Annotated in this window: 46 protein-coding genes (2 of these 46 cut by a window edge); 26 read left to right on the top strand and 20 right to left on the bottom strand. The window is 72.1% G+C overall.

Going from position 1 to position 57671, the window contains the following annotated elements; genetic code table 11:
• Nucleotides 1–179: the start of a sugar transferase gene (locus ACZ6ZT_RS08480; protein ID WP_469716774.1), read on the bottom strand. Its footprint begins 1309 nt before the window's first position; only the first 179 of its 1488 coding nucleotides appear in the window; the start codon lies at nucleotides 177–179; the stop codon falls past the left edge of the window.
• 381 nt (nucleotides 180–560) lie between these two features.
• Here ACZ6ZT_RS08480 and ACZ6ZT_RS08485 point away from each other — a divergent pair, with 381 nt between their 5' ends.
• On the top strand, nucleotides 561–2828 hold the full coding sequence (locus ACZ6ZT_RS08485) for a M4 family metallopeptidase (protein ID WP_469716776.1): 2268 nt from the start codon (nucleotides 561–563) through the stop codon (nucleotides 2826–2828).
• Nucleotides 2829–2928: 100 nt separating this feature from the next.
• Here the strand turns inward: ACZ6ZT_RS08485 and ACZ6ZT_RS08490 are convergent, their stop codons facing one another.
• The gene (locus ACZ6ZT_RS08490) at nucleotides 2929–3426 is read right to left on the bottom strand and encodes a hypothetical protein (protein WP_469716778.1); all 498 of its coding nucleotides are present in this window, start codon (nucleotides 3424–3426) and stop codon (nucleotides 2929–2931) included.
• A 239-nt stretch (nucleotides 3427–3665) separates the two neighbouring features.
• The gene (locus tag ACZ6ZT_RS08495; RefSeq protein WP_469716780.1) at nucleotides 3666–5183 is read right to left on the bottom strand and encodes an MFS transporter; all 1518 of its coding nucleotides are present in this window, start codon (nucleotides 5181–5183) and stop codon (nucleotides 3666–3668) included.
• A gap of 125 nt (nucleotides 5184–5308) precedes the next feature.
• On the opposite strand from ACZ6ZT_RS08495, the gene ACZ6ZT_RS08500 reads away from it, so the two are divergent.
• A complete protein-coding gene (locus ACZ6ZT_RS08500) occupies nucleotides 5309–6310 on the top strand; it encodes an Lrp/AsnC family transcriptional regulator (RefSeq protein WP_469716782.1) in 1002 nt (333 codons plus the stop codon).
• A gap of 10 nt (nucleotides 6311–6320) precedes the next feature.
• Here ACZ6ZT_RS08500 and glgP read toward each other — a convergent pair whose 3' ends face one another.
• Nucleotides 6321–8960, bottom strand: coding sequence for an alpha-glucan family phosphorylase (gene glgP, locus ACZ6ZT_RS08505; RefSeq protein ID WP_469716783.1), 2640 nt, complete (start codon nucleotides 8958–8960; stop codon nucleotides 6321–6323).
• Between the two features lie 488 nt (nucleotides 8961–9448).
• Between glgP and ACZ6ZT_RS08510 the strand changes: the two genes are divergently transcribed.
• The 4 genes from ACZ6ZT_RS08510 (at nucleotide 9449) to glgB (ending at nucleotide 17048) form a co-directional block, all read left to right on the top strand.
• Complete coding sequence (locus tag ACZ6ZT_RS08510; protein ID WP_469716785.1) at nucleotides 9449–11443, top strand: alpha-1,4-glucan--maltose-1-phosphate maltosyltransferase; 1995 nt, start codon at nucleotides 9449–9451, stop codon at nucleotides 11441–11443.
• Nucleotides 11440–13146, top strand: coding sequence for a maltose alpha-D-glucosyltransferase (gene treS / locus ACZ6ZT_RS08515; protein ID WP_469716787.1), 1707 nt, complete (start codon nucleotides 11440–11442; stop codon nucleotides 13144–13146). The genes ACZ6ZT_RS08510 and treS overlap by 4 nt, the downstream gene beginning before the upstream one ends.
• Before the next feature lie 156 nt (nucleotides 13147–13302).
• Nucleotides 13303–14742, top strand: a complete 1440-nt coding sequence (locus tag ACZ6ZT_RS08520) for a maltokinase N-terminal cap-like domain-containing protein (protein WP_469716789.1) — start codon at nucleotides 13303–13305, stop codon at nucleotides 14740–14742.
• On the top strand, nucleotides 14739–17048 hold the full coding sequence (gene glgB / locus ACZ6ZT_RS08525; RefSeq protein ID WP_469716791.1) for a 1,4-alpha-glucan branching enzyme: 2310 nt from the start codon (nucleotides 14739–14741) through the stop codon (nucleotides 17046–17048). Before ACZ6ZT_RS08520 ends, glgB begins: the two co-directional genes overlap by 4 nt.
• Here glgB and trxA read toward each other — a convergent pair.
• Both trxA and ACZ6ZT_RS08535 read right to left on the bottom strand, forming a co-directional pair.
• Nucleotides 17038–17397: a thioredoxin gene (gene trxA, locus ACZ6ZT_RS08530; RefSeq protein WP_469716793.1), complete on the bottom strand. Its 360-nt coding sequence runs from the start codon at nucleotides 17395–17397 to the stop codon at nucleotides 17038–17040. The genes glgB and trxA overlap by 11 nt on opposite strands.
• A gap of 35 nt (nucleotides 17398–17432) precedes the next feature.
• Nucleotides 17433–17837, bottom strand: coding sequence for a MerR family transcriptional regulator (locus tag ACZ6ZT_RS08535; protein ID WP_469716795.1), 405 nt, complete (start codon nucleotides 17835–17837; stop codon nucleotides 17433–17435).
• Between the two features lie 329 nt (nucleotides 17838–18166).
• Between ACZ6ZT_RS08535 and ACZ6ZT_RS08540 the strand changes: the two genes are divergently transcribed.
• Nucleotides 18167–18790 (top strand): helix-turn-helix domain-containing protein, encoded by a 624-nt coding sequence (locus tag ACZ6ZT_RS08540; RefSeq protein ID WP_469716797.1) that lies wholly within the window; start codon nucleotides 18167–18169, stop codon nucleotides 18788–18790.
• 101 nt (nucleotides 18791–18891) lie between these two features.
• Here the strand turns inward: ACZ6ZT_RS08540 and ACZ6ZT_RS08545 are convergent, their stop codons facing one another.
• Nucleotides 18892–19917: an ATP-dependent 6-phosphofructokinase gene (locus ACZ6ZT_RS08545; RefSeq protein WP_469716799.1), complete on the bottom strand. Its 1026-nt coding sequence runs from the start codon at nucleotides 19915–19917 to the stop codon at nucleotides 18892–18894.
• A 275-nt stretch (nucleotides 19918–20192) separates the two neighbouring features.
• Between ACZ6ZT_RS08545 and pta the strand changes: the two genes are divergently transcribed.
• The 5 genes from pta (at nucleotide 20193) to ACZ6ZT_RS08570 (ending at nucleotide 29761) form a co-directional block, all read left to right on the top strand.
• Nucleotides 20193–22292, top strand: a complete 2100-nt coding sequence (pta, locus tag ACZ6ZT_RS08550; RefSeq protein ID WP_469716801.1) for a phosphate acetyltransferase — start codon at nucleotides 20193–20195, stop codon at nucleotides 22290–22292.
• Between the two features lie 37 nt (nucleotides 22293–22329).
• A complete protein-coding gene (locus ACZ6ZT_RS08555) occupies nucleotides 22330–23544 on the top strand; it encodes an acetate kinase (protein ID WP_469716803.1) in 1215 nt (404 codons plus the stop codon).
• Between the two features lie 62 nt (nucleotides 23545–23606).
• Complete coding sequence (gene pyk / locus ACZ6ZT_RS08560) at nucleotides 23607–25037, top strand: pyruvate kinase (protein ID WP_469716805.1); 1431 nt, start codon at nucleotides 23607–23609, stop codon at nucleotides 25035–25037.
• A gap of 312 nt (nucleotides 25038–25349) precedes the next feature.
• Entirely contained in the window at nucleotides 25350–29225 is a 3876-nt protein-coding gene (locus ACZ6ZT_RS08565; protein ID WP_469716807.1) for a hypothetical protein, read from the top strand.
• Nucleotides 29222–29761 (top strand): hypothetical protein, encoded by a 540-nt coding sequence (locus ACZ6ZT_RS08570; RefSeq protein ID WP_469716809.1) that lies wholly within the window; start codon nucleotides 29222–29224, stop codon nucleotides 29759–29761. The genes ACZ6ZT_RS08565 and ACZ6ZT_RS08570 overlap by 4 nt, the downstream gene beginning before the upstream one ends.
• A gap of 70 nt (nucleotides 29762–29831) precedes the next feature.
• On the opposite strand, the gene ACZ6ZT_RS08575 is transcribed toward ACZ6ZT_RS08570, so the two are convergent.
• The 4 genes from ACZ6ZT_RS08575 to ACZ6ZT_RS08590 all read right to left on the bottom strand — a co-directional run bounded on the left by ACZ6ZT_RS08575 (nucleotide 29832) and on the right by ACZ6ZT_RS08590 (nucleotide 34084).
• A complete protein-coding gene (locus ACZ6ZT_RS08575) occupies nucleotides 29832–31163 on the bottom strand; it encodes a hypothetical protein (protein WP_469716811.1) in 1332 nt (443 codons plus the stop codon).
• Nucleotides 31153–31707, bottom strand: a complete 555-nt coding sequence (locus ACZ6ZT_RS08580) for a DUF6114 domain-containing protein (RefSeq protein ID WP_469716813.1) — start codon at nucleotides 31705–31707, stop codon at nucleotides 31153–31155. Before ACZ6ZT_RS08580 ends, ACZ6ZT_RS08575 begins: the two co-directional genes overlap by 11 nt.
• A gap of 101 nt (nucleotides 31708–31808) precedes the next feature.
• Nucleotides 31809–32462 carry a DUF6230 family protein gene (locus ACZ6ZT_RS08585; RefSeq protein ID WP_469716815.1) on the bottom strand — a complete coding sequence of 218 codons (654 nt, stop codon included), beginning with the start codon at nucleotides 32460–32462 and terminating at the stop codon, nucleotides 31809–31811.
• Between the two features lie 626 nt (nucleotides 32463–33088).
• Nucleotides 33089–34084: a tetratricopeptide repeat protein gene (locus ACZ6ZT_RS08590; protein WP_469716817.1), complete on the bottom strand. Its 996-nt coding sequence runs from the start codon at nucleotides 34082–34084 to the stop codon at nucleotides 33089–33091.
• A gap of 331 nt (nucleotides 34085–34415) precedes the next feature.
• Between ACZ6ZT_RS08590 and ACZ6ZT_RS08595 the strand changes: the two genes are divergently transcribed.
• On the top strand, nucleotides 34416–35054 hold the full coding sequence (locus tag ACZ6ZT_RS08595; protein ID WP_469716819.1) for a TetR/AcrR family transcriptional regulator: 639 nt from the start codon (nucleotides 34416–34418) through the stop codon (nucleotides 35052–35054).
• Nucleotides 35055–35085: 31 nt separating this feature from the next.
• On the opposite strand, the gene ACZ6ZT_RS08600 is transcribed toward ACZ6ZT_RS08595, so the two are convergent.
• The 4 genes from ACZ6ZT_RS08600 to ACZ6ZT_RS08615 all read right to left on the bottom strand — a co-directional run bounded on the left by ACZ6ZT_RS08600 (nucleotide 35086) and on the right by ACZ6ZT_RS08615 (nucleotide 39219).
• On the bottom strand, nucleotides 35086–36786 hold the full coding sequence (locus tag ACZ6ZT_RS08600; RefSeq protein WP_469716820.1) for an acyl-CoA mutase large subunit family protein: 1701 nt from the start codon (nucleotides 36784–36786) through the stop codon (nucleotides 35086–35088).
• 75 nt (nucleotides 36787–36861) lie between these two features.
• Nucleotides 36862–37191 (bottom strand): DUF3817 domain-containing protein, encoded by a 330-nt coding sequence (locus tag ACZ6ZT_RS08605; protein ID WP_469716822.1) that lies wholly within the window; start codon nucleotides 37189–37191, stop codon nucleotides 36862–36864.
• Nucleotides 37192–37263: 72 nt separating this feature from the next.
• Nucleotides 37264–37773 (bottom strand): MarR family winged helix-turn-helix transcriptional regulator, encoded by a 510-nt coding sequence (locus ACZ6ZT_RS08610; RefSeq protein WP_469716823.1) that lies wholly within the window; start codon nucleotides 37771–37773, stop codon nucleotides 37264–37266.
• A 21-nt stretch (nucleotides 37774–37794) separates the two neighbouring features.
• Complete coding sequence (locus ACZ6ZT_RS08615; RefSeq protein WP_469716824.1) at nucleotides 37795–39219, bottom strand: MFS transporter; 1425 nt, start codon at nucleotides 39217–39219, stop codon at nucleotides 37795–37797.
• Nucleotides 39220–39529: 310 nt separating this feature from the next.
• Between ACZ6ZT_RS08615 and ACZ6ZT_RS08620 the strand changes: the two genes are divergently transcribed.
• Nucleotides 39530–40528, top strand: a complete 999-nt coding sequence (locus tag ACZ6ZT_RS08620; protein ID WP_469716825.1) for an ArsR/SmtB family transcription factor — start codon at nucleotides 39530–39532, stop codon at nucleotides 40526–40528.
• Between the two features lie 70 nt (nucleotides 40529–40598).
• Here ACZ6ZT_RS08620 and ACZ6ZT_RS08625 read toward each other — a convergent pair whose 3' ends face one another.
• Together ACZ6ZT_RS08625 and ACZ6ZT_RS08630 are read right to left on the bottom strand one after the other, a co-directional pair.
• Nucleotides 40599–40895: an MTH1187 family thiamine-binding protein gene (locus ACZ6ZT_RS08625; protein ID WP_469716827.1), complete on the bottom strand. Its 297-nt coding sequence runs from the start codon at nucleotides 40893–40895 to the stop codon at nucleotides 40599–40601.
• Nucleotides 40892–41236, bottom strand: coding sequence for a DUF3817 domain-containing protein (locus tag ACZ6ZT_RS08630; protein WP_469716829.1), 345 nt, complete (start codon nucleotides 41234–41236; stop codon nucleotides 40892–40894). Before ACZ6ZT_RS08630 ends, ACZ6ZT_RS08625 begins: the two co-directional genes overlap by 4 nt.
• Before the next feature lie 149 nt (nucleotides 41237–41385).
• On the opposite strand from ACZ6ZT_RS08630, the gene ACZ6ZT_RS08635 reads away from it, so the two are divergent.
• From ACZ6ZT_RS08635 to ACZ6ZT_RS08650, 4 genes are all read left to right on the top strand, one after another.
• Nucleotides 41386–42024 carry an AIM24 family protein gene (locus tag ACZ6ZT_RS08635; RefSeq protein ID WP_469716831.1) on the top strand — a complete coding sequence of 213 codons (639 nt, stop codon included), beginning with the start codon at nucleotides 41386–41388 and terminating at the stop codon, nucleotides 42022–42024.
• On the top strand, nucleotides 42024–42674 hold the full coding sequence (locus ACZ6ZT_RS08640; RefSeq protein WP_469716833.1) for an AIM24 family protein: 651 nt from the start codon (nucleotides 42024–42026) through the stop codon (nucleotides 42672–42674). The genes ACZ6ZT_RS08635 and ACZ6ZT_RS08640 overlap by 1 nt, the downstream gene beginning before the upstream one ends.
• Nucleotides 42671–43498, top strand: a complete 828-nt coding sequence (locus ACZ6ZT_RS08645) for an AIM24 family protein (RefSeq protein ID WP_469716835.1) — start codon at nucleotides 42671–42673, stop codon at nucleotides 43496–43498. Before ACZ6ZT_RS08640 ends, ACZ6ZT_RS08645 begins: the two co-directional genes overlap by 4 nt.
• 103 nt (nucleotides 43499–43601) lie before the next feature.
• Entirely contained in the window at nucleotides 43602–44078 is a 477-nt protein-coding gene (locus ACZ6ZT_RS08650) for a MarR family winged helix-turn-helix transcriptional regulator (protein WP_469717294.1), read from the top strand.
• 54 nt (nucleotides 44079–44132) lie between these two features.
• Here ACZ6ZT_RS08650 and meaB read toward each other — a convergent pair whose 3' ends face one another.
• Together meaB and ACZ6ZT_RS08660 are read right to left on the bottom strand one after the other, a co-directional pair.
• Nucleotides 44133–45095 carry a methylmalonyl Co-A mutase-associated GTPase MeaB gene (gene meaB / locus ACZ6ZT_RS08655; protein ID WP_469716837.1) on the bottom strand — a complete coding sequence of 321 codons (963 nt, stop codon included), beginning with the start codon at nucleotides 45093–45095 and terminating at the stop codon, nucleotides 44133–44135.
• An 8-nt stretch (nucleotides 45096–45103) separates the two neighbouring features.
• A complete protein-coding gene (locus ACZ6ZT_RS08660; protein ID WP_469716838.1) occupies nucleotides 45104–46306 on the bottom strand; it encodes an acetyl-CoA C-acetyltransferase in 1203 nt (400 codons plus the stop codon).
• Between the two features lie 135 nt (nucleotides 46307–46441).
• Here ACZ6ZT_RS08660 and mce point away from each other — a divergent pair, with 135 nt between their 5' ends.
• The 7 genes from mce to ACZ6ZT_RS08695 all read left to right on the top strand — a co-directional run bounded on the left by mce (nucleotide 46442) and on the right by ACZ6ZT_RS08695 (nucleotide 56903).
• Nucleotides 46442–46870, top strand: coding sequence for a methylmalonyl-CoA epimerase (gene mce / locus ACZ6ZT_RS08665; RefSeq protein WP_356209660.1), 429 nt, complete (start codon nucleotides 46442–46444; stop codon nucleotides 46868–46870).
• Between the two features lie 181 nt (nucleotides 46871–47051).
• Nucleotides 47052–51707: a polarized growth protein Scy gene (gene scy, locus ACZ6ZT_RS08670; RefSeq protein ID WP_469716839.1), complete on the top strand. Its 4656-nt coding sequence runs from the start codon at nucleotides 47052–47054 to the stop codon at nucleotides 51705–51707.
• A 195-nt stretch (nucleotides 51708–51902) separates the two neighbouring features.
• Nucleotides 51903–52841, top strand: coding sequence for a coiled-coil domain-containing protein (locus ACZ6ZT_RS08675; RefSeq protein ID WP_280916187.1), 939 nt, complete (start codon nucleotides 51903–51905; stop codon nucleotides 52839–52841).
• Between the two features lie 88 nt (nucleotides 52842–52929).
• On the top strand, nucleotides 52930–53952 hold the full coding sequence (locus tag ACZ6ZT_RS08680; RefSeq protein WP_469716841.1) for an ATP-binding cassette domain-containing protein: 1023 nt from the start codon (nucleotides 52930–52932) through the stop codon (nucleotides 53950–53952).
• A gap of 2 nt (nucleotides 53953–53954) precedes the next feature.
• Nucleotides 53955–54734 (top strand): ABC transporter permease, encoded by a 780-nt coding sequence (locus ACZ6ZT_RS08685; protein WP_469717296.1) that lies wholly within the window; start codon nucleotides 53955–53957, stop codon nucleotides 54732–54734.
• A 181-nt stretch (nucleotides 54735–54915) separates the two neighbouring features.
• Entirely contained in the window at nucleotides 54916–56040 is a 1125-nt protein-coding gene (locus ACZ6ZT_RS08690) for an ABC transporter ATP-binding protein (protein ID WP_469716842.1), read from the top strand.
• Nucleotides 56037–56903: an ABC transporter permease gene (locus tag ACZ6ZT_RS08695; protein WP_469716844.1), complete on the top strand. Its 867-nt coding sequence runs from the start codon at nucleotides 56037–56039 to the stop codon at nucleotides 56901–56903. Before ACZ6ZT_RS08690 ends, ACZ6ZT_RS08695 begins: the two co-directional genes overlap by 4 nt.
• 21 nt (nucleotides 56904–56924) lie before the next feature.
• Here the strand turns inward: ACZ6ZT_RS08695 and ACZ6ZT_RS08700 are convergent, their stop codons facing one another.
• Complete coding sequence (locus ACZ6ZT_RS08700) at nucleotides 56925–57251, bottom strand: ATP/GTP-binding protein (protein ID WP_469716845.1); 327 nt, start codon at nucleotides 57249–57251, stop codon at nucleotides 56925–56927.
• A 243-nt stretch (nucleotides 57252–57494) separates the two neighbouring features.
• On the opposite strand from ACZ6ZT_RS08700, the gene ACZ6ZT_RS08705 reads away from it, so the two are divergent.
• Nucleotides 57495–57671 carry the 5' end (the start) of an LLM class flavin-dependent oxidoreductase gene (locus tag ACZ6ZT_RS08705; protein WP_469716846.1) on the top strand. 855 nt of this gene lie beyond the right edge of the window, so only the first 177 of its 1032 coding nucleotides appear in the window; it begins with the start codon at nucleotides 57495–57497; its stop codon lies off the right edge, out of view.

The raw sequence follows: 57671 nt of genomic DNA on the forward strand, positions 1-57671 counted from the left end.
TGGGCGGCGTCGAAGACCAGGCCGACGGGCACGGCGGCGCCGGTGAAGTCGGCGGTGACGGCCGCCGGGAGGTACCAGCGGGCCTTGTCGCCGAGCCGCCCCGCGGGGGCGGCCGTCAGCCCGTCCGCATCAGCGGCCGGTCTGGCCACACTTTGCGCAGGAAAATGAACATGCCTCATGGGCCCCCCTGGCACGTGGTCTGTGACGGCGGCGCGCTGCCCGTGGCTTCCCCTGGCGACGGGCATCGGTCGCACCGGGAAACAGTACGACAAACACCCGTGCGTTAAATGCCGTTCGAATAAAGGGAACCTCTCGTTGCCCAAGCGTTAGCAACCGGTGTCAGCCGTTCCGATCCCCGGACTCCGCCTTCGCACACGAAGGTGAATGGTTCGGATACCGGATACGTCTCTTCGGACAACGGACTGTTTCCAGCCAACCTTTTGACGCGCCCCTGACATCCCGACGCGCAGCTGGCACTCTTCGACCGTTCATCGCACAGCCCTGATCTGCCCGGAGGCCCACCCAGCCATCCGGAACCCCCCTTGCAGAAGGAGTCTGCGTTGAGTTCGACCCCCCAGAGGCGTGCCACTGCGGCCGGAGCACTCGTAGCCGCGGCAGCCCTGCTCGCCGTAGGCATACAGGCCGGAACCGCCACCGCCGACGCCACCGCGTCGCAGGCCCGCACGGCAGCCCAGCCCAACCCGGGCGCGGCCGCCCTCCAACTCAGCGCTTCGGAGCGTGCGACGCTCCTCGCCGAGGCCAACTCGACCACCGCGCAGGCGGCCAAGGCCCTCGGCCTCGGCAGCGGCGAGCGGCTGTCCGTCCGCGACGTCGTCAAGGACGCGGACGGCACGACGCACACCACGTACGAGCGGACCTACGACGGCCTGCCCGTCCTCGGCGGAGACCTCACGGTCCACGCCAAGGGTGGTGTCACCAAGAGCGTGACCAAGGCGACCAACCACGAGATCAAGGTCTCGGACACCGACGCCACGGTCACCCCGTCCGCCGCCGAGGGCCAGGCCGTCTCGGCCGCCAACGCGGAGGGCTCCAAGCAGGCCAAGGCCGACAAGGGCGCCCGCAAGGTGATCTGGGCCGCGGACGGCGTCCCGGTCCTCGCCTTCGAGACCGTCGTCGGCGGCCTCCAGGACGACGGCACCCCGAGCCAGCTGCACGTGATCACCAACGCCAAGACCGGCGCGAAGATCACCCAGTGGCAGGCCATCGAGACCGGCACCGGCAACACCCAGTACAGCGGCCAGGTCACCCTCGGCACCTCGCAGTCGGGCAGCAGCTACACGCTGACCGACGCCGGGCGCGGCGGGCACAAGACCTACAACCTCAACGGCGGCAGCTCCGGCACCGGCACCCTGTTCAGCAACACCACGGACGTCTGGGGCAACGGCGCGGCCTCCAACAAGGAGACCGCGGGTGCGGACGCCCACTACGGCGCGCAGCTGACCTGGGACTACTACAAGAACGTGCACGGCCGCAACGGCCTGCGCAACGACGGCGTGGCCCCGTACAGCCGGGTCCACTACGGCAACGCGTACGTCAACGCGTTCTGGGACGACTCCTGCTTCTGCATGACCTACGGCGACGGCCAGGGCAACAGCAAGCCGCTCACCTCGATCGACGTCGCCGCGCACGAGATGACCCACGGTCTGACCTCGGTCACCGGCAACATGACCTACAGCGGTGAGCCCGGCGGTCTGAACGAGGCCACCTCGGACATCATGTCCGCGAACGTCGAGTTCTACGCGAACAACCCGAACGACCCGGGCGACTACCTCGTCGGCGAGAAGATCGACATCAACGGCAACGGCTCGCCGCTGCGCTACATGGACAAGCCGAGCAAGGACGGCTCCTCCAAGGACTCGTGGTACTCCGGCCTCGGCGGCATCGACGTGCACTACTCGTCGGGCCCGGCCAACCACGTCTACTACCTGATGTCCGAGGGCTCCGGCGCCAAGGTCATCAACGGCGTCAGCTACGACTCGCCGACCGCCGACAACCTCCCGGTCACCGCGATCGGCCGCGACGCCGCCGCGAAGATCTGGTTCCGCGCGCTGACGGTGGGCTACTTCAAGTCCAACACCAACTACGCGGCCGCCCGTACGGCGACCCTCCAGGCCGCCGCCGACCTGTACGGCCAGGGCTCGACCACGTACAACAACGTGGCCAACGCCTGGGCCGGGATCGCGGTCGGCTCGCGCATCGTCTCCGGCGTCTCGGTGAACCCGATCGCCAACCAGAACACCCAGATCAACACCGCCGTCAGCCTCCAGGTCCAGGCGACCAGCACCAACCCGGGTGCGCTGACCTACGCGGCGACCGGCCTGCCGGCCGGCCTGTCGATCAACTCCTCCACCGGCCTGATCTCGGGCACGGCCACCACCGCGGGCACGTCCAACGTGACCGTCACGGTGACCGACTCGGCCGGCAAGACCGGTACGGCGTCCTTCACCTGGACGGTCGGCACCGGCCAGCAGAACGTCTTCGAGAACACCAACGACTACGCGATCAACGACAACGCGACGGTCGAGTCGCCGATCACCGTGACCCGCTCCGGCAACGCGCCGAGCACCCTCAAGGTGGACGTCGACATCAAGCACACCTACGTCGGTGACCTGAAGGTCGACCTCGTCGCCCCCGACGGCACCGTCTACAACCTGCGCAACCGCACCGGCGGCAGCGCGGACAACATCCTCCAGAGCTTCACCGTGAACGCCTCCGCCGAGGTCGCGAACGGTGTCTGGAAGCTGCGCGTCGCGGACCTCGCCTCCGCCGACACGGGCAAGATCGACAGCTGGAAGCTCACCTTCTGACCCCCACCGGGGCAGTGGTGAACCAGAGCTGACCGCACAGACCAGGGGCCGCCCGGGAGAAGACCTCCCCGGGCGGCCCCGTCGTCGTGCCGGGCGCGGATCAGCCCATGGAGCCCATGACCCGGTGGAAGAGCTCGCCCGCGCGGTCCTCCATGGTGCGCGGGGCGGCGCTGCGGTCCCCGTCGTTGCGCTCGTCCCAGTTGCCGTTGTCGTCCTCGTCGTCGCGGCCGTGGTGGTCGTCGACCGGCTTGAACAGGACCGAGCGGGCGTTCAGGTTGTGCGCCCGCTCACCGGGACGCAGCACCTCCTGGGCCTCTCCGCCGCAGTGGCCGTCGCGGAAGATCAGCGCCACCGACTCGGTCTCGTTCTTCACCGCGTAGGCGGGGTGGCGCTGGGCGTGGGTGAGCTCGTAGCAGGTGTCGTTGTCGCCGGGGTGGATCTGCCCGGTGTGGTCGTCGCCGTCCCCGTCGGTGAAGCGGTAGTAGAGGACGCCGAGGCCGTCGTGGTGCGGGTTGGCGGCGGCCAGGGACTGTCCGGCGGCGGGCAGGACGAGCGCGAGGGAGGCGAGGACCGCGGCGGCGGTCGTACGAAGACGCATGGGGGGTCCGTTTCTCGGGTGATCGGATTCCGTGAGTACCTGGGTGCCCGGTCCGGTGGGCATCCGCGGGCAGCGTAGGAGCGGATCCGACTGCGGAAACGATTCGGCATGCGCAGTGCGTTCGAAGGTTCACCCGCCCGGAGCGAACCGCCGCCGAACGCCGCCATACGGCCCCCACCGCGCACGCCCCGCACGCCCCCCGCGCACGCCCCCGTACAGCCTTCTTCTTACGTGGTCCCTCAGGCGGAGGCCCGTTCGGAGGCGGCCGCCACCGCCGGCGCGGAGGCCTGCTCCGGCACCGGGGCCGCCGCCGCCGGGCGGCGGATCAGCAGGACCACCAGCAGCGCACCGGCCAGGCCCATCACGCCCGAGGTCAGGAAGGTCTCCCGCAGCCCGCTCGCGAAGGCGGCCTCCACCCACTCCCGCGCCGCCGGGGCCGCCGCGAGCAGCCGCCCCGCCCCGCCGGAGGCCAGGACGTCGGCGCTCTCGCGCGGCTGCCCGCCGAGCCCGGAAACGAGCCCGGCGTGGAACACCACGCCCAGCACCGCGATGCCGAGGGCGTTGCCCAGCTGCCGGGCGGTGTTCAGCGCGCCGCCCGCCATGCCGGCCCGCGCCGGGGCCACGGCCGCCATCGCGGTCGCCGCCAGCGGCGGGGTGGCCATGCCCACGCCGATACCGGTCAGCGCCAGCCCCGGCACGAGCGCACCCCAGCCGTCCCCGGCGTCCAGCATCCAGGCCTGGAGCAGCGCCCCGGCGCCGATCAGCAGCAGCCCGCCGCCGATGCTCAGCCGGGCGGGCGCCCCGTGCAGCAGCCGGCCGGCCACCGCCGAGACCGCGAAGGCGGCCAGGCTCATCGGCACCAGCACCAGGCCCGCCCGGACCGGCCCCATGCCCTCGGCGGACTGCAGCCACAGGGAGACGTACATCAGGTACGAGAAGGCCGCCCCGGACAGCAGCAGGCCGCCCGCCATGACGGCGACGAAGTTCGGGCTGCGGAACAGCGAGAGGTCCAGCATCGGCCGGGAGCTGCGCAGCTCCACGAGGACGAAGGCGGCGAAGGCGACCGCGGCCAGCGCCAGCAGGCCGAGGGTGGCGGCGGAGGTCCAGCCGTTCTCGCCGACCCGGATCAGGGCGTACGTCAGCACCCCGGCGCCCGCCGTGAAGGTGGCCATGCCGGGCAGGTCCAGCCCGGTGGCGTGCGGATTGCGCGACTCCGCCACGGCCTTCAGGGTCACCCAGACGGCCAGGGCGCAGACGGGGAGGTTGATGAAGAAGATCCAGCGCCAGCCGAAGTGCTCGGTCAGCAGTCCGCCGATGATCGGTCCGGCCGCGGCGGCGGCGCCGTTGACCGCGCCCCAGACGCCGAAGGCGACGCCGCGGTCGCGGCCCTGGTAGGCGGAGCTGAGCAGGGCCATGGTGGTGGCGAACATCGCCGCGCCGCCGAGGCCCTGCACGGCGCGGAAGGCGATCAGCACGCCGGGGCCGGTGGCCAGGCCGCAGGCCAGCGAGGCGGCGGCGAAGACGCCGAGGCCGCCGAGGTAGACGCGGCGGCGCCCGATCCGGTCGGCGAGCGAGCCGGCGCCGAGCAGCAGGGCGGCCAGGGCGAGGGCGTAGACGTCCATCACCCACTGGAGGCCGGCGAAGCCGGTGTGCATGTCCTCGGCCATGTCGGGGAGGGCGACCGTCACGATCGTGACGTCGACCAGGAGCATGAAGGCCCCGAGGCAGACCGCCGTCAGGGGTAGCCATTTACGCATGGGAAATTCTCCTCGGGAACCGGTGGGGGATGTACCCAAGGTGACAGCCGCACCGGCCCGTCCCCCATCCAGCACCGCTCCGGTGACGGATTTCCCCCACATCTGGCCCTGTCATGATGGAAACCATGAAAGACGCGGAACTCGACACCTTCGACCTGGCGCTCATCCAGGCCCTGATGATCGACGGCCGGGCCTCCTTCAGCCGGCTCGCCCAGGTGCTGGAGGTCTCGGACCAGACCGTCGTACGCCGCTACCGCAGGATGCGCACCGGCGGACTGCTGCGGGTGGTCGGGCTGCCGCTCGGCCGGCGGGTCGGGCTGTTCGAGTCCTGGCTGCGGGTGCAGTGCGCGCCGGACGCCTCGCTCGCGGTCGCCGAGGCGCTGGCCCGCCGCCCGGACATCGCCTGGGTCAACCTGGGCTCCGGCGGCACCGACATCCACTGCACCACCCGCGCCCGCACCCGGGAGGACCGCGACGGGCTGCTGCTGGACAAGCTGCCGCGCACCCGCCGGGTGACCGGGGTCAGCGCGCACACCATCCTGCGCATGTACACGGGCGGGCCGGAGCGCTGGTTCGGCCTCGACGTGCTGCGCCCGGACCAGGTGGCCGCGCTGGAGCTGCCCGCGCCGACGGGCGGTGGCGAACCGTACACGATGGACGCGGCCGAGCTCGCGCTGCTGGCCCTGCTGCGGCGCGACGGCCGGGCGGGCTATCCCGAGCTCGCCCGGGGTACCGGGCTGTCGGAGTCCACGGCCCGGCGCCGCCTGGAGCGGCTGCGCGCGGAGGGGGCGGTCTACTTCGACGTGGAGATCGTGCCGCGCACGCTGGGCTTCCAGGCCGAGACCGTCCTGATGCTGACGGTGAAGCCCGCGCTGCTGGCCGAGGTGGGGGCGGCGCTGGGCGGGTACCCGGAGGTGCCGTTCGCGGCGGCGGTGACCGGCACGGCGAACCTGCTCGCGGTGGTGATCTGCCGGGACACCGACGCGCTGTACACGTTCCTGACCGAGCGGGTCGGCGCGCTGCCCGGGATCCGCCAGGTGGAGGCGGTGCCGACGCTGCGCAACGTCAAGCGCGCCGGGATGCTGGTGGAGGACGGGCGGCTGGTGGACCCGCCGCCCGTCCCCTGAGCGGCGCCGGTCAGCGCAGCAGTACGCCGCCGGCCGGCGGTTCGGCGTCCGCGGGCGCGGCGAGCAGGCCCAGTTCGGCCGGGGTCGCCAACAGCGGGTGCGCCGGCAGGACCCGCACGGTGTACCCGAAGGGGCCCGTCCGGTCCAGCGCGAGCGGGCCCTCGTAGACCCAGCGGCCCTCCAGGTCGGGACCGGCGGCGGGCTTGAGCGGGAAGCTCCGCCCGTCGCGGATCACGTCCTGGGCGTCGACCCGGCCCGCGACGGCCTGGACCTCGACGTCCTCGGGGGCGAGCGAGTCCAGTGCCACCCGGACCCGCAGGGTGAGGGTGGCGCCGAGTTCGGCGGTGCCGCCGACGGGCGCCTCGGCGGCCGCCTCGACGTGTTCGACGGCCACCCGGGGCCAGGCCTCCCGGACGCGCCCCTTCCACCAGGCGAGGTCCCGGGCGGCGGTGGGGTCCAGGGCGCGGTGGGAGAGCGCGGCGGGGGCGTAGAGCCGCTCCACGTACTCCCGTACCATCCGGCCCGCGAGCACCTTCGGGCCCAGGGACACCAGGGTGCGGCGGACCATCTCGATCCAGCGCACGGGCAGCCCGGCCCGGCCGGCCCGGTCGTAGAAGCGGGGCGCGACCCGGCCCTCGATCAGCTCGTAGAGGGCGTTCGCCTCCAGGTCGTCGCGCCGGTCCTCGTCCGTGCCGAGGCCGTCGGCGGTGGGGATGGCCCAGCCGAAGTCGGGCTCGAACCACTCGTCCCACCAGCCGTCCAGGACGGACAGGTTGAGGCAGCCGTTGAGGGCGGCCTTCATCCCGCTGGTGCCGCAGGCCTCCAGCGGGCGCAGCGGGTTGTTCAGCCAGACGTCACAGCCGGGGTAGAGCTTCTGCGCCATCGCCATGCCGTAGTCGGGCAGGAAGACGATGCGGTGGCGCACCCGGGGGTCGTCGGAGAAGCGGACCAGCTCCTGGACGAGCCGCTTGCCGCCGTCGTCGGCCGGGTGGGCCTTCCCGGCGACGACGATCTGCACGGGCCGGTCGGGGTCCAGCAGCAGCCGGCGCAGCCGCTCGGGGTCGCGCAGCATCAGCGTGAGCCGCTTGTACGAGGGCACGCGCCGGGCGAAGCCGATGGTCAGCACGTCCGGGTCGAGGACGGAGTCCACCCAGCCCAGTTCGGCGTCGGCGGCCCCGCGCTGCTTCCAGGAGGCGCGCAACCGGTCCCGTACCTCCTGGACGAGCTGCTCGCGCAGGGCCCGGCGTACCTCCCACACCTCCTGGTCCGCGATCTGCGCGACCGCGTCCCAGCGGGGCGAGCCGCCGACGGAGAGGGCGTCCTCGGTGCGCCCGGGCCCGATCTGCCGGGCGCCGAGCCGCATCACCTCGGGGGCCACCCAGGTCGGGGCGTGCACCCCGTTGGTGACGGAGACGATGGGCACGTCGGCGGCGTCGAAGCCCGGCCACAGCCCGGCGAACATGCCCCGGCTGACGGCTCCGTGGAGGGTGGAGACCCCGTTGGCGCGCTGGGCGAGGCGCAGGCCCATGACGGCCATGTTGAACACGCCGGAATCGCCGCCGGGGTAGGTCTCGGCGCCGAGCTCCAGGATCCGGTCGACGGGGACGGTGGGCAGTTCGCCGCCCTCCCCGAAGTGCCGGGCGACCAGGGAGCGCTCGAAGCGGTCGATGCCGGCGGGGACGGGGGTGTGGGTGGTGAAGACGGTGCCGGCGCGGACCGCCTCGACGGCGGCGTCGAAGCCGAGGCCCTGCTCCCCTTCGAGTTCCCTTATGCGTTCGAGGCCGAGGAACCCGGCGTGTCCCTCGTTCGTGTGGAACACCTCGGGGTCGGGGTGACCGGTGATCGCGCAGTAGGCGCGGACGGCGCGGACGCCGCCGATGCCGAGCAGCATCTCCTGGAGGAGACGGTGGTCGCTGCCGCCGCCGTAGAGGCGGTCGGTCACCTCGCGGGCGCCGGCGTCGTTGTCCTCGACGTCGGAGTCCAGGAGCAGCAGCGGGACCCGTCCGACGTGGGCCTGCCAGATGTGCGCGTGCAACGAGCGCCCGCCGGGCAGGGTGAGCGACACCCGGGCGGGGGCGCCGTCCTCGCGGCGCAGCAGGGCGAGGGGCAGCTCGTGGGGGTCGAGTACGGGGTAGTGCTCCTGCTGCCAGCCGTCGCGGGAGAGCGACTGGCGGAAGTAGCCGTGCCGGTAGAGCAGACCGACGCCGACGATGGGGACGCCGAGGTCGCTGGCGGCCTTGAGGTGGTCGCCGGCCAGGATCCCGAGGCCGCCCGAGTACTGGGGCAGCGCGGCGGTGATCCCGAACTCGGGGGAGAAGTAGGCGATGGCGGCGGGCAGCTCGGCGGTGTTCTCGTGGCTCTGGTACCAGCGGCCGCCGTGGACGTAGTCGTCGAGGTCGGCGACGGCCACGGCGAGGCGCCGCAGGAACCGCCGGTCCGCGGCGAGCTCCTCCAGGCGGGCGGCGGGCACGGCACCGAGCAGCCGGACGGGATCGCCCCCGGCGGCCTGCCAGCCCTCGGGGTCGACGGATTCGAAGAGTTCGCGGGTTTCCGTATGCCAAGACCAGCGCAGATTGCGCGCCAGTTCGGCGAGCGGCATCAGGGGTTCGGGGAGGACGGGGCGCACGGTGAATCGACGGATAGCCTTCACGTGTTCCACCTTCGCAGGGGAGGACGGACCGGGGCGGCCACACCACGCTGTGCGGCCGCGCATCGCCCCCGGAAGGCTAGCGCCGGCCCCTCCCCCGGACCATCCCGCCCCGGCCGGGTGACCGAGGGGGTGCGATGCCCCCGCACCGGAACCCGGCCGGTCCCGCCCGACTTGACGGAGCCTCGGCGGATGTCGATCCGGGGCTCGGAGATCCGCGTGCCACTACGTACGAGTAGTTAACCGACAGCACGGATTGGGCGGGGTGTGAGTGGGGCAGGGCTCTGCGGGTACGCGCGGTACACGCACGGCGCACCCTCACCCAACCTTTCCCCGCCACCCGAGTGAACGCGGACAGGAGCGGCCATGCCCGCACTCCAGCCGTCTTCCGAGCGGCTAGAAACAGAGCGAACAGAGCGTGCACTACCGGCTGCCCTCGTAGCCGGCCTGTTGTCACCGAGCCCTGCGAACTGCCCCCAGGTGATCCCATCATGATCGGTCGCATTCCCGTGCTGGACGTCCGCCCCGCCGTCGACTGCGGCGCCAGACCCGCCAAGGCGGTCGTGGACGAGGTCTTCGAAATTTCCGCAACCGTGTTCCGCGAGGGCCACGACGCCGTCGCCGCGCACGTCGTACTGCGCGACCCCAGCGGGCGGCTGCGCCCGCCCGTCCCGCTGCGCGAGCTCGCCCCCGGCACCGACCGGTGGGGGGCCCGGGTCTCCGCCGAGGTCGAGGGGAGGTGGACGTACACCGTCGAGGCGTGGAGCGACCCGGTCGCCACCTGGCGCGCCCATGCCGCGATCAAGATCCCGGCGGACCTCGACACCGGCCTGACCCTGTTGGAGGGCGCGGAGCTCTACACCCGGGCCGCGGCCAAGATTCCCAAGCGCGACGGCCGCGAGGCCGTGCTGGCGGCCGCCGAGGCGATGCGCGACGAGGACCGGCCGGTCCAGGAGCGGTACGCGGCCGCGCTCGACCCCGCGGTGGACGCGGCGCTGGCCAAGCGCCCGTACCGGGAGCTGGTCACGGCGGCCAAGCCGCTGCCGCTGCTCGTCGAGCGCAAGCGGGCCCTCTTCGGCTCCTGGTACGAGATGTTCCCGCGCTCGGAGGGCGCGGTGCTCGAACCGGGCGCCCCTCCCGTCAGCGGGACCTTCCGCACGGCCGCCGAGCGGCTGCCGGCCATCGCCGCCATGGGGTTCGACGTGGTGTACCTGCCGCCGATCCACCCCATCGGCTCCACCTACCGCAAGGGCCCCAACAACACGCTTTCGGCCGGAAGTTGGGACCCGGGCGTGCCGTGGGCCATCGGCTCCACGGAGGGCGGCCACGACGCCGTCCACCCCGAGCTCGGCACCATCGAGGACTTCGACGCCTTCGTGGCGCGCGCCCGCGAGCTGGACCTGGAGATCGCGCTCGACTTCGCCCTCCAGTGCTCCCCGGACCACCCGTGGGTGGAGAAGCACCCGGAGTGGTTCCGCCACCGCGCGGACGGGACGATCGCCTACGCCGAGAACCCGCCGAAGAAGTACCAGGACATCTACCCGGTCCACTTCGACACCGACATGGCCGGCATCGTCACGGAGACGGTCCGGATCCTGCGGCACTGGATGGACCACGGCGTACGGATCTTCCGCGTCGACAACCCGCACACCAAGCCCGTCGTCTTCTGGCAGAAGGTGATCGCGGACATCAACAAGTCCGACCCGGACGTGATCTTCCTGGCGGAGGCCTTCACCCGGCCCGCCATGATGCGCGCGCTCGCCGCCGTCGGCTTCCAGCAGTCGTACACGTACTTCACCTGGCGCAACACCAAGGCCGAGCTGACCGAGTACCTGACCGAGCTGGCCGGGACCCGTTCGGCCTCCGTGATGCGGCCGAACTTCTTCGTGAACACGCCCGACATCCTGCACGCGTACCTCCAGCGGGGCGGCCGCGCCGCCTTCGAGGTCCGGGCGGTCCTCGCCGCCACCCTCTCCCCCACCTGGGGGGTCTACGCCGGCTACGAGCTCTGCGAGAACGAGCCGGTGCGCGAGGGCAGCGAGGAGTACATGAACTCGGAGAAGTACGAGTTCCGGCCGCGCGACTGGGCCGCCGCCGAGCGCGAGGGCCGCACGATCGCCCCGCTGATCACCACCCTGAACCGGCTGCGCCGGCGCAACCCCGCCCTCCAGCAGCTGCGCGACATCCACTTCCACTCGACCGACAACGAACAGGTGATCGCCTATTCGAAGCACGCCGGAGCCAATTCCGTACTGGTGGTCGTCAACCTCGATCCGCACCACACCCAGGAGGCGACGGTCTCGTTGGACATGCCGGTACTCGGCCTCGACTGGCACGGGTCCCTCGCGGTGCGCGACGAGCTCACCGGCGAGACCTACCACTGGGGCAGGGCGAACTACGTGCGTCTAGAGCCGGGCCGTGCGCCCGCGCACGTACTGGCCGCTCTGCGACCGTCCCCGCCCACCGGAGGGTCACCCACCACATGATGATCAACGATCCCGTCCACGACACCTTCGAGGACACCCCCGCCAAGGACCGCGATCCCGACTGGTTCAAGCGGGCCGTCTTCTACGAGGTCCTCGTCCGCTCCTTCCACGACAGCAACGGCGACGGCGTGGGGGACCTCCAGGGGCTCACCGCCAAGCTGGACTACCTCCAGTGGCTCGGCGTCGACTGCCTGTGGCTGCCGCCGTTCTTCGCCTCGCCCCTGCGCGACGGGGGCTACGACGTCTCCGACTACACCTCCGTCCTGCCCGAGTTCGGGGACCTCGCGGACTTCGTGGAGTTCGTGGACGCCGCGCACACCCGCGGCATGCGGGTGATCATCGACTTCGTGATGAACCACACCAGCGATCAGCACGAGTGGTTCCAGCAGTCGCGCAAGGACCCGGACGGCCCGTACGGCGACTACTACATGTGGGCCGACAACGACAAGCAGTACCAGGACGCCCGCATCATCTTCGTCGACACCGAGACCTCGAACTGGACGTACGACCCCGTACGCAAGCAGTACTACTGGCACCGCTTCTTCTCGCACCAGCCGGACCTGAACTACGAGAACCCGGCCGTGGTCGAGGAGATCATCTCCGCCCTGCGCTTCTGGCTGGACCTCGGCATCGACGGCTTCCGCCTCGACGCCGTGCCCTACCTGTACGCCGAGGAGGGCACCAACTGCGAGAACCTGCCGCGGACCCACCAGCTCCTCAAGCGGGTCCGCGCCGAGATCGACGCGCACTACCCGGACACCGTGCTGCTCGCCGAGGCCAACCAGTGGCCCGAGGACGTCGTCGACTACTTCGGGGACTTCGCGAAGGGCGGGGACGAATGCCACATGGCGTTCCACTTCCCCGTCATGCCGCGCATCTTCATGGCCGTGCGAAGAGAGAGCCGCTACCCCGTCTCCGAGATCCTGGCCAAGACCCCGGCGATCCCGGAGCGCTGCCAGTGGGGCATCTTCCTGCGCAACCACGACGAGCTGACCCTGGAGATGGTCACCGACGAAGAGCGCGACTACATGTACGCCGAGTACGCCAAGGACCCGCGCATGCGGGCCAACATCGGCATCCGGCGCCGGCTCGCCCCCCTCCTGGACAACGACCGCAACCAGATGGAGCTCTTCACCGCCCTGCTGCTGTCGCTGCCCGGCTCGCCGGTGCTCTACTACGGCGACGAGATCGGCATGGGCGACAACATCTGGCTCGGCGACCGCGACGGCGTGCGCACCCCGATGCAGTGGACCCCGGACCGCAACGCCGGTTTCTCCTCCTGCGATCCGGGCAGGCTGAACCTGCCGGTCATCATGGATCCGGTCCACGGGTACCAGGTCACCAACGTCGAAGCGGCCATGGCGTCGCCCTCCTCGCTGTTGCACTGGACCCGCAGACTGATCGAGATCCGCAAGGCGAACCCCGCCTTCGGACTCGGTTCGTACACCGAACTGCCCTCGTCCAACCCGGCGGTCCTCGCGTTCCTCCGCGAGTTCGGGGACGACCTGGTGCTGTGCGTGCACAACTTCTCCCGCTTCGCGCAGCCCACCGAGCTGGACCTGCGGTCGTTCAACGGGCGGGTGCCCCTGGAACTCACGGGGGACGTGCGTTTCCCGCCGATCGGCGAGTGGCCGTACCTGCTGACCCTGGCGGGACACGGCTTCTACTGGTTCCGTCTGCGCAACGACCCACGCGCCGACTGACGGGGCCGAGGTACGGGGCGGGCACTCGTTTGGGTCAACCGCCCGCCCCTGTACGGATCATCCTGACCCGACACTCGCACATACCGGAGAAGCAACTGCCGCACATCCGGGACACTCTGCGCATTCTGTGACGGCCCGGGGAAAGGACGCGACGCCATGTCGGAGGCTGCATCCGCCCGGAGCCGGCTGACGGCCGACCGGGCCGCCGGGATCGGCCCGCTGGAACCGATGCTGCGGGCCTGGCTGCCCGCCCAGCGCTGGTTCGCGGGCAAGGGCCGTGCCATCAACAGGATCAGGGCCGTCTCCTCGGCCGAGCTGCTGCCACCGGGATCCGCTCCCGGCCTGCTCCACCTGCTCCTCGACGTGGACGGCGACTGCTACCAACTCCTGCTGGGCATCAGGCCCTCACCGCTGCCGCCCGCCCTCGCGCCCGCCCTGATCGGGCACCCGCAGAGCGGACCGCACGCGGGCCGGGCGGTGTACGAGGCACTGGGCGACCCCAGGCTCGCCTCGATGCTGCTGGAACGCCTGCGCTCCCCCGGCACCCTGGGGCCGCTGCGCTTCGACCGGGACGCGCACGCCCCCGTCCCGGCCGGACTGGCCCCCCGCCCGCTGTCCGGGGAACAGACCAACTCCTCGCTGATCTACGGGGACGCGTACATCCTGAAGGTGTTCCGCCGCGTCGGTCCCGGCGTCAACCCCGACCTGGAACTGCCCAGAGCGCTGGCCTCCGCCGGCTGCGCGCGGGTGCCCGCGCCCGTCGCCTGGTACGAGGCGGCGCTGCCCGGGGGTGGAGAACCGTTGACCCTGGGCGTGCTCCAGCCCTACCTGCGCGGTTCCCACGACGGCTGGCAGCTGGCCCTGCGCCGGCTCGGCGCCGGCGCCGACTTCACCGCCGAGGCGCACGCGCTGGGCCGGGCCACCGCCGAGGTGCACAGCGCGCTGGCCTCCGCCCTGCCCACCGTGATGCTGGGCCCCGAGCAGACGGCCCGGCTCGCCGCCGGGATGACCGCGCGGCTGGCCGCCACCGTCCGCGAGGTGCCCGCGCTCCAGCCGTACGAGGCCGGGCTGCGCGGCGCCTTCGACGCCCTGGCCGCCTCCCGCGGCTCGGGGGTCCACGCCCAGCGCATCCACGGCGACCTGCACCTGGGGCAGACCCTGCGCACCGCCGAGGGCAGCTGGGCGCTGATCGACTTCGAGGGCGAGCCCGCGCGGCCGCTGGCCGACCGGCGCCGCCCCGAACCGGCGGTGCGCGACATCGCCGGGATACTGCGTTCCTTCGACTACGCCGCCCGCTCGCACCGGCCGTTCGCCCCCGCGTGGGCGGACGCCTGCCGGGCCGCGTTCTGCGAGGGCTACGCCCGTACCACCGGTCGCGATCCGCGCGAGGAACCGGTTTTGCTGCGCGCCTACGAGACCGACAAGGCGGTGTACGAGGCCCGTTACGAGTTCCGGCACCGCCCGGACTGGCTGCACGTCCCGATGGCGGCGATCCGCCGGCTGTCGGAACCCCAGCGGCCCGCCCACCGCATGCCCCCGCCGGCCAACCCCGGCGCCGCCCCCCATCCGAAGCCCCCGAGGAGGCCGCTCGCGTGAGCGCCGCACGACAGCCGTCACCGACCGTCCGCGACCAGGCCGCACCCCAGCCCGCCGCGGCCGAGCCCGCCGCACCGGCCCCGTCGAAGCCCGCCCGCACCCCCCGGGCCCGCCGGGGCGCGGCCCCGCCCGCCGTCCGGCCCGCCCCCGCGCTGGGCGCGGAGGACCGGGCCCGGCTGCTGGAGGGCCGCCACCACGATCCGCACGGGGTGCTCGGCGCCCATCCGGGGCCCGACGGGGTGACCTTCCGGGTGCTGCGCCCGTACGCGAAGGCCGTCACGGTCGTCGCGCAGGAGCTGCGAGCCGAGCTCCTCGACGACGGGGACGGGCTGTTCTCCGGCCTGCTGCCGCTGACCGCGGTGCCGGACTACCGGCTCCTCGTCGGCTACGACGGCGAGGAGACCGAGGCCCACGACCCCTACCGGTTCCTGCCCGCGCTCGGGGAGCTGGACCTGTACCTGATCGGCGAGGGCCGGCACGAGGAGCTGTGGACCGCGCTCGGCTCGCAGCCGATGGAACACCAGGGGGTGGCGGGCACCCGGTTCACGGTGTGGGCGCCCAACGCCCAGGGCGTGCGGGTGGCCGGGGACTTCTCGTACTGGGACTCGGGCGCCTACCCGATGCGCTCGCTGGGCGGGAGCGGGGTGTGGGAGCTGTTCCTGCCCGGGATCGCCGAGGGGGCCCTGTACAAGTACGACATCACGCGCCCCGACGGCAGCCGCACGATGCGGGCCGACCCGATGGCGCGGGCCGCGGAGGTCCCGCCGGCGACCGCCTCGGTGGTCACGTCCTCGCGGCACGTGTGGCAGGACGCCGAGTGGATGGCGCGGCGCGGGGAGCGGGCGCCGCACGAGGCGCCGATGTCGGTGTACGAGGTGCACCTGGCGTCGTGGCGCCCCGGGCTCTCGTATCGGGAGCTGGCGGAGCAGCTGCCGGCCTACGTCCAGGAGCTGGGCTTCACGCACGTGGAGCTGATGCCGGTCGCCGAGCACCCCTTCGGGGGGTCGTGGGGCTACCAGGTCACCGGCTACTACGCGCCGACCTCGCGGATGGGCTCCCCGGACGACTTCCGCCTCCTGGTGGACGCGCTGCACCGGGCCGGGATCGGGGTGATCGTCGACTGGGTGCCGGCGCACTTCCCGCGCGACGACTGGGCGCTCGCCGAGTTCGACGGCCGGCCGCTGTACGAGCACCAGGACCCGCGCCGGGCCGCGCACCCGGACTGGGGGACGCTGGAGTTCGACTATGGGCGCAAGGAGGTCCGCAACTTCCTCGTCGCGAACGCCGTGTACTGGTGCCAGGAGTTCCACGTGGACGGCCTGCGCGTGGACGCGGTCGCCTCGATGCTCTACCTGGACTACTCGCGCGAGTACGGCGACTGGTCGCCGAACGTAAACGGCGGCCGGGAGAACCTCGACGCGGTGGCGCTGCTCCAGGAGATGAACGCGACCGTCTACCGGCGCTGCCCGGGGGTGGTGACGATCGCCGAGGAGTCGACCGCCTGGGACGGGGTGACCCGGCCGACGGACGCGGGCGGGCTCGGTTTCGGCCTGAAGTGGAACATGGGCTGGATGCACGACACCCTGCGGTACGTGTCGAAGGACCCGGTGCACCGCAAGTACCACCACCACGACATGACCTTCGGGATGGTGTACGCCTTCAGCGAGAACTACGTGCTGCCGATCTCGCACGACGAGGTGGTGCACGGCAAGCAGGCGCTGGTCTCGAAGCTGCCGGGCGACTGGTGGCAGCAGCGGGCCACGCACCGCGCGTACCTCGGCTTCATGTGGGCCCACCCGGGTAAGCAACTGCTGTTCATGGGGCAGGAGTTCGCGCAGGGCTCGGAGTGGTCGGAGGCGCAGGGGCCGGACTGGTGGGTGCTGGACTCCGGCTACCCGGCGGCCGGTGACCACGGGGGCGTACGGGACCTCGTGCGCGATCTGAACCACGCGTACCGGGCCGCACCGGCCCTGTGGGAGCGCGACTCCGTGCCGGAGGGCTTCGCGTGGGTGGAGGCGGACGCCGCCGAGGACAACGTCTTCGCCTTCCTGCGGTTCGCGGCGGACGGCTCGCCGCTGCTGTGCGTGTCGAACTTCTCCCCCGTGGTGCGGCACGACTACCGCCTCGGGGTGCCGGAGGCGGTGCCGCAGTGGCACGAGGTCCTCAACACGGACCTGGAGGCGTACGGCGGCAGCGGCGTCCACCACACCCGGCCGCTGCGCCCCGAGCCGGTGGCGGCCCAGGGGCGCCCGGCGAGCCTGCGGCTGACGCTGCCGCCGATGGCGACGCTCTGGCTCAGGCCGTAACGGCCGGCCGCTGCTCCAGGTGCTCTTCGAGCTCCTGGAGCAGCTTGCGCTTGGGGCGGGCCCCGACCATCTGACGGACGGGTTCGCCGCCCCGGAAGACGAGGAGCGTCGGGGCGGCCAGGACGGCGTAGCGGGCGGCGGTGGCCGGGTTGCGGTCGACGTCGATCTGGACGACCTTGAGCCGGCCGGCCTGCTCGGCGGCGATGGCGGACAGGACGGGGGCGAGCTGGCGGCAGGGCCCGCACCAGTCGGCGGTGAACTCCACCAGGACCGGCAGCTCCCTCTCCTCCAGCACCTCGGCGGCGAAGTCGGCGTCGGTCACTTCGGGCACGCCTCGGGCGCGGCTCATGTGGTTCCCCTCTCGGTGGTGGTGGGTGGTGCGGATCAGCCGGTCATCTCGCAGCGCGGCGCGGGCGGCTCCCCGCCGGCCGGGGCGGCGAGCTCCACGGCGGCGGCCAGCTGCCGGGCGACCTGTCCCCGTACGCCGGTGAGCTGGCCGATGAGGCCGTCGAGCTCGGCGAGCTTGCGGCGGTAGACGGCCAGGGACGCCGGGCAGGCGTCTCCGGCCGGGTGGCCGGCGCGCAGGCAGTCGACGAAGGGGCGGGTCTCCTCCAGGTCGAAGCCGAAGTCCTGGAGGGTGCGGATCTGCCGCAGCAGCCGCAGGTCGTCCTCGTCGTAGTCCCGGTAGCCGTTGCCGGTCCGCCGGGCGGCCAGCAGCCCGCGGGACTCGTAGTACCTGAGGGCCCGTGTGCTGGTCCCGGCCCGCTTCGCCAGTTCGCCGATGCGCATGGTGCGACCGTAATCCTTGACGTCGGCGTGAAGGCAAGGCCTCCCGCGCCGGGGTCTGTGACGGGGATCACGGGGCCGGTATCGGGAGACGCCTGAAAGGGAGTGGCTGGATCCGTACGCTGAGGAAGGATCAATCGCTCATCCGATTACCGGACAGTCGCAGAGAAACCCGGCCAAACCGGCGAACTCACTAGGACTTTCCTACGAGTTATGAGCTTGTTTGATTGGTTGGTAGTCGATACGGCTCAGCCACTCCTACGGTGTGCCCTGTGCACTCCAGCCCACCATTCAATGCCCCCGCCGCGCGTCGTCTGCGTGCTGCCCTGGGCATGGCTCCCGGTCATGTCGCCTATGGCCTGCGGGCCCAGTACGGACTGCTCGTCGCGCCCGAAACCGTGATGGCCTGGGAACGGGGCGAACTGTCCCCCACCTCCGCCGAACTCACGGCGCTCGCCGGCGTGCTCTGGTGCTCCCCCGGCGAACTGCTCGCCGAGCCCGTCACCCTGCGCGAACACCGCCTGGCCCGGGGCCTCGACCCGGAGGACCTGGCCCGCCGGGTCGGCCTGGACGGGGCCTCGTACCAGAAGATGGAGGACACCGGGCGCTGGAAGGGCAACGAACGCCAGTCGGCCGCCCTCGCCTCGGTGCTCGGCCTGAGCCTCGCCCAGTTCGTGACGGCGACCGGCAAGGAGGAGGAGCTCGCCGGACTGCTGCGCAGCGCGGTGACCACCCGCTGGCAGGCGTACGTGAAACCGATGGCGAAGCTGCTGCCGGTGCCCAAGGCCCATCTGGAACGGGTACTGGAGCACCTCTACCACGACTACCAGTCGCGGATGGTGGCCACCCTGAGCTGGGGCGCCGCCCAGGGCGCGGCCGGGACCGGGGACGCGGGCCGGGAGTTCCTCGCGGAGATCGTGGAGCGCTTCTGGGCTCTGGCCGGCGGTGTGGGATAGGCCGTCCGGCGGCGAAGGGGGGCCGGAGGTCCCGGCGGGGCGGGACCTCCGGCCCCGCCCGGACCGTTCTTTCCGGCCGGACGACGGGCCGGACGGGCCCGTCAGAAGACGGACTCGGCCTCGTACATGCGGTGGTCCGGCACGGTCTTCAGCTCGGTGACGGCGTGGGCGAGGGGGGCCATCACGATGTCGGTGCCCCGCAGGGCGGTCATGTTGCCGAAGTCGCCGCGGTGGACGGCCTCCACCGCGTGCCAGCCGAAGCGGGTCGCGAGGACGCGGTCGTAGGCGGTCGGGGTGCCGCCGCGCTGGACGTGGCCGAGGATGACCGGGCGGGCCTCCTTGCCCAGGCGCCGCTCCAGCTCGACGGCGAGGCGGTTGCCGATCCCGGCGAAGCGCTCGTGACCGTACTGGTCGATCTCGCCCTTCTCGTACGGCATGGAGCCCGCCGCCGGGTGGGCGCCCTCGGCGACGCAGACGACGGCGAACTTCTTGCCGCGGGCGAAGCGCTCCTCCACCATCTTCACCAGGGCGTCCACCTCGAAGGGGCGCTCCGGCAGGCAGATGCCGTGCGCACCGCCGGCCATGCCCGACTCCAGGGCGATCCAGCCCGCGTGGCGGCCCATGACCTCGACGACCATCACGCGCTGGTGCGATTCGGCGGTGGTCTTCAGGCGGTCGATGGCCTCGGTGGCGACCATGACGGCGGTGTCGAAGCCGAAGGTGCGGTCGGTGGAGGAGATGTCGTTGTCGATGGTCTTCGGGACGCCCACCACCGGCATCCCGGCGTCGGACAGCATCCGGGCGGCCGTCAGGGTGCCCTCGCCGCCGATCGGGATGAGGGCGTCGAGGCCGTAGCGCTCGGCGAGCTCCGCGGCGTTCTCGGCGGCCTCGCTGAGGCGGGCGCGCTCCATGCGGGCCGAGCCGAGGATGGTGCCGCCGCGGGCCAGGATGCCGCTGACGGCGTTGATGTCGAGCGGCCGGTAGTGGCCGTCGAGGAGGCCCTTGAAGCCGTCTTCGAAACCGATGACCTCGTCCCCGTGCCCGACCAGGGCCCGGTGTACGACCGACCGGATGACAGCGTTGAGGCCGGGACAGTCGCCGCCTGCGGTGAGAACTCCGATACGCATCGTGCTGTGTCTCCTGCTCCTGGTCGTACCGGGCCGTACGCGCGCGGACGGACGGCCGTACATATGAAGGGCGTATTGGTGAAGCCCGTCCGATTGTTCCACGGGCCACGGGGGAGGCGCTCCCTGCGGCGCTCCGCCTCCAGGGCCTTTCGGCCCCCTCGGACGGGGCCCTTTTCCGGCGGGCGTCCTACCCACCCCCAGAGGTATTGTCAAGAGGTCAAGCCCACCCTAACTGGGCCAATCGGCTGCCAGGCACCCATGGACGGAGAGCACGCGTGACGCGGAGCGTGTACGTGACCGGTATCGAGCGGGGGGACGGCCGCCAGGTCGTCGAACTGGGCATCATGGAGCTCCTGACCCGGCAGACCGGCCGGGTCGGTGTCTACCGTCCGCTGCTGCACGACGGGCCCGACCGGCTGTTCGACCTGCTCAAGGCCCGTTACCGGATCGAGCAGGACGCCTCGGCCGCGTACGGCATGGAGTACCACGAGGCCTCGTCGGTCCTGGCCGAGAAGGGCACCGACGAGCTGGTCTCCCGGCTGGTCGACCGCTACCACCGGGTGGCCCGGGACTACGAGGTCATGCTGGTCCTCGGCACCGACTACGCCGACACGAACCTCCCCGACGAGCTGGCGCTGAACGCCCGTCTGGCCAACGAGCTGGGCGCGGTCGTCGTCCCCGTCGTGGGCGGCACCAGACACCTCGCCGAGGCCGTGCGCGCCGAGGCCCGCAACGCGTACCGCGCCTACGAGAGCCTCGGCTGCCACGTGGTGGCCATGGTCGTCAACCGGGTGGCCGCCGAGGACCGCGACCTCATAGCCGAGCGGCTCGCCGCCCGCCTCCCGGTGCCCTGCTACGTGCTGCCGGACGACAAGTCCCTGTCCGCCCCGACCGTCGCCCAGATCACCGGGGCGCTCGGCGGCGAGGTGCTGCTGGGCGACGAGGCCGGGCTGGCCCGCGACGCCGTCGACTTCGTCTTCGGCGGCGCCATGCTGCCGAACTTCCTGAAGGCCCTGACCCCCGGCTGCCTGGTCGTGACCCCCGGGGACCGCTCCGACCTGGTCATCGGGGCGCTGGCCGCGCACACCTCGGGCACCCCGCCGATCGCCGGGGTGCTGCTGACCCTGAACGAGCGCCCGGCCCCGCACATCCTGGAGATGGCCTCGCGGCTGGCCCCGGGCACCCCGGTGGTGTCGGTGGCCGGCAACAGCTTCCCGACGGCCGCCGAACTCTTCGCGCTGCAGAGCCGTTTGAACTCCGCGACCCCGCGCAAGCTGGAGACCGCGCTCGGCCTCTTCGAGCGGCACGTGGACACCGCCGAACTGCGCGGCCTGCTGTCGGTCGCCCGCTCCGAGCGGGTCACCCCGATGATGTTCGAGCACGAGCTGCTGGAGCGGGCCCGCTCCGAGCGGCGCCGCGTGGTGCTGCCCGAGGGCACCGAGGAGCGGGTGCTGCGCGCCGCCGACGTGGTGCTCCGGCGCGGGGTCTGCGACCTGACCCTGCTGGGCGAGGAGCCCGCGATCCTGAAGAAGGCCGCCGACCTGGGCATCGACATCTCGGGGGCGCAGCTGATCGACCCGGTCACCTCCCCGCTGCGGGAACGGTTCGCCGAGTACTACGCGAAGGCCCGCGCCCACAAGGGCATGACCGTCGAGCTCGCGGGCGACGTGGTCACCGACGTGAACTACTTCGGCACCCTGATGGTCCAGGAGGGCCTCGCCGACGGCATGGTCTCCGGTTCGGTGCATTCCACCGCCGCCACCATCCGCCCGGCCTTCGAGATCATCAAGACCAAGCCGGAGGCCTCCATCGTCTCCTCGGTCTTCTTCATGTGCCTGGCCGACAAGGTCCTCGTCTACGGGGACTGCGCGGTCAACCCGGACCCGGACGCCGAGCAGCTCGCCGACATCGCCGTCCAGTCCGCCGCCACCGCCGCCGCCTTCGGCGTGGAGCCGCGGATCGCGATGCTCTCGTACTCGACCGGCACCTCCGGCTCGGGCGCCGACGTGGACAAGGTGCGCAAGGCCACCGAGCTGGTCCGCGCGCAGCGGCCCGACCTGCTGATCGAGGGACCGATCCAGTACGACGCCGCCGTGGAGCCCTCGGTGGCGGCGACCAAGCTGCCGGACTCCGAGGTGGCCGGCCGGGCGAGCGTGCTGATCTTCCCCGACCTCAACACGGGCAACAACACGTACAAGGCCGTCCAGCGCTCGGCGGGCGCCGTGGCGGTCGGCCCGGTGCTCCAGGGTCTGCGCAAGCCGGTCAACGACCTCTCCCGCGGGGCGCTGGTCCAGGACATCGTCACCACCGTGGCGATCACCGCGATCCAGGCGCAGGCCCCCCGCCCGGGGGACGCCGCCGCCCCCACCGCCTGATTCCCCACCCCCATCCCCACGAGAAGGCACCGCATCCGTGACCGCATCGCGCGTACTCGTCCTCAACTCCGGCTCCTCGTCGGTCAAATACCAGCTCCTCGACATGGCGGACCGGTCCCGGCTCGCGGTCGGCCTGGTGGAGCGCATCGGCGAGGAGACCTCCCGCCTGGCGCACGAACCGCTGACCGGTCCGGGCGCCGAGGGCGGCCGGCGCGAGCGGACCGGCCCGATCGCCGATCACGGGGCCGCCCTGCGGGCGGTGGCCGAGGAGCTGGCCGCCGACGGCCTGGGCCTGGACTCCCCCGAGCTGGCCGCGGTCGGCCACCGGGTGGTGCACGGCGGGACCCGGTTCACCGCGCCGACGGTGATAGACGACGAGGTGCTCGCGGAGATCCGCAGCCTGATCCCGCTGGCCCCGCTGCACAACCCGGCGAACCTGACCGGCATAGAGGTGGCGCGCTCGCTGCGCCCGGACATCCCGCAGGTCGCCGTCTTCGACACGGCCTTCCACGCGACGATGCCGGAGCACGTGGCCCGGTACGCCATCGACGCGGCGACCGCCGACAAGTACGCCGTCCGGCGCTACGGCTTCCATGGCACCTCGCACGCCTACGTCTCCCGGGCGACGGCGGCGCTGCTGGGCAGGCCGGCCGAGGAGGTCAACGTGATCGTGCTCCACCTGGGCAACGGGGCCTCCGCCTCGGCGGTCCGGGGCGGGGTGTGCGTGGAGACGTCCATGGGGCTGACCCCGCTGGAGGGGCTGGTCATGGGGACCCGTTCGGGCGATGTGGACCCGGCGGTGGTCTTCCACCTGGCCCGGGCCGGCGGGATGTCGATCGACGAGATCGACTCGCTGCTGAACAAGAAGAGCGGTCTGCTGGGTCTGTGCGGCGACAACGACATGCGCGAGGTGCAGCGGCGCGCCGACGCGGGCGACCCGGCGGCGCGGCTCGCGCTGGACGCGTACGTCCACCGTCTGAAGAAGTACATCGGCGCCTATACGGCGGTACTCGGGCGGGTGGACGCGGTGGTGTTCACGGCGGGCGTCGGCGAGAACGCGGCCGCGGTCCGGGAAGCTGCGGTGGCCGGTCTGGAGGAGCTGGGCCTGGCGCTGGACCTCCAGGCCAACGCGGAGCGCTCCGCCGAGCCCCGGCTGATCTCGGCGCAGTACGCGCGGGTGGCGGTGGCCGTGGTCCCGACGGATGAGGAACTGGAGATCGCCGCCCAGGCGTACGCGCTGGTTACCCAGTAGTCACTTGGACTTTCCACCAGACGGAATATTCCGCTACGAAACAAACCGATAGGATCCGCTCCATGCGCCGTTCCAAAATCGTCTGCACGCTGGGCCCCGCCGTCGACTCGTATGAGCAGCTGAAAGCGCTCATCGAGGCAGGTATGAACGTGGCCCGATTCAACTTCAGCCACGGATCCCAGGCAGAACACCAGGAGCGGTACGACCGCGTCCGGCAGGTCTCCGAGGACACCGGGCGCGCGGTCGGCGTGCTCGCCGACCTGCAGGGACCCAAGATCCGCCTGGAGACCTTCGCCGAGGGCCCCGTCGAGCTGGTGCGCGGTGACGAGTTCACCATCACCACCGAGGACGTCCCGGGCGACAAGTCCATCTGCGGCACCACCTACAAGGGCCTCCCGGGCGATGTCGCCAAGGGCGACCAGATCCTGATCAACGACGGCAACGTCGAGCTCCGGGTGATCGAGGTCGAGGGCCCCCGGGTCAAGACCATCGTCATCGAGGGCGGTGTCATCTCGGACCACAAGGGCATCAACCTGCCGGGTGCCGCCGTGAACGTCCCCGCCCTGTCGGAGAAGGACGTCGACGACCTGCGCTTCGCGCTGCGGATGGGCTGCGACATGGTCGCCCTGTCCTTCGTGCGCGACGCGGGCGACGTCAAGGACGTCCACAAGGTGATGGACGAGGAGGGCCGCCGGGTCCCCGTCATCGCCAAGGTGGAGAAGCCGCAGGCCGTCGAGAACATGGCGGCCGTGGTCGACGCCTTCGACGCGGTCATGGTGGCCCGTGGTGACCTCGCCGTCGAGTACCCGCTCGAAAAGGTCCCGATGGTCCAGAAGCGGCTCATCGAGATGTGCCGCCGCAACGCCAAGCCGGTGATCGTCGCGACCCAGATGATGGAGTCGATGATCACCAACTCCCGCCCGACCCGCGCCGAGGCCTCCGACGTGGCCAACGCGATCCTGGACGGGGCCGACGCGGTCATGCTGTCGGCGGAGTCCTCCGTGGGCGCCTACCCGATCGAGACCGTCAAGACGATGTCGAAGATCGTCACGGCGGCCGAGGAGGAGCTCCTGTCCAAGGGCCTCCAGCCGCTGGTCCCGGGCAAGAAGCCCCGTACCCAGGGCGGCTCCGTCGCCCGCGCGGCCTGCGAGATCGCGGACTTCCTCGACGGCAAGGCGCTCATCGCCTTCACCCAGTCCGGGGACACGGCCCGCCGGCTCTCGCGCTACCGCGCGACCCAGCCGATCCTGGCCTTCACCACGGACGTCAACACCCGCAACCAGCTCACGCTGAGCTGGGGCGTCGAGTCCTACGTCGTCCCGCACGTGGACAACACCGATGCGATGGTCGACCTCGTGGACGGCGAGCTGCACAAGCTGGCCCGCTACAACGAGGGCGACACCATGGTCATCACGGCCGGCTCGCCCCCCGGCGTCCCCGGCACGACCAACATGGTCCGCGTCCACCACGTGGGCGGCAGCCCCCGCGGCTGACCCCCCGCCACCCCCACCTCTGCCGCACAGAGACCGAGGGCGGCACCCCGGATCCCCTCTGGATCCGGGGTGCCGCCCTCGGTGCGTCCGACGCGGCCCGCGATCCTGTGCGCCGCCTGTGCGATCCCTGTGCGATTTCTACCTCCCGGTACGGATGGCCGAAAATCGCTACCGGAGGTAACCAAGATCGTGACAGTGTCAGGCCACGCCTTGGGGGAAGGCAGAACACTCACCACACGCGCCTGACCAGCGCTTGCGCACGTAAGTGCCTTCCTTCGGGCTGCCCGAGCACTCCAAGGAAAAGGCAGACACGTGCCCAGATCGACCCTTTTGAGGGGGAGGAGCCCGGCCATCCGGGCCGCCGTACGCCGCGGCCTCGCCGGCACCGCCCTCGCCACCAGCGCCGCCCTGCTGGCCGGCCTCATCGGCGCCGCACCGGCGTCGGCGGTGGAGATACCGCCGGACGACGAGCCGGCGTACCGGCCGATCAGCCTGGGCACCGATGCCCGCATGGACCGCTGCGCGGGCGGTTTCGCCCTGCACGTCGGCGGCCCGGAATTGAAGAAGGCGGCGGCCAAGGCCCTGACCGGCACCCCGGCCGAGCTCGCCGCGGCCACCGATCCGGTCATGGGCATGGACCCGCTGCGCCAGGCGATGCTCAGGGACCGGGACGCCTACGAGGGCTCCTTCCTCGCGTCGAGTGACCGGCGGGACCGGTGGCAGGCGTCGAACAAGGTCTACTGGGAAACCGGGGACCGCGGTGGGGTCGCGCGGTACGCCCCCGAGTTCGACAAGGACATCGTCGCCTTCACCTACGACCTGCGGAACCTGTACTACCGGCTCGGCGAAGACGGCCACGCTCCGGCCACCAAGGCCGCCGCCGACAAGGCGAGGGAACTGGCCGCCCAGCTCAAGGGCCAGGATCTCGACCTGGACTTCGTCACCGACTCCCTGCTGGGCGACGCGGAGAAGGCCGAGTACAACTACGGCTCCGCCACCGCCAGCGACATCGCCCGCTACCTGCGGCTCGGCGGCTACATGAAGCAGGCGCCGGCCGAGGACTCGGTCGAGTTCCGTCTTGAGGTCGAGGCCCTCAAGGCCGCCTGGGGCGCCTGTGACAGCCGCAACCCGATCGACTTCTACCGGGTCATGTCCCCGATCGTCGTGACGGCGCACGTGGAGTGGGAGCAGGAGTACGCCGCCCAGACCACCGCGCGCAACGAGATCGTCAACGCCGAGGTCAGCGCCGCCACGGAGGCCCGCAAGGCCACCGAGGCCATGATCGAGTCCCTCGGCCAGGCATGGCTCGCCGACCAGATCCTGACCTGGCAGAAGTACTGGGCGGGCCAGCCCGCCGACGCGTCCAACCGGCCCGCCGCCGCCGTGTTCACCCAGGCGACGAAGGACCTGGCGGCGGCCCGGACCCGGGCGGCCGACCAGGTGAAGCTCGCCGCGGCCGCGTCGACGGCCGCCAAGACCGCCTCGGACAAGGCCGGCACCGCCCAGAACACGGCGTGGGCCATCGCGGACGCGGCCAAGACCCCGCGCGGGCGCGGCCTGCTGTTCGCCCAGCAGTCGGTGCAGGTGGCCAAGGCCTCGGCCGCGGCCGCCGAGGCGGCGTCCAAGGCCGCCCTGACCGCGTCGAACGCCGCGAAGGCGACCGTCGCGGACAGCAAGACCCTCTATGCCCTGGCCCAGACCCAGTCGCACGCGGTGAACACGGAGTTCCGCCGCATCGCCGCCCAGGAGGCCGCCGCCCAGGCCAAGGCCGCCGCGACCTCGGCAGCGGCCCAGGCGAAGGAAGCCGCGGACAACGCCACCAAGGCAAAGGCGGCCCAGGCCACCGCCGAGGCCGCGCAGGAGACCGCCCGCAAGGCGGCCGACACGGCCAAGACGGAGCGGGAGAAGGCGGAGAGGGAGAAGGCCACCGCCACGGCGGAACGGAGCAAGGCGGCAGCGGCACGCAGCAAGGCCCAGGAAGCCGAGAAGCGCGCTGCGGCCGAGCAGAAGACGGCGTCAACCGCGCGATTCGCCGCCCAGGGAGCCTCCGGGGCGGCCTGGGACGGAATGGAGAAGGCGGAGGACGCCGAACGACGGGCCGTCGAGGCCCGGGACAGGGCGGCCGAAGCCGAACGCCAGAAGCAGGCCACCGCAGCCCGGGCGGCCTCACTCGAGGCCGCAGCCGCGGCAAAGGTCGGCACCGAGGCCGCGACCGCCACGCGGGAGGCGGCCACCGCCGCCCGTACCGCAGCCAACGAGGCGGCAACCGCCGCAACCGCCGCGCACAAGGCCGCCGACGACGCGAGCACCGCAGCGGTGGACGCACGTGCCGCCGCGACCCGCTCGACGGCAGCGGCGGAACGCGCCAACAGCGCGGCCGACAAGGCGTGGGCCGCCTGGGAAACCAGCTTCTCCGCGGCAGCGACCTCGCACGCCGCCGCGGCCGACGCCATCGATGCCGCCGAAGCGGCCGCCGGCAACGCCACCAAGGCCGAGACCGAGGCCAAGAAGGCACAGACGGCCGCCATCAAGGCGAGCTCGGAGGCCGGCGCCGCCCGGACCGAGTCCGCCAAGACCGCGGCCTGGTCCGCAGTGACCGCCGGACACGCCTTCGCCACCGCGCAGGCCGCCATGGCGGCCCGTGACTCGGCCGCCGAAGTGGTCAAGCCGGCCAACACCGCCATCGCTGCGGGCACCCCCTTCCGGGAAACCGATGCGGCGGCCGCCTTCGCGGTCCTGGTCGGGCAGACCTCGAAGACCCTCTCCGAGCAGCAGGCATCAGCCGCCGCCACCAAGGCCAAGGAGGCGACGAAGGCCTCAGCCGACGCCAAGGCACTGGCCGACAAGGCCTCGGGCGATGCCAAGCTCGCCGCACAGGCGTCGGCAGCGGCAGCGGCCGACGCAGCGGCCGCCCTCACGTCCATGGTCGCGGCCCGCGCCTCCGCCGCCGAGGCGGCACGCGCCGCCGACGCCGCGAAGACGGCGGACACGAAGACGAAGGAGTACAGCACCCGCGCGGGCGGCGAAGCGCTCACCGCCAAGTCCGCGGCGCAAGATGCCACGAACGAAGCGACCGCCGCGAACAACGAGGCCACCGAAGCCGAGAAGAGCGCCTCGAACGCCCACGCGTCCGCCGACACGGCCACGCGCGACGCGAACGCGGCGAACACCGCCGCAACCAACTCCGAGGGCTGGGCCACCCGGGCCGAGACCGCGGCCACCAACGCCAACCAAGCGGCCAAGGACGCTGACGCCGCCGCCGACCGGGCCGAGGAGCAGGAGCGCAAAGAGCAGGAAGAGGACCGCAAGCGGGCCATGCAGGCCGGTAACACCGGTATCGCCGACGCCGCACAGGTGGGCGCGGCTCTCGGGCCCGACGACGAAGCGATTCTTCGAGCCGAGTGCGGCCAGCAGTGCGTGGACGAGTACCGCGCCGCTCTCGCCGCCGTCGGAGCGAGCATTGTCGACTGGATCAAGGCGAACGGCGCCGACATCCTCATCGCGATGCTGGGTCTGGACAACATCAAGGCCTGCTTCGCGACGCGCGAGGTCGAAAGCTGCCTGTGGGCCCTCTTCGACGTGGCCAGCAACCTCATCCCGCTCAAGAAGGTCGGCGACGTGATCGAGGCCATCTACAAGGTGGTCACGCGCGTCGCCAAGTTCTTCGACGCCGCAGAAGCAGGCGCGCGCTCCGTCAAGCGTCTGAAGAACCTGATCGAGAAGGTCCGCAAAAACGGCCACAAGGTCCCGCAGTGCCTCGTCCCGGGGGCCAAGAGCAGCGCGCGCGCTTCCCTTTCCCCGTCCGCGGACAAGGGGGCCCGCACCGCGATGGCCGCGGACGATCCCACAGTGCCGCCGTGCATCACCAAAATCACGCCTGGTGGCAACAAGTGGAAGGACCACTGGACGCGCAAGCGCGTCTACATGGAACGCCTGCTCGGCAAGAAGTACCCCAAGTGGAAGGAAGACGAGGGTGCGGAGCTTCTCGACGACATGCTCAGCCGCATCACCGAGGGCCACTGGAAGTTCAAGGGAATCGCGACGATCAAGGTGAACGAGCCCGCCGGCTACGTCTTCCAGGGGGACGGCCTTACGCTGATCCTGAGGCTGGACGGAAGCTTCTACACCCTGCTCGAGGACGGCTCCGGAATGATCACCGGTCTGCAGTGGGTTTCGAGGGCCCAGTGACGAACACATCGGATCCGTACGAGAAGGTGTTCGCGCCCTTGCGCACCGTCCGGGTCTGGGACGTCCAGGTCCCCGGGTACATCGACCGTGACCACGCCCCTGCTCCCCGGTTCGCGCCGCTGAGCAGCAGCGTGTACCTGGCCGTGCAGGACGGCGGCCTGCTGCGGCTGGAATCTCTCGGCAATCACGGACAGCTGTCCCTGCGCATGGTCACCGGACCCGCGCTCCCCCCGGAGCTCGACGGGACCGACGAGGAGTTCGCACTCGGCGCCTGGGGCGACCACTACCTCGGCGACTCTCACGAGCAGTCCGTCTCGGCGGCTCGCTACGCCCTGAACGCCGAGTCGGATCCGACGACCGGCACGGTGCGGTGCGTCGAGTTCGAGTTCGAGTACGGGGAACGGCTCTTCGTCGACCCCGGCTACCACTGGGGCATCCGGCTCCAGGGCGCCGGGGCCTACGAACGCTGGCTCGCGGAGCAGGAGCGGCAGGCGGGGCCGCTCGGCCGCGTCCGCACCTGCGTCTGGACCCCGTAGCGACTGGGAACGACGAAGCTCCCGGCAGCGCACGCGCTGCCGGGAGCTTCACCGTGTACGGGGTACCGGACTACTTCTCCGCCGGGCCGATGTACGTCTTCAGGCCGGGGACCGTGAGGTTGCCGCCGAACTGGCCGGCCTGGACGACCTTGACGTTCGTGAAGAACGCGAAGGGGACGTTCAGGGGCGGCGGGCTGTTCGGGGTGAACTCGATCGGGATGAGCCCGAACAGGTTGCCCTTGAGGCTCTCCGTGTACATCGTCACCTTGGCGTCCTGGATCTTGGACGTGGAGCCCGGGCGGGACTTCAGGTGGGCGACGGTGTTGCCGGTGCCGACCGTCTGGTACAGGTCCTTGATGTCCAAGGCGTCCGCCGTGAACTTCAGGACCTTCTTGATCTTGCCGCCCGCCGTCTTCACCTCGACGATGCCCTCGTAGTCCAGGCCGTAGAGGGTCAGCACCGAGCTGTCGAGGTACCAGGGCTCGTCCGGCAGGAGCGGGATGCCCGGCTCCAGCTTCGCGTCGGCGAGGGCCTTGGCGTCGTAGGTCGGGCAGGGGAAGGGCTGCTTGCCGTCCGGGGCCGTGGAGGCGGAGGTCGAGGGGGACGGCGACGGCGAGGCGTCGGGGTCGGTCTCGTCGTCGGCCTTCGGGCCGTCGGCCTTCTTGCCCGTCTCGTCCTTCGGCTTCGTCGCGGTGTCCTTGACGGCCTGGGGCAGTTCCTTGACGTCGACGCCCGCCTTCTTCGCCGCCTCACGGATCGCGTCCGCCGCCGGGTCGGCGGTCTTGGCCGCGCCGCTCGGGGTGGGCGCGGGCGTCGCCGGGGTGGCCGGCTTCTGCGCGTCCTTGAGCGGCCTGCCGAGTGCGTCGACGAGGCCCTTCAGGGCGTCGCCCACGCCCAGCGGGTCGAGGGGGTTGGCGGTCTTGCCCGCCGCAGCCGAAGCGGAAGCCGAGGGAGCGGGGGACGGTGAGGTGCTCGCGCTCGCGGACGGCTTGGGCGCCGGCTTGTCCGCCGTCTTGTCCGTCTTCGTGGAGGCGGAGCCCGAGGGCGTGGTGACCGGCTTCGGAGAACCGCTCGCGCCGGGCGAGGGCGTGGTGCCGGGCGACGTACTCGGTGAAGGGGTCTTCGACGGTGACGGCGAGGCCGACGCGGAGGGCTCGTCGGAACGCGTCACGCAGGGGCCGGGCGCGAAGGGGATGTCCTTGTCGTCGGCCAGGGCCATCTTCGGAGCCATACCCATCCCGACGAGCACGGCCGTCGGCATCGCCGCCAGCGCCATCGTCTTGCCGACGGGTATCTGGAGCTTGTTCAGCAGCGACTTCCTGGGCGCCGCGTGCCGCGGACCCTTTCTTTCACGGGACTCTGCGCCAGGGGCCACACCCCGCTGCGTCTCGTCACCCCGCACTGTTCCTCCCGCCATCGGCGTGGGCATTCGTCTCGGTCGCGTAGACCGTTTGCGTGTCACGGGGGCCCGGGACGGCCAGGGGACCGCCGGTGAATCCCCGCGCCTCGGCCGCCGCCCGGCCCTCGGGGACCGTCTCCGCCGGCTTCCCCGGTGCCCAGGACAGCGCGAGCGCGCCGCCGAGCAGGGAGAAGAGGAACCCGAGGAAGAAGCCGCCCAGGTTCGAGACCGGCAGGGAGACCAGGGCGAGGAGGATCGCCGCGACACCGGCGAACACCCGCATGGCCTGCTGGAACCAGAGGGCGATGCCGAGGGTGATCAGCAGGATGCCGATGATCAGCGAGCCCGCCCCGGCGGTCGTCGCCATGGCGATGGTGATGTTGCCCAGCCGGAGGTCCGCGTACGGGAAGTAGGCGATCGGAACGCCGCCGAGGGCGGTGAAGAGACCCGCCCAGAAGGGCCGTTCCCCCCGCCAGGCCCGGAAGCGGTAGTACACCACGGTGAACCAAGCGTCGTCTGCGGCGCGAACCGGGGCCTGGGGGTTCATGGACAACAGCTCCCTGGAAACGGTGGTACGGAAAATCTGTGGAGCCCGCGGGGGCGGGCGGCAGGCGCTGCCCGTCCCCGCGGTCGCTCGACCGGGACCGACTACTTCTCGTCCTGGTAGCACGGCTGGTCGCCGCTGAGCAGGCGGAGCTTGAGGTCGGGCAACGTGAAGGTGCCCGCCGTCGTCGCCCAGGCCTTCTGGCGCACCTTCGTCAGCACGGCCTTCTTGGCGCGCTGCGAGAACAGACCACCGCTCGCGACCGTGTCGGCCTGCGGCCCGGTGGGGTGGGTCTCGTCCTTGGCCGAACCGACCGCGACACCGATGTCCAGATCGGTGAACTTGGCGTCGGTGTCGAGCTCGGCGACATCCAGGTAGATGTTCTCCGCGACGGCCGGCGTGCCCTTGTTGCCCGTCCGCAGCTGCATCGTGATGTTGCCGATGCCGGGGATGGGCGTCACCAGCGACTGGCACATGTTGGTGATTTCCGCGCGGCGGAACCCGGAGATGGTGACCGGGTGCGCGGTGTCGCCCTTGCCGTCCGCGGTCTTGCCCTTGGCGACGCTGCCGTACTGCAGCAGGTCATCGCCGTCCAGCTTGTCGGCCGAGACCTTGAAGTCCTGGCCGGAGACGCTGAAGGACGCCGCGAGGGCACCCTGCGCCAGACCCACACCGACCGCGGCCGTGGCCGCGATGCTCGGCACCATGACGAGCGCGAAGCGCTTCCATCTGGTCCCGCCACGAACCTGAGAACTCATATCGTTCCTCCTTCTCGGACGTACATCTCCGGTCCGGGCCGTGCCCGTCCTGGGATGGGAGAAGTGCTACGTCCTCGGGAAGGAGCGCAGGAGGAAGGGGTATGGCTGTGCCACGTCCCGTACACCGGCGATCACCCCCGAGCGACAACCACTGGGCCACGCGTTCGCGCAACCTGGAGGACAGGCTCCGCCGGGTGTGGCGGAGACCCCCCTGTCCCACGGCCGAAGGCACCGCCACCGGCCGGCTCGGTGGGGACCCCGCACCGCGGCTCCGGATGAGCGGCTCCGCGGGAAGGACCGAGCGTCGCCGATCGTGGTCCATTCCCGGCCGGGGCACAAGGGGGTTCGTTACTGGCGGGTAACGGCTGGATAACCGGAGTGCGACCCGGCGCCGTCGAGCGGCCACACAGGGTGTCACCCTGGGCCACGACAGATCGGTGGAAGAGCGAACCAACCGGACAGATCACGGGGTTCGACTTACTGCGAGTAACAGCGGCCGCGATTACCAAGTTTTGGTAAAGCGCGGCCGCTGTTTATCTCCGTGTCAACAAATCGCCGGTGCGCTCCGGCACCGCGCGAGCGCCCGGGGCGAGCCCGGGACGTGCCGGGGAGCAGAAGGAAAGCGCCTAGAAGAGCACGCGCGCCAGGGCCGTGCGGGCCGCCGTCACCCGGGGGTCGTCCGCGCCGATGACCTCGAACAGCTCCAGCAGCCTGACCCGTACGGCGTTCCGCTCGTCACCGAAGGTCACCCGGACGGTGTCCACCAGGCGCCCGAAGGCGTCGGCCACGTGCCCGCCCGCCAGGTCCAGGTCGGCCGCGGCCATCTGCGCGGCCGGGTCCTTCGGGTTCGCGGCCGCCTCGGCGCGCACTGCCTGCGGGTCCAAGTGCTGCACCCGGGTCAGCAGCTCGGCCTGGGCCAGGCCCAGCTTCGCCTCGGTGTTGGCCGGGTCGTCGGCCAGTACGTTCTGGTACGCCTGGACGGCTCCGCCCAGGTCACCCGCGTCCAGCGCGACGACCGCCGCCTCCAGCAGGGCGTCGTACGGGCCGGCCGGCTCCGGGGCGTGCCCGGCGGGGGCGGCGCCCTCGGCGCCGGGATCCACCTGGAGACCGATGAGGCCGAAGCGCTCCTCCGCCACCTGGACCAGCTGGGCCAGGGTCTCGCGGATCTGCTGCTCGGGGACGGCTCCCTGGAACAGCGGCAGCACCTGGCCGGCGACCACGGCGAAGACGGCCGGGATGCCCTGGATGCCGAACTGCTGCATCAGCGTCTGATTGGCGTCGACGTCGATCTTCGCGAGGACGACACGGCCGTTCGCCTCGACGGTCAGCCGCTCCAGGAGCGGGCTGAGCTGCTTGCACGGCTCACACCACTCGGCCCAGAAGTCGAGGACGACCGGGACCTCGTTGGAGAGCTGGAGGACGTCGGCTTCGAAGCCGGCCTCGTCGACGTCGATCACAAGGGCGGACGGCGGCACGGCGCTGCCGGGCACACCGCCCGCGGCGGCGCCGTCCTGCCGGGACGCCTGCGCGCGCGCCTGCTCGGCCTTCGCCTTGGCTTCGCCGGCCGCCTTCACCGCGGCGAGGTCGACGACGCCGCTCATGGACATGTTTCTGGGCTGCATGCGTACATCCTCCCCCGTGTGCGCGCGCGGACGAAAAGGATCCCGAAAGATCGTCCCGTTAATCGTGCTCATGCGTCGTGCTCGTGCATTGTGGTCGTGCATCGTGCTCGTGCATGGGTCGTGAACCGCGGTGGTGAATCGCGATCCTGACCGTGGTCGTGCGATGGTGCGGCGGCGCCGGGTCCCCACCTGGCGCCAGTAGCCTTCGCGTGGTTGTCGCTCTTACGCTACGAGCCGTAGCGTAACTCCCCCCGGCCGTCGGCGCCCCGTGATCTGAACCACACCGGACGGCCCCCCGACGCCCTGGCTACCGACGGGTATGGTCTCGGCCATGCGCAACCCCAGCCCCCGCACCAGCCCCCCGCCCGGCCGTACCGGCCGTCCCCGCAGCGCGGCGGCGGACGCCGCGATCCTGGCGGCGACCCGGGACGCGCTGGTGGAGCTGGGCTGGTCGAAGCTGACCATGGGGGACGTCTCCGCCCGGGCGGGCGTCGCCAAGACCACCCTGTACCGGCGCTGGGCGGGCAAGAGCGAGCTGGTCGTGGACGCGGTCGCGGAGCTGTTCGACGCGCTGGAGCTCCCGGACCGGGGCTCCCTCGAAGCGGACATCGAGTACGTGGTCCTGCAGTTCGCGGAGCTGCTGCGGCGCCCCGAGGCCCGTACGGCCCTCATGGCGGTGGTCGCCGAGTCCACCCGGGACCAGGCGCTGCGGGGCCGGATCCGGTCGGCGATCGTGGACCGGCAGAAACGTCTCGTCGTACTGGGCCGCGAGCGCGCCCAGGCCCGCGGCGAACTTCCGTACGAGGAGGACGAGGCCCTCGCCGGCCTCGCCACGGACCTGATCTTCGACGTGATCGCGGGCACGGTGGTGCACCGCGCCCTGGTGAGCTCCGAGCCCGTGGACGAGCTGTGGGTGTCCGCCTTCACCGCGCTGCTGATGCACGGCCTGCGGGGCGCCGGCTCCGCCTGAGCCGGCGCCCCGCACGCGTGCACTGGGGGGGTCAGAAGCCGGGCGGCTCGGTGTACGTGCCCCACTCCTCGCGCAGCACGTCGCAGATCTCCCCCATCGTGGCCTCGGCCCGGACGGCGTCCAGCATGGCCGGGATCATGTTCGAGCCGTCGCGGGCGGCGGCCAGCATGTCCGCGAGGGCGGCCTTCACCTTCGCGCCGTCGCGGCGCTCCTTGCGCGCGGCCAGCTCCCGCACCTGTACGCGCTCCACCTCGTGGCTGACCCGCAGGATCTCCAGGTCGCCGGTGACGGAGCCGTGGTGGACGTTGACGCCGACGACCCGCTTGTCGCCCTTCTCCAGGGCGCGCTGGTACTGGAAGGCCGACTCGGCGATCTCTCCGGTGAACCAGCCGTCCTCGATGCCGCGCAGGATGCCGGAGGTGATCGGCCCGATGGGGTGCCGGCCGTCCGGGTGGGCGCGCAGGCCGCGCTCCCTGATCTGCTCGAAGATCTTCTCCGCGTCGGCCTCGATGCGGTCGGTGAGCTGCTCGACGTACCAGGAACCGCCGAGCGGGTCGGCGACGTTGGCGACGCCGGTCTCCTCCATCAGCACCTGCTGCGTGCGCAGCGCGATCTCGGCGGCCTGCTCGCTGGGCAGGGCCAGGGTCTCGTCGAGGGCGTTGGTGTGCAGCGAGTTGGTGCCGCCGAGGACGGCCGCGAGGGCTTCGACGGCGGTGCGGACCACGTTGTTGTACGGCTGCTGGGCGGTGAGGGAGACCCCGGCCGTCTGGGTGTGGAAGCGCAGCCACATGGCCTTGTCGGACTTCGCCCCGTAGACCTCCTTCATCCAGCGGGCCCAGATGCGGCGGGCGGCGCGGAACTTGGCGATCTCCTCGAAGAAGTCGAGGTGCGCGTCGAAGAAGAAGGAGAGGCCGGAGGCGAAGTGGTCGACGTCGAGGCCGCGGGAGAGGCCGAGCTCGACGTAGCCGAAGCCGTCGGCGAGGGTGTACGCGAGCTCCTGCGCGGCCGTCGCCCCGGCCTCGCGGATGTGGTAGCCGGAGACGGAGAGCGGCTTGTAGGCGGGGATGCCGTGCGCGCAGTACTCCATGAGGTCGCCGATGAGGCGCAGGTGCGGCTCGGGCTCGAAGAGCCACTCCTTCTGGGCGATGTACTCCTTGAAGATGTCGGTCTGGAGCGTGCCGTTGAGGGCGGCCGGGTCGGCGCCCTGCCGTTCGGCGGCGACCAGGTACATGCAGAAGGCGGGTACGGCGGGACCGGAGATGGTCATGGAGGTGGTGACGTCGCCGAGCGGGATGTCCTTGAAGAGGACCTCCATGTCGGCGGCGGAGTCGATGGCGACCCCGCAGTGGCCGACCTCGCCGAGCGAGCGGGGGTCGTCGGAGTCCCGGCCCATGAGGGTGGGCATGTCGAAGGCCACCGAGAGGCCGCCGCCGCCGGCGGCGAGGATCATCTTGTAGCGCTCGTTCGTCTGCTCGGCGTTGCCGAAGCCGGCGAACTGGCGGATGGTCCAGGTCCGGCCGCGGTAGCCGGTGGCGTGCAGGCCCCGGGTGTACGGGTACTCGCCGGGCCAGCCGATGCGCTCGAAGCCCTCGTACGTGTCACCGGGGCGGGGCCCGTAGACGGGATCGACGGGGTCTCCGGAGAGCGTGGAGAAGTCGGCCTCGCGCTTGCGGGCCTTGTCGTACCGGGCCTGCCAGCGACGGCGGCCCTCCTCGATCGCGTCAGCGTCCATACCATCGAATTTACTAGGACGTCCAAGTAAATGTCGATGAGAAACCCCGGGGAAGTTCACTCCCCGGGGTGTGCGTCAGGCCTTCGCGGTGGCGAGACCGTCCGTGACCAGCGGCTCGACCTCGGCGCGGACCTTGCGCTCGACGAAGAAGGCGGCGAGCGGGATGGTGCCCGACACGAGGACCCACAGCAGCTTGCCGAAGGGCCACTTCGCCTTGGAGCCGAGGTCGAAGGCGAAGACCAGGTAGATCATGAAGAGCACGCCGTGGACCTGCGAGACCGCGAGGGTCAGGTCGGCGCCGGTGTCGAAGCCGTACTTCGCCACCATGCAGGCACAGAGGATCAGGAGCATGACCGCGGTCACGTAGGCCATGACGCGGTAGCGGGTCAGCACGCTTCGTTTCATGGCGTCGAGCCTAACCGTCCGTTTTGCGCGATCTTGACGCGGCCCCCGCCCCGCGCCCCTCCCGCTTCCCCGCTACTTCTCCTCGAAGTCGGCGGCCGCCACGCGCAGCGGGCGCAGCAGCGCGAAGATCTCCGCGCACTCCTCGGCGTCGTAGGCGCCCAGCCCGAAGTCGATGCCCATCAGGTCCTTGGTCGCCGCCTCGACGACCTCGCGGCCCCTCGGCGTGATGGAGGCGAGCGTGCCGCGGCCGTCCTGGGGGTTCGGGCGCTTGGCCACCAGGCCGGACTTCACCAGCCGGTCGACGGTGTTCGTCACCGAGGTCGGGTGGACCATCAGGCGCTCGCCGATCTTCGACATCGGCAGCTCTCCCGCCTGGGAGAAGGTGAGCAGCACGAGCGCCTCGTACCGCGCGAACGTGAGTCCGTACGGCTTGACCACCGCGTCGACCTCGGCCAGGAGGATCTGGTGGGCGCGCATGATCGAGGTGATCGCCGCCATGGAGGGGACGGGCCCCCAGCGCTGCCGCCAGAGCTCGTCGGCGCGGGCGATGGGGTCGAAGGGAAGGCTGAGCGGCTTGGGCATCCACCAGACCCTACCGGGCGGTCATTTGGCGGACATCCCCGTCTCACCACTCGGCCCGGGGCGCGCGAAGCGCACGGCACACCGCCCCGCGCGCGGGGGCTCCGCGGCACGCAGCCCGGCGAGAAGGAACAGGACGACACCGGTACCGAGCACCGCGGCCCCGGTGACCACGGCGTACGCCGGAAAAGCCTCGGCGGCGGCCCCGGCGAGGGCCATGCCGACGCCCTGGAAGGTCATCAGGCCGGTGCTGAGCAGGGTCATCGCCCGGCCGCGCAGTTCGTCGGGGACGGCGGCCACGTACCTCCGGTCGAGGTCGAGTCCGTACGCGTGCGCGAGCCCGGAGAGGAGGAGCGCCGCGAGGACGGCGGGGGCGCCGGGCCGGACGGCGTACGCGAGCAGCGGCAGCAGGGCGACGGCGGCCAGCGGGGCGGTGAGCCGGGCGCGCGTGCGGGCGGTGAGGAGGGAACCGGCCCACAGTTCCCCCGCGATGGTGCCGACGGGGAGCGCGCACATCAGCACCCCGAGGGTGGTGGTGCCGGCGCCGATGCCGTCGGCGTAGGGGGTCAGGAGCGCCTCCGGTACGACGGCGAAGGCGGGCGGGAGCCAGCACAGCAGGGTGAGCGCCCGCAGCCGGCGGTCGCCGAGGACGGCGCGGAGCCCGCCGCGGAGCGGGCCGCGGGGGGTGGTGGCGGCACGGGCGGGGCGGTCGCGGGTGCCGAGGCGCAGCAGCAGCGCGGAGGTGAGGAAGCCGGCCGCGGTGAGGGCGATGGCCCCGCGCGGGGCGAGGAAGGCCAGCAGGAGTCCGCCGAGGCCGAAGCCGACGAGCTGGGCGCTCTGGGAGACCATGCGCAGGAGTGAGCGGCCGAGTACGAAGGCCTCGCCCGGCCCGAGGATGTCGGCGAGGGAGGCGCTGCGGGCCCCCTGGAACAGCGGGGCGACGAAGGCCATGGCGCAGCGCAGTACGAGGATCCCGGCGACCGGGGTCCCGGGCCAGACCATGGCCGCGGCGCAGGCGGCGCAGAGCAGATCGCAGCCGACGAGGAGCCGCCGGGCGGGGTACCGGTCGGCGAGCCCGGCGAGCAGGGTGCCGCCGAGGGCGTAAGGGAGGAAGCCGAGGGCGAAGGTGAGCGCGCTCATCAGGGCGGAGCCGGTGGCGCGGTAGACGAGCACGGTGAGCGCGATCTCGGCGACGACGACCCCGAGCAGGGACAGCAGATGCGCCCCGAACACGACCCGGAACTCCCCCACCCGGAACAACCCCCGATACCCCGCGCCGGGGACCGGGTCGCGGCCCGCGACGAACCCCACGTCAGGTTCAGGGGCGCGGGCCGGGGACGAGCCCGGGGCCGAAGCGGCCGGGACCGAGCCCGGCGCGGCGGCGGCCGGGGGGCCGGGGTCCAAGCTCGGGCCGGGCCCCCGAACCGGCCCTGGCGCGGAACCCGACATGGCGCCTGGCGCGGGGCCGCGCACAGAGCCCGGCGCGGGGCCCGGCGGGGAGCCCGGGGTCGGGCCTGCGGTCGGGGCGGGAGCAGGATCGGGCGCGGAGCCCGGCCGGGAATCGGGCGCGAAGCCCGGCGCGGAGCCTGCGGTCGGGGCCGGAGCAGGATCGGGGGTGGAGTCCAGCGCTGGGAGCGGGGCCGGGGCCCCGGAGGGTTGTTCGGGGTGGGGAGGCATGAGGTCAGCCTGGGGTGGGGGCTAGGGTGCGGGACAGAAATTCGGGGTGGGACGAATCCGGGGCCAGAGGGGGCGGCGCGGCGTGGGGTATCACTTCCGGTTCGGGGCCGCCGATCTGTTGCGCTGCCGGTTCGGGATGTCCCCGCGCTGGGAGACGCAGGAGGCCGTCCGCGTCCTGCTGCGCCCGGACCGGCAGGCGTACCACCTGCCCTGGCTGCGCCGCATCCGTGCCGCCGCGGCCGAGTTGGACCTGCGGCCGCTATGGCTGCTGATGCCGCGCAAGGGGCACCACCCGGACCTGCTGAGCCCGCCCCCGCTCGGCCCGTCGGTGACGTTCGAGGAGGAACTGGACCGGGTCCGCGTGGCCGCCGACGACCCGGAGGCAGCCCACGACGACCTCCGCCGGTCCCTCGCCTGCACCCCGGGCGCCCTGGAGAGCCCCCTCGGCCGGCGCATGCTGGCGGACCCCGCGCGGGCGGTGGCCGAGCTGGCCGACCTGACGGAGGCCGCCTGGCACGCCCTGGTCGCCCCGCACTGGCCGCGGCTGCGGGCCCTGCTGGAGGCGGACGTCCTGTTCCACTCCCGGCGGCTGGCGGCGGGCGGTCTCGAAGCCCTCTTCGACGGTCTCCACCCCGACCTGCGCTGGCACGGCGACACGAGCACCCTCACCGTCGACCGCCCGAGCCACCACGACCGCGGACTCGGCGGCCAGGGCCTCCTGCTGATGCCGAGCGCCTTCGTCTGGCCCGAGGTGATCGGCGGGTACGACCCCCCGTGGCAGCCCACGCTGGTGTACCCGGCCCGGGGCATCGGCGCGCTGTGGACCGCCTCCCCCGGGCCGGCGCCCCGCGCGCTGGCCGGGCTGCTGGGGCGGGCCCGGGCGGAGGTACTGTGCGCGCTGCACGAGCCGGCCTCGACCACGGTCCTCGCCGACCGCCTGGGCCTGGCACCCTCGACGGTCTCGGCCCACCTGAAGGCCCTGCGGGCGGCGGGCCTGCTGATCCCCGCCCGCCACGGCCGCCAGGTCCTCTACGAACGCACTCCCCTGGCCATCGCGCTGGCGGCCGGCGGTACCCCGTAGCCCCGGAGCGCGAGAGCGCCCCCGGCCGGGGCGGTCGGGGGCGCTCTTCGTCAACCGGGGCGAGCGGCGATCAGTCCTGCGCGAGGTGGCGTTCCACCGTCTCCACCTTCGAGGTCATCCCGTCGTGGACGCCGGGACGGATGTCGGCCTTGAGGATGAAGGAGACCCGGGGCGCCCGTGCCTCGACGGCGGCCACCGCGCGCTTGACGACGTCCATCACCTCGTCCCACTCGCCTTCCACCGTCGTGAACATCGCGTCGGTGCGGTTCGCCAGCCCCGACTCCCGTACGACGCGCACCGCGTCGGCGACGTACTCGCCGACCTCTTCACCGACCCCCAGCGGGGTCACCGAGAACGCGATGATCATGCCTGGGCCGCCTCGCGCGCGCGGGCCGCGATGACGCTGTCGGCCTCGTCGCGCTTGAGCAGCCTGTCCCCGTACAGGCCGCCGAAGGGCAGCAGCGCCAGCAGGAAGAACAGGGCCACCTTCTTGAGCGGCCACTTCGCCTTGTTCCACACGTCGAGCAGGAAGACCGCGTAGGTCACGAACAGGATCCCGTGCAGGATGCCGAGCGGCATCATCAGGTAGTCGACGTCCGAGATCCGGCTGAGCAGCGAGCCGAAGATCAGCAGGGCCGGGAACGACAGCGCCTCCGGGACGGAGATGAGGCGCAGCCGGTGCAGGGCGGAAGCGGTCTTGATGTCCACGTGGAACCTTCGGGAGTGGCGGCCGGGGTCTTCCCCAGTGTCTCAGCCGCCCCGGCCGATCTTCTCCCGGGTCCCGCACACCGGAAGTGTGGCGCATATCGGCCACTGGGCCCTGTTCGGGCCCGCCCGCTGCCGATACCTTCGTCTCCGTGGCTCAGTTCCGACTCCAAGGCAGCAAGGTGCTCGCCGTCGACCTGACCGGTGACGCCGTGAAAGCGAAGAACGGCGCCATGGTCGCGTACGACGGCCAGATGGCCTTCAAGAAGATGACAGGCGGCGGCGAAGGCCTCCGCGGCATGGTGACCCGCCGGCTGACCGGCGAGCAGATGACGGTGATGGAAGTACAGGGGCACGGCACCTGCTACTTCGCGGACCGCGCGAGTGAGATCAATCTGGTCAATCTGCGCGGCGAGAAGCTCTACGTCGAGTCCAGCAACCTGCTGTGCACCGACGCCGGGCTGCGCACCGGCACGAGCTTCACCGGCCTGCGCGGCGCGAGTACCGGCAACGGGCTCTTCACGACGACCGTCGAGGGCTCGGGCCAGGCGGCGGTCATGTCCGACGGCCCGGCGGTCGTGCTGCGCGTCAGCGCCCAGTACCCCCTTTCCGTCGACCCGGGCGCGTACATCGCGCACACCGGGAACCTCCAGCAGTCCTTCCAGTCCGGGGTGACCTTCCGCACCCTGATCGGCGAGGGCTCCGGGGAGGCGTTCCAGATCCGCTTCGAGGGCGAGGGCCTGGTGTACGTGCAGCCCAGCGAGCGCAACACCCTCGGGGGCGACCTCTGATGCCGTTCCGCGAGATCAACTCGAAGATGGTCGAGGCCCAGGTCGTCCCGGGGCAGAAGACGTACAGCCAGCGGGGGGCGATGCTCGCCTACCGCGGCGAGGTCTCCTTCACGCCCAGCCTGACCGGCGGCCAGGGCGGGGTGATGGGCATGATCGGGCGCCGCGTGGCCAACGAGCAGACCCCGCTGATGAGCGTCGAGGGCAGCGGCACCGTGATGTTCGGCCACGGCGGCCACCACATCCAGGTGATCAGCCTGACCGGCGAGACGCTCTACGTCGAGGCCGACCGGCTGCTCGCCTTCGACGGCACCCTCCAGCAGGGCACCATGTTCATGGGCTCGCAGGGCGGGGTCATGGGCATGGTGCGGGGCCAGGTGACCGGCCAGGGCCTGTTCACCACCACCCTCAAGGGCCACGGCTCGGTCGCCGTGATGGCCCACGGCGGGGTCATCGAGCTCCCCATCACCCCCGGCCGTCCGGTGCACGTCGACCCGCAGGCGTACGTGGCCCACCACGGGGACGTCAGGAACAAGCTGTCCGCCGCGCTGGGCTGGCGGGACATGGTCGGCCGCGGTTCGGGCGAGGCGTTCCAGCTGGAGCTGTCGGGCCAGGGCGCCGTCTTCGTACAGGCCTCGGAGGAAAAACTGTGAACTTCGGTCCCGTGACGGGCGGACCCGGCGTACCGGGTGGCCCGACGGTCTTCGACCCGTACAGCCTGCCCTCCGACGACAACGTGAACGCGTACACCTTCTGCGTGGAGCTCAAGGGGAGCCAGTGGTTCCTGCAGAAGGGCAAGATGATCGCCTACTACGGGCGCATCGAGTTCAACGGCATCGGCAACGGCCGCTTCGACCGGCTGCTGCGCACCAGCTTCCACTCGCCGCTGCACGCCAGCGACTGGGTGGTGGCCGAGGGGCAGGGCAAGATGCTGCTGGCCGACCGGGCCTTCGACGTGAACTCGTACGACCTGGACGACGGCAACCTGACCATCCGGTCGGGGAACCTGCTGGCCTACCAGCCCACGCTCGCCCTCAAGCAGTCGATCGTCCCGGGATTCCTGACGCTGATCGGAACCGGGAAGTTCGTGGCCGCGTCCAACGGGCCGGTGGTCTTCATGGAGCCGCCGCTGCGCGTGGACCCGCAGGCGCTCGTCGGCTGGGCGGACTGCCCCTCGCCGTGCCACCACTACGACCACGGCTACATGACGGGCGTGATGGGCGGTCTGCGCTCGCTCACCGGCCTCGGCGGCACCTCGGGCGAGGAGCACCAGTTCGAGTTCGTCGGCGCGGGGACGGTCCTGCTCCAGTCGTCGGAGACGCTGATGGCCGAGCAGTCGGTCGGCGCGGTGGGCGCCGGAGCGGCCACGGGCGAGGCCCAGGGCGTTCCGGGGGCCGGCCAGGGCCCGCTGGGGCAGCTGGGCGTGCCGCGGATGCCGGGGCAGCTGGGTGACATCCAGCGGCGGCTCGGCCTGTGAGACCCCGTGCGCCCCGCGGACTCCGCGCCTCCCGCGGGCTCCGCAGATCATGCCATCTTTGTACGTAATTCAACTTCTTAGGTAGAGTTCTTTCATGGAGACCATCGAGACCGAGACGGCCACCCGCTGGCTGACCGACGCCGAACAGTGCGCCTGGCGCACCCACCTGGACGTCAGCAGACTGCTGATGCACCAGCTGGAAAAGGATCTCCAGCCCTTCGGACTCACCAACAACGATTACGAGATCCTCGTGAACCTCTCGGAATCGGACGGCCACCGGATGCGCATGAGCGATCTGGCCACGGCCACGCTGCAGTCCAAGAGCCGGCTGTCCCACCAGATCACCCGCATGGAGACGGCGGGCCTGGTGCGCCGGGTGAACTGCGAGTCCGACCGGCGCGGCCTGTACGCCGTGCTCACGGACGAGGGCATGGACACCATGCGCAAGGTCGCCCCGCACCACGTGGCATCGGTGCGGGAGCACTTCATCGACCTGCTGCCCCCGGAGGCGCTGGCGGCCCTGCGGGAGTCGCTGCGGCCCGTCGCGGAGCACCTGCGCGACAACCGCGGCAAGATCTGAGGACCGCGACGGAGCGGGGGCGGCGCCGGCTACGGCACCGCCCCCGCCCCGCGCTCAGCCCTCCGTCAGGCCGTCCAGCAGGGTGTCGGCGGCCGCGTACGGATCCAGCTCGCCCGCGGCGACCCTTACGGCCAGCGCGTCGAGCCGGGCGTCCCCGCGCAGGTCGGCGAGCCGGCCGCGCAGGGTGGTGAGCGCGATGGTCTCGACCTCCCGGGCGGCGCGCGCCGCCCGGCGCCCGTCGAGAACCCCGCGCTCCTCCATCCAGGCCCGGTGCTTCTCCAGCGCCTCGACGAGTTCGTCGATGCCCTGCGCGCGGGCCGCGACCGTCTTCACGATCGGCGGCCGCCAGTCGCCCGGCCCGCGGGACTCGCCGAGGCCCAGCATGTGGTTCAGCTCCCGGGCGGTCGCGTCCGCGCCGTCCCGGTCGGCCTTGTTCACCACGTACACGTCGCCGATCTCCAGGATCCCGGCCTTCGCGGCCTGGATCCCGTCGCCCATCCCGGGCGCCAGCAGCACCACCGAGGTGTCCGCCTGCGAGGCGATCTCCACCTCGGACTGCCCGACGCCCACCGTCTCGACGAGGACCACCTCGCACCCCGCCGCGTCCAGCACCCGGATCGCCTGCGGCGCCGCCCAGGCGAGACCGCCCAGGTGGCCCCGGGTGGCCATGGAGCGGATGTAGACCCCGGGGTCGGAGGCGTGGTCCGACATGCGGACCCGGTCGCCGAGCAGCGCCCCGCCCGAGAAGGGCGAGGACGGGTCCACGGCGAGCACCCCGACCCGCTTGCCGGCCTTGCGGTAGGCCGTCACGAGGGCCGAGGTCGAGGTCGACTTGCCGACCCCGGGCGAGCCGGTCAGGCCGACGACGTACGCGCCGCCGGTCAGCGGGGCCAGGGCCGCCATCACCTCGCGCAGGTGCGGGGACGCCCCCTCGACCAGTGAGATCAGCCGGGCCACGGCCCGCGGCCGGCCCTCCCGGGCCTGCGCCACCAGCGTGGGGACGTCCACCGTCGCCATGGGGCCGCCTACGCCTTCGCGACGCGGATCACGAGGGCGTCGCCCTGGCCGCCGCCACCGCACAGCGCGGCCGCGCCGACGCCGCCGCCCCGGCGCTTGAGCTCCAGCGCCAGGTGCAGCACGACGCGGGCGCCGGACATGCCGATGGGGTGGCCGAGGGCAATGGCGCCACCGTTGACGTTCACCTTTTCCGGGGTCACGCCGAGGTCCTTCATTGACTGCACGGCGACCGCCGCGAAGGCCTCGTTGATCTCGATCAGGTCGAGGTCGGCCACCTCCAGGCCCTCCTTCTTCAGGGCGTGCAGGATGGCGTTCGAGGGCTGCGACTGGAGCGAGTTGTCGGGACCCGCCACATTGCCGTGGGCGCCGATCTCGGCGATCCACTCCAGGCCCAGCTCCTCGGCCTTGGCCTTGCTCATCACGACCACGGCGGCCGCGCCGTCGGAGATCTGCGAGGAGGTGCCGGCGGTGATGGTGCCGTCCTTGGCGAAGGCCGGGCGCAGCTTGCCGAGGGACTCCGCCGTGGTCTCGGGGCGGATGCCCTCGTCCTGCGCGAAGATCACCGGGTCGCCCTTGCGCTGCGGGATCTCGACCGGGGTGATCTCCGCCTCGAAGACGCCGTTCTTCTGCGCGGCGGCGGCACGCTGGTGGGAGGCGGCCGCGAACTCGTCCTGCGGGGCGCGCTCGATGCCCAGGCGGGTGTTGTGCTTCTCGGTGGACTCGCCCATCGCGATGTTCTCGAACGCGTCGGTGAGGCCGTCGTAGGCCATCGCGTCGAGCATCTCGATGGCGCCGTACTTGAAGCCCTCGCGCGACTTCGGCAGCAGGTGCGGGGCGTTCGTCATCGACTCCTGGCCGCCCGCGACCACGATGTCGAACTCCCCGGCGCGGATGAGCTGGTCGGCGAGGGCGATGGCGTCCAGGCCCGAGAGGCACACCTTGTTGATGGTGAGCGCCGGGACGTTCATGGGGATGCCGGCCTTCACGGCGGCCTGGCGGGCGGGGATCTGGCCCGCGCCGGCCTGGAGCACCTGGCCCATGATCACGTACTGGACCTGGTCGCCGGAGATACCGGCCCGGTCCAGCGCGGACTTGATGGCGAAACCGCCGAGATCGGCGCCCGAGAAGGACTTCAGCGAGCCGAGCAGACGCCCCATGGGCGTGCGGGCCCCGGCGACGATCACTGAAGTGGTGTTGTTCGTTCCGGACATGAGGCACAGCCCCTTGGATGAGGAGTGAACGAGGGTTTACCCGAATGTACTGAGCGGTACCCGCGCAGTCACCCGGCAGTCGGTGTGATCGCTGGCACGTTGCGTAACCACCCTCCGCGGCGGTGCACTGGTCCCATGCTGACAAGGATCGACCACATCGGGATCGCCTGCTTCGACCTCGACAAGACCGTCGAGTTCTACCGTGCCACGTACGGTTTCGAGGTGTTCCACACCGAGGTCAACGAGGAACAGGGCGTGCGCGAGGCCATGCTCAAGATCAACGAGACCTCCGACGGCGGGGCCTCCTACCTCCAGCTCCTGGAGCCCACCCGCGAGGACTCCGCGGTGGGCAAGTGGCTGGCCAAGAACGGCGAGGGCGTGCACCACATCGCCTTCGGCACCGCGGACGTCGACGGTGACTCCGAGGCCATCCGCGGCAAGGGCGTACGGGTCCTCTACGACGAGCCGCGAACCGGCTCCATGGGCTCCCGGATCACCTTCCTGCACCCCAAGGACTGCCACGGAGTCCTGACCGAACTGGTCACCTCGAACCCTGATCACTGATGCCCCCATTCCCCGGCCGGTAGAGTGGCACTGGCTCGGCCGGGGTTCGGTGCGGAGACGGGGTCGGGGCCTGTGACCCCTGCCCCGGTATCTGACACCATTCCCCGGGGGCGTCGTTCAGCGGGCGAGCGATGCTCATTTGGGAGTGAGCTTGCGACCAGGGGACGGATGGGACCGCGCTGTGCGGGGCTACGAAAGCCAGGAGAGCCATCAGGCTGAAGCCGACCATCTCACGCGGTTCGAAGCCGAGATGGAGCGGCTGAAGAAGGAGCGCGGGAAGGCCGTCCAGCACGCCGAGGACCTGGGGTACCAGGTCGAAGTGCTGCGCGCCAAGCTCCACGAGGTGCGCCGCAATCTCGCGTCCCGGCCCGCGTACGACAGCGCGGACATGGGCTATCAGGCGGAGCAGCTGCTCCGCAATGCCCAGATCCAGGCCGACCAGATGCGCTCGGACGCCGAGCGCGAGCTGCGCGACGCCCGGGCGCAGACCCAGCGCATCCTCCAGGAGCACGCCGAACACCAGGCCCGCCTCCAGGCCGAGCTGCACGCCGAGGCGGTCAACCGGCGCCAGCGCCTGGACCAGGAGCTCAACGAGCGCCGCCAGACGGTCGAGGCGCACGTCAACGAGAACGTCGCCTGGGCCGAACAGCTGCGCGCCCGTACCGAGTCCCAGGCCCGCCGGCTCATGGACGAGTCCCGTGCCGAGGCCGAGCAGGCGCTGAACGCCGCCCGTGCCGAGGCCGCCCGGACCGTCGAGGAGGCCCGCCGGCGGCTCGCCGCCGACGCGGAGGCCGCCCGCAGCGAGGCCGAGACCACGCTGCTGCGCGCCCGCAAGGAGGCCGAGCGGCTGCTGGCCGCCGCCTCCGCGCAGGCCCAGGAGGCCACCGAGCACGCGGAGCGGCTGCGCAGCAGCACCAGCGCCGAGGCCGAGCAGACCCGCCGGCAGACCCTGGACCTCGGCCGGGTGGCCGAGGAACGCGTCCAGGAGGCGGACGGGGCGCTGCGCGCGGCCCGCGCCGAGGCCGAGGCCCTGCTCGCGGACGCCAAGGAGAGCGCCGCCCGGCAGCTCGCCTCGGCGGAGTCCGTCAACGAGCAGCGCACCCGCACCGCGAAGGAGCAGGTCGCCCGGCTGGTCGGCCAGGCCACCAAGGAGGCCGAGGTCCTCAAGGCCGAGGCCGAGCAGGCGCTGGCCGATGCCCGCGCGGAGGCGGAGCGGCTGCGCACGGAGGCCGGCGAGCAGGCCCGTACGGCCGCCGCCGAGGACACCGCGGCGCAGCTGGCGAAGGCGGCCCGCACCGCCGAGGACGTACTGAACAAGGCCTCGGAGGACGCGCGGGCCACCACCCGTGCCGCCTCCGAGGAGGCCGAGCGGATCCGCCGCGAGGCGGAGGCCGAGGCCGAGCGGCTGCGCGCGCAGGCGGCGGCCACCGCCGACGAGCTCAAGGGCGCGGCGAAGGACGACACCGAGGAGTACCGGGCCCGTACGGTCGAACTCCAGGAGGAGGCCCGCCGGCTGCGCGGCGAGGCCGAGCAGCTGCGCGCGGAGGCCGTCGCCGAGGGCGAGCGGATCCGCGGGGAGGCCCGGCGCGAGGCGGTCCAGCAGATCGAGGAGGCGGCCCGGACCGCCGAGGAGCTGCTCGGCAAGGCCAAGTCGGACGCGGACGAGCTGCGCGCCGGTGCCACCGCCGAGAGCGAGCGGGTCCGCGCCGAAGCCGTGGAGCGGGCCACCACCCTGCGCCGCCAGGCGGAGGAGACCCTGGAGCGCACCCGCGCGGAGGCCGACCGGCTGCGCGCGGAGGCCGAGGAGCAGGCCGCCGCGGTGGCCGCCGAGGCGGACGCGGCGGCCCGGGCCCGGCGCGAGGAGACCGAACAGGCGCTGGCCGCCAAGCGGGCGGAGGCCGAGACGGAGCTCGTACGCCTGCACACGGACGCCGAGACGCGGCTGACGACGGCCGAGCAGACGCTGCGTGACGCCCGCACGGCGGCGGAGGCGGTCCGCAAGGAGACCTCCGAGGAGAACGACCGGCTGCGCGCGGAGTCGGCGGAGCGGATCCGCACCCTCCAGGCCCAGTCGGAGGCGGAGGCCGACCAGCTGCGCACGGAGGCCGCCGACGACGCGGGCCGGGTGCGCGCGGAGGCCGAGCAGGTCTCCGTACGGCTGCGGGCCGAGGCGGAGGCGGAGTCGGAGCGGCTGCGCACCGAGGCGCAGGAGAGCGCCGACCGGGTGCGCGCGGAGGCCAAGGCCGCCGCCGAGCGGGTCGCGACGGAGGCCGCGGAGGCGCTGGCCGCCGCCCAGGAGGAGGCCGCGCGGCGGCGCCGCGAGGCCGAGGAGACCCTGTCGGCGGCCCGGACGGACGCGGGCAACGAGCGGGCGCAGGCCCGCGAGCAGAGCGAGGAGCTGCTGGCGCAGGCCCGCAGGCGCTCCGAGGAGGCGCAGGCCGAGGCGGCCCGCCTGACGGAGGAGGCCGAGCGGCGCGCGGCGGAGCTGGTCGCGGCGGCCGAGGCCACCGCCCAGCAGGTGCGCGACTCGGTGGCCGGGCTGCACGAGCAGGCCGAGGAGGAGGTCGCCGGGCTGCGCAGCGCGGCCGAGCACGCGGCGGAGCGTACGCGCACCGAGGCGGTGGAGGAGGCGGACCGGGTCCGCGCCGACGCCCACGCGGAGCGGGAGCGGGCGGCCGAGGACGCGGCCCGGGTGCGCGACGAGGCCCGGGTCGAGACGGACGCGGCGAAGGCCCTGGCGGAGCGCACGGTCGGCGAGGCGATCGTCGAGGCCGAGCAACTGCGGGCCGACACTGCGGAGTACGCGCAGCGGGTGCGTACGGAGGCCACGGACGCCCTGGCGTCGTCCGAGCGGGACGCGGCGCGGACCCGGGCGGACGCCCGGGACGACGCGAACCGGATCCGCGGCGAGGCGGCCGAGTCCCTGGAGGCCGCGCGCGCCGAGGGCACCCGGATCGTCGCCGAGGCGACGGCGGAGGCGGAGCGCCTGACCGAGGAGACCCTGGCGGCCAACGCGGCCACGGTCGACGAGGCCCGCGCGGAGGCCGAGCGGCTCACCGTCGAGGCGGAGCTGGCGGCGGAGGCCGCCCGCGCCGAGGCGGACGCCACCCTGGACGAGGCCCGCGCCGAGGGCAACCGGCTGCGCAGCGAGGCCGCCGAGCAGGCGGACCGGCTCATCACGGAGGCCTCCGCCGAGGCGGAGCGGCTCACGGAGGAGACCCGCGCGGCCAACGAGCTCACGGTCGGCGAGGCCCAGGAGGCGGCCGACGCGCTGCGCGCCGAGGCGGCGCAGACCCTGGACGGGGCCCGCGCCGAGGCCAACCGGCTGCGCACCGAGGCCGCCGAGCAGGCGGACCGGCTCCTCGCCGGGGCCACGGCCGAGGCGCAGAAGCTCACGGCGCAGGCGGCGGAGACGCTGGCCGCGGCGGAGCGGGACTCGGCCCGGATCCTGGTCGAGTCGCGCGCCGAGGGCGACCGGCTGGTCGAGGAGACCCGCGCGGCGAACGAACTCACCGTCGGCGAGGCCGCGGCGGAGGCCGAGCGGCTGCGCACCGAGGCGGCCCGGACGCTGGACGAGGCCCGCGCGGAGGGCGGCCGGATCATCGGCGAGGCCACCGCGGAGGCGGAGCGCGTCACGGTCGCGGCGAACGAGACCCTGGCGAGCGCCGAACGGGACGCCGAGCAGAGCCTCGACGAGGCGCGCGCCGAGGCGGGCCGGCTCCGTACGGAGGCGGCCGAGCAGGCCGACCGGCTCATCACCGGGGCGACGGCGGAGGCGGAGAAGCTCACCGAGCGGACCCGCAAGGACAACGAGCGTACGGTCGGCGAGGCGCGCGACGAGGCCGAGCGGCTGCGCGCGGAGGCGGCGGAGGCGCTGGCCTCGGCGCAGGAGCACGCGACGCGCACCCGGTCCGAGGCGGAGCGGGTCAAGGCGGAGGCCGCCTCGGCGGCGGAGCGCACGCGCACCGAGGCCCGTACGGAGTCGGAGCGGCTGCTGGACGAGGCGCGCGAGGCGGCCAACAAGCGCCGCAGCGAGGCCGCGGAGCAGGTGGACCGGCTCATCACGGAGGCGGCGGCGGAGGCCGAGAAGCTGACCACGGACGCGGGCCGGCAGGCGCTGGCCGCGACCACGGCCGCCGAGGAGCAGGCCGACGCGATGGTCGACGCGGCCCGCAAGGAGGCCGCGCGGATCACCTCGGAGGCGACCGTCGAGGGCAACTCCCTGGTGGAGAAGGCCCGTACGGACGCCGACGAGCTGCTGGTCGGGGCGCGTACGGACGCGGCCGCCATAAGGGAGCGGGCCGAGGAGCTGCGTACCCGGGTCGAGTCCGAGGTGGAGGAGCTGCACGAGCGGGCCCGCCGGGAGTCGGCGGAGCAGATGAAGTCCGCCGGGGAGCGCGTGGACAAGCTGGTGCGCGCGGCGACCGAGCAGAGCGTCGAGGCCGAGGCGAAGGCCAAGGAGCTGGTGTCGGACGCGAGCAGCGAGGCGAGCAAGGTCCGCATCGCCGCGGTGCGCAAGGCGGAGACGCTGCTCAAGGAGGCCGAGCAGAAGAAGGCGGAGCTGGCGCGGCAGGCCGAGAAGGCGCTGGCCGAGGCGAAGGCGGAGGCGGCGCGGCTGGTCGACGAGGGCCGTCGTGAGCTGGAGGTCCTGGTGCGCAGGCGCGAGGACATCCAGGCGGAGATCTCCCGTGTCCAGGACGTTCTTGAGGCGTTGGAGTCTTTCGAGGCACCTTCGGCTGGCGCGAAGCCCGCGGTGGGCGGCCAGGGCGCGGGGGGCGTGAAGGCCGGCGCGACAGCGGGTTCCACTCGATCGGGTGGTAAGACGTCAGAGGGCTAGCCAGGACGCCGGGATGTGTGCTTCTGAAGGAGGTTCAGGCAACGAAATGACAAGCATTCCGCCGCCTTGCCACTCAAAAGGGGTGTCATTGTCCGGGGCAAACATGGATTGACTCGATGACACGCCGCCCGGAGGCCTAGGATTCCCCTTAACACCTCACGTAGCACCTCATCGGTCTCATTCGACAGGAACCCCATGAGCGACACTTCCTCCCCCTTCGGCTTCGAGCTCGTGCGGCGTGGTTACGACCGTGGTCAGGTGGACGACCGCATTACCAAGCTGGTCTCCGACCGCGACAGCGCCCTTGGACGTATCAACTCTCTGGAAAAGCGCATCGAGGAGCTGCACCTCGAAACGCAGAACGCCCAGGCCCAGGTGAGCGACGCGGAGCCGTCGTACGCCGGCCTCGGTGCCCGGGTCGAGAAGATCCTCCGGCTGGCCGAGGAGGAGGCGAAGGATCTGCGTGAGGAGGCCCGCCGCGCGGCCGAGCAGCACCGTGAGCTGGCGGAGTCGGCCGCCCAGCAGGTGCGCAACGACGCCGAGTCGTTCGCGGCGGACCGCAAGTCGAAGGCGGAGGACGAGGGCGTCCGCATCGTCGAGAAGGCCAAGGGCGACGCCTCCACCCTGCGCGCCGAGGCCCAGAAGGACGCGGCCTCCAAGCGCGAGGAGGCCGACGCGCTGTTCGAGGAGACCCGTGCGAAGGCCGCCCAGGCCGCCGCGGACTTCGAGACCAACCTGGCCAAGCGGCGCGAGCAGTCCGAGCGCGACCTGGCCTCGCGCCAGCAGAAGGCCGAGAAGCGTCTCGCGGAGATCGAGCACCGCGCCGAGCAGCTGCGCCTGGAGGCGGAGAAGCTCCGTACGGACGCCGAGCGCCGGGCCCGCCAGACGGTGGAGACCGCGCAGCGCCAGGCCGAGGACATCGTCGCCGACGCCAACGCCAAGGCCGACCGCATCCGCAGCGAGTCCGAGCGCGAGCTGGCGGCGCTCACCAACCGCCGCGACTCGATCAACGCGCAGCTGACCAACGTCCGCGAGATGCTGGCGACGCTGACCGGTGCCGCCGTGGCCGCCGCGAACCCGATCGTCGACGACGAGCCGGTGTCCCGTGGCGTACCGGCGCAGCAGAGCCGCTGACGCCGAGTCCGCGCACGCCCGCCGACGTTGGGCCGTCCGTCACCCGTTTGAGGTGGCGTGCGGCCCTTCGGCGTTCTAGCGTGGCCACATGATCGAGCTTGAGGGCCTTACCAAACGCTTCGGCGCCAAGACCGCCGTGGACCACCTCAGCTTCCAGGTCAGACCGGGGGTGGTCACCGGCTTCCTCGGCCCCAACGGGGCCGGGAAGTCCACGACCATGCGCATGATGCTCGACCTCGACAACCCGACCAGCGGCACGGTCCGGATCGACGGCAAGCACTACCGGGAACTGCCGGAGCCGCTGAAGCACATCGGGGCACTGCTGGACGCGAAGGCCATGCACGGCGGCCGCAGCGCGTACAACAACCTGCTCTGCCTCGCCCAGTCGAACCGGATCCCGGAGCAGCGGGTCGCGGAGGTGCTGGACCTGGTCGGGCTGACGGCCGTCGCGCGCAAGAAGTCGAAAGGATTTTCGCTCGGCATGGGGCAGCGGCTGGGAATCGCCTCCGCCCTGCTCGGTGATCCGGAAATCCTGATGTTCGACGAACCCGTCAATGGTCTGGACCCGGAGGGAATTCTCTGGATCCGCAATCTGATGAAGGGCCTGGCCTCGGAGGGAAGGACGATCTTCGTCTCCTCCCATCTGATGAGCGAAATGGCCCTGACCGCAGACCATTTGATCGTCATCGGGCAGGGAAAGCTGCTGGCGGACCTGTCGATGGCCGATTTCATCCAGCAGAACTCGCGCAGCTACGTACGGGTGCGCTCACCCCAGCAGGAACGGCTCAAGGACATCCTGCACGAGGCCGGGATCAACGCCATCAGCGTCCCGGCCACCGGCACGCTGGAGATCGACGGCGTACCGGCGGAACGGCTCGGCGAGCTGGCCGCCCAGCACCAGATCGTGCTGCACGAACTCAGCCCGCAACGGGCTTCACTGGAGGAAGCGTTCATGCGCATGACGGCGGACTCCGTCGAGTACCACGCCCACGCACCGGGAGCCCCGGGCACGCCGGGCACGCCGGGCGCGCCCGGCACACCCGGCGCCGACCCGGCCGGCGCACCCGCCTGGGGCGCCGGCTTCGACGCGACGCGCAAGGGCGGCGAGTGACCGTGTCCTCCTTCCCCGCCGTCCTGCGCTCCGAGTGGACCAAGATCCGCACGGTCGCCTCCACGAGCTGGACCCTGGCGCTCGCCTTCCTCGCCACCGTCGGATTCGGCGCCGCGTTCTGCGCCCTGGTCAACGCGGGCTTCGACTCCATGGGAGCGGGCGAGCGGGCCACGTTCGACCCCACCCTGGTGAGCTTCAGCGGCATGCAGTTCGGCCAGCTGGCGATGATCGTCTTCGGGGTGATGGTGGTCAGCACCGAGTACAGCTCGGGCATGATCCGCACCTCCCTGGCCGCCGTGCCCCGGCGCGCCGGCTTCCTGCTGGGCAAGGTCACCGTGGCCACGGCGCTGGCCCTGGTGGTCGGGCTGCTGACCAGCTTCGTGGCGTTCTTCCTGGGCCAGGCCATCCTGGGGAGCCACAGCACCGGCATCGGCGGGGAGCACGTCCTGCGCGCCGTGGTCGGCGCCGGCGTGTACATGGCACTCCTCGCCCTGTTCTCCATGGGCGTGGCCACCATGCTGCGCAGCTCGGTGGCCTCGATCAGCATCCTGATTCCGTTCTTCCTGATCGTCTCCAACCTCCTCAGCGGCTTCGAGTCGACCCGCAAGTACGGCCAGTACCTGCCGGACAAGGCGGGCTCGGCGATCATGCAGATCGTGCCGGACGCCATGGGCAGCGCCGAGACGCCCTACGGGCCCTGGGGCGGGCTCGGCATCATGGCCCTGTGGGTGCTCGCCGCCCTGCTCGGCGGGTACCTGGTCCTCAAGAAGCGCGACGCGTGACGCGGTGAGCGGACTTCCGGCGTCCGTCGCGGGGCGGACGCCGGAAGTACTACGGGAGATCCCCGAGCCGGATCTCAGGGGTCGCTCAGGGATCCGGTCCGGGCGGGAACCGCGGGGGACTCGATATCCTCTTAAGGCTTACGCGGGCGAGAGCCGCCCGGGCCTGGCAAGGGGCAGCACGATGATCGAGGCAGTCGGCCTGACCAAGCGCTTCGGCGCCAAGACCGCCGTCGACGACCTCTCCTTCCAGGTCAAGCCGGGTCACGTCACCGGTTTCCTGGGGCCCAACGGCTCCGGCAAATCGACGACCATGCGCATGATCCTCGGCCTGGACCGGCCCACCTCCGGGCGGGTCACGATCAACGGCCTCCCCTTCCGCGAGCTGCCGAACGCCCAGCGGCACGTCGGGGCCCTCCTCGACGCGAAGGCCGTGCACGGCGGCCGCCGGGCCCGTACGCACCTGCTGTCCATCGCCCAGCTCTCCGGGATCCCCGAGCGGCGGGTGGACGAGGTGCTGGGCGTCGTCGGGCTCCAGGACGCCGCCCGGCAGCGTACGAAGGGCTTCTCGCTCGGCATGGGCCAGCGGCTCGGCATCGCCACCGCCCTGCTCGGCGACCCGCAGGTGCTGCTCTTCGACGAGCCGGTCAACGGCCTCGACCCCGAGGGCATCCGCTGGGTCCGCAACCTGATGCGCCAGCTCGCCGCCGAGGGGCGCACCGTGTTCGTCTCCTCCCACCTGATGAGCGAGATGGCGCTGACCGCCGACCACCTGATCGTGATCGGCCGGGGCCGGCTGCTGTCCGACATGAGCACCCAGGACTTCATCACCCACAACTCGGCCGGATTCGCCCGGGTCCGCGCCGCGGGCAACGGCCCCGACGGCCGCGTCACCCTCGGCGGCGCGCTCACCAGGGCGGGCGGCCGGGTGCTCCAGGAGCCAGACGGGGCGCTGCGGGTGACCGGGCTGGAGCTGCCCCGCATCAGCGACATCGCGCACGAGACCGGCGTACGGCTGTGGGAGCTCTCGCCGCACCGGGCCTCGCTGGAGGAGGCCTACATGCGGATGACCCAGTCCTCCGTCGAGTACACCTCCTCCGACGACCCGCGCGCGGAACTGTGGGAGCCCGAGCCGCTGAGCCTGCCGGAGTGGGAGGACGAGACGCGGGCCCCCGTCGTGCCGGCGGACGCCGCGGCGAGCTTCTTCGCTCCCCCGCCGCCCGGCGCCGGCGAGCGGCCCTTCCTGATGCCCGGCAGCGCCGCCGATCTCGCCGCCACCGCCAAGAACAGCACCGAGGACCTCCGATGAGCACCACCCGCGGCGCGACCCCGGCCCCCACCCCCGGCGCGGGCGCGCGCCGGCCGGGCGGCTACAGCTCGCCGCTGCCGACGCCGCGGCCCCACCTGGGGCACGCGCTGGCCTCTGAGTGGACCAAGCTGACCTCGGTGCGCTCCACCCTGTGGACCCTCGGCTCGCTCGTGGCCCTGGTGGTCGGCATCGGCCTGATCGCCGTCGCCCAGACCCACTCGCGCGACTACCAGTCGCTCGCCTTCACCGCGCCCGCCGTCTTCGGCCTGATGATCGGCCAGATCGCGGTGATGGTGCTCGGGGTGCTGACGGTCTCCTCCGAGTTCGGCACCGGGCTGATACGGACCACCTTCACGGCCGCCCCCGGGCGGCTGCGGGTGCTCACCGCGAAGTACCTCGTCTTCGGGACGGTCGCCTTCGGCGTCACCCTCGGCTCGGTGGCCCTCGTCGGCATCGCGGCCGCGCTGGTGCACAGCGGTCCCGCCGCCGGGCACCACGGCTGGAGGGAGTGGGCGGGCGCGCTGGGGGGCTGCTTCTACGTCACCCTGCTGGGGGTCCTCGCGCTCGCCGTCGGGACCTTCGTACGGCACTCGGCGGGCGGCATCGCGGTCATGCTCGGCCTGGTGACCATGCCCCCGGTGCTCGGCGCGATCATGACGGCCTGGCCGGCCAGCGAGGCCATCGGCCTGGCGGTGGTCCGCTACAACGCGCCGATGGGGCTGGTCCAGCTCTTCGGGGTGCCGAACAGCGGGATGGACGGCAGCCCGAGCCCGGGGAACCTGGCCCAGCTGGGGCTGCTGCTGCTGGTGACGGGGGCCGCGGTGGCGGCCTCGTACTCGGTGGTGCGCCGCCGCGACGTCTGAGGACGCGCGGGCGCCGGCGGCTCAGTACCTCGGCGCGTTGCGGGACCGCTGCACCTTCGTGGTGCGGCGGTCCTTCGCGTTCCAGCAGGCCTTGTGCCAGTGCCGCCGGTCGTCCACGCCGCCGTACTCCGGCCAGGCCACCAGGTGCGGGGTGCCCGAGGGGATCTCCTGGTCACAGCCGGGGCAGCGGTAGCGCTTGCCCGCCGCGCTGGCGCCCGCGACGTGCCGGACCTTCCACTGCTCGCCCTGGTACTCCTCGGTCCGCTCCAGCCCGTACCGGTCGAGGCCGGTGCCCGGTCGTTCCTCCGGAGTCTCGCCGCCCCTGGGGCGGTTGTGGCGCGGTGACACGTATACCTCACGAAGGGGCGGCCGACAGTGACTTTCCTCCAGACTACGCGCAGCGAGCCCGGGTACCCGCAGGGTGGCGGATGACGGCGGCGGCCCCCGTGGACCGGCCCGACAATCTCAATAACTTTGCCGTCAGGCCGTGCCTTTGGCACGTGTCGGACGTTGTTGCCATCAGACGTTGATCCCATCAACGAGTCGGTCCACCTGGGGGAGGCCGCGTCAGCCGCGAGGAGGCTAAGGGCGATGCGCGTTGGAGCGTTTGTACTGGCGGCCCAGTTCCCGGGCCAGGGCCAGGGCGAGGCACTGCACCGGGCGGTGCGGACCGCCGAGGTGGCCGAGGAGGCGGGGCTGGACTCGGTCTGGCTCGCCGAGCACCACTTCGTCCCGTACGGGGTCTGCCCGTCGGCGGTGACCCTGGCG

It is taken from the genome of Streptomyces sp. NPDC102258 (assembly GCF_055584685.1).

Coding starts and splice junctions, on each gene's coding strand:
- ACZ6ZT_RS08490 (WP_469716778.1), bottom strand. CDS start 3,426: ATGCGTCTTCGTACGACCGCCGCCGCGGTCCTCGCCTCCCTCGCGCTC.
- ACZ6ZT_RS08495 (WP_469716780.1), bottom strand. CDS start 5,183: ATGCGTAAATGGCTACCCCTGACGGCGGTCTGCCTCGGGGCCTTCATG.
- ACZ6ZT_RS08500 (WP_469716782.1), top strand. CDS start 5,309: ATGAAAGACGCGGAACTCGACACCTTCGACCTGGCGCTCATCCAGGCC.
- ACZ6ZT_RS08510 (WP_469716785.1), top strand. CDS start 9,449: ATGATCGGTCGCATTCCCGTGCTGGACGTCCGCCCCGCCGTCGACTGC.
- treS (WP_469716787.1), top strand. CDS start 11,440: ATGATGATCAACGATCCCGTCCACGACACCTTCGAGGACACCCCCGCC.
- ACZ6ZT_RS08520 (WP_469716789.1), top strand. CDS start 13,303: ATGTCGGAGGCTGCATCCGCCCGGAGCCGGCTGACGGCCGACCGGGCC.
- trxA (WP_469716793.1), bottom strand. CDS start 17,397: ATGAGCCGCGCCCGAGGCGTGCCCGAAGTGACCGACGCCGACTTCGCC.
- ACZ6ZT_RS08535 (WP_469716795.1), bottom strand. CDS start 17,837: ATGCGCATCGGCGAACTGGCGAAGCGGGCCGGGACCAGCACACGGGCC.
- ACZ6ZT_RS08540 (WP_469716797.1), top strand. CDS start 18,167: ATGGCTCCCGGTCATGTCGCCTATGGCCTGCGGGCCCAGTACGGACTG.
- ACZ6ZT_RS08545 (WP_469716799.1), bottom strand. CDS start 19,917: ATGCGTATCGGAGTTCTCACCGCAGGCGGCGACTGTCCCGGCCTCAAC.
- pyk (WP_469716805.1), top strand. CDS start 23,607: ATGCGCCGTTCCAAAATCGTCTGCACGCTGGGCCCCGCCGTCGACTCG.
- ACZ6ZT_RS08580 (WP_469716813.1), bottom strand. CDS start 31,707: ATGAACCCCCAGGCCCCGGTTCGCGCCGCAGACGACGCTTGGTTCACC.
- ACZ6ZT_RS08585 (WP_469716815.1), bottom strand. CDS start 32,462: ATGAGTTCTCAGGTTCGTGGCGGGACCAGATGGAAGCGCTTCGCGCTC.
- ACZ6ZT_RS08590 (WP_469716817.1), bottom strand. CDS start 34,084: ATGCAGCCCAGAAACATGTCCATGAGCGGCGTCGTCGACCTCGCCGCG.
- ACZ6ZT_RS08595 (WP_469716819.1), top strand. CDS start 34,416: ATGCGCAACCCCAGCCCCCGCACCAGCCCCCCGCCCGGCCGTACCGGC.
- ACZ6ZT_RS08600 (WP_469716820.1), bottom strand. CDS start 36,786: ATGGACGCTGACGCGATCGAGGAGGGCCGCCGTCGCTGGCAGGCCCGG.
- ACZ6ZT_RS08605 (WP_469716822.1), bottom strand. CDS start 37,191: ATGAAACGAAGCGTGCTGACCCGCTACCGCGTCATGGCCTACGTGACC.
- ACZ6ZT_RS08610 (WP_469716823.1), bottom strand. CDS start 37,773: ATGCCCAAGCCGCTCAGCCTTCCCTTCGACCCCATCGCCCGCGCCGAC.
- ACZ6ZT_RS08615 (WP_469716824.1), bottom strand. CDS start 39,219: ATGTCGGGTTCCGCGCCAGGGCCGGTTCGGGGGCCCGGCCCGAGCTTG.
- ACZ6ZT_RS08625 (WP_469716827.1), bottom strand. CDS start 40,895: ATGATCATCGCGTTCTCGGTGACCCCGCTGGGGGTCGGTGAAGAGGTC.
- ACZ6ZT_RS08640 (WP_469716833.1), top strand. CDS start 42,024: ATGCCGTTCCGCGAGATCAACTCGAAGATGGTCGAGGCCCAGGTCGTC.
- meaB (WP_469716837.1), bottom strand. CDS start 45,095: ATGGCGACGGTGGACGTCCCCACGCTGGTGGCGCAGGCCCGGGAGGGC.
- ACZ6ZT_RS08660 (WP_469716838.1), bottom strand. CDS start 46,306: ATGTCCGGAACGAACAACACCACTTCAGTGATCGTCGCCGGGGCCCGC.
- mce (WP_356209660.1), top strand. CDS start 46,442: ATGCTGACAAGGATCGACCACATCGGGATCGCCTGCTTCGACCTCGAC.
- ACZ6ZT_RS08675 (WP_280916187.1), top strand. CDS start 51,903: ATGAGCGACACTTCCTCCCCCTTCGGCTTCGAGCTCGTGCGGCGTGGT.
- ACZ6ZT_RS08680 (WP_469716841.1), top strand. CDS start 52,930: ATGATCGAGCTTGAGGGCCTTACCAAACGCTTCGGCGCCAAGACCGCC.
- ACZ6ZT_RS08690 (WP_469716842.1), top strand. CDS start 54,916: ATGATCGAGGCAGTCGGCCTGACCAAGCGCTTCGGCGCCAAGACCGCC.
- ACZ6ZT_RS08695 (WP_469716844.1), top strand. CDS start 56,037: ATGAGCACCACCCGCGGCGCGACCCCGGCCCCCACCCCCGGCGCGGGC.